Annotated in this window: 55 protein-coding genes and 4 pseudogenes; 19 read left to right on the forward strand and 40 right to left on the reverse strand. The window is 50.9% G+C overall.

Annotation, left to right across the window (positions count from 1 at the left end; translation table 11 throughout):
* Window positions 1–37: 37 nt before the first annotated feature.
* The 7 genes and pseudogenes from tnpC to trbB all read right to left on the reverse strand — a co-directional run.
* Entirely contained in the window at window positions 38–1,576 is a 1,539-nt protein-coding gene (gene tnpC / locus OGV85_RS06375; RefSeq protein WP_003843773.1) for an IS66 family transposase, read from the reverse strand.
* Window positions 1,577–1,625: 49 nt separating this feature from the next.
* Entirely contained in the window at window positions 1,626–1,973 is a 348-nt protein-coding gene (gene tnpB, locus OGV85_RS06380; protein ID WP_003843771.1) for an IS66 family insertion sequence element accessory protein TnpB, read from the reverse strand.
* Window positions 1,970–2,350 (reverse strand): IS66-like element accessory protein TnpA, encoded by a 381-nt coding sequence (gene tnpA / locus OGV85_RS06385; RefSeq protein WP_032939119.1) that lies wholly within the window; start codon window positions 2,348–2,350, stop codon window positions 1,970–1,972. The genes tnpB and tnpA overlap by 4 nt, the downstream gene beginning before the upstream one ends.
* Window positions 2,351–2,443: 93 nt before the next feature.
* A pseudogene (gene traG / locus OGV85_RS06390) lies at window positions 2,444–4,648 on the reverse strand (conjugal transfer mating-pair stabilization protein TraG); the annotation flags it as partial.
* Entirely contained in the window at window positions 4,648–6,012 is a 1,365-nt protein-coding gene (gene traH, locus OGV85_RS06395) for a conjugal transfer pilus assembly protein TraH (protein WP_057064242.1), read from the reverse strand. The gene traH and the pseudogene traG, both read right to left, overlap by 1 nt.
* On the reverse strand, window positions 6,005–6,274 hold the full coding sequence (locus OGV85_RS06400; RefSeq protein WP_057064241.1) for a hypothetical protein: 270 nt from the start codon (window positions 6,272–6,274) through the stop codon (window positions 6,005–6,007). Before OGV85_RS06400 ends, traH begins: the two co-directional genes overlap by 8 nt.
* Before the next feature lie 17 nt (window positions 6,275–6,291).
* Window positions 6,292–6,741, reverse strand: a pseudogene (gene trbB / locus OGV85_RS06405) (F-type conjugal transfer protein TrbB); the annotation flags it as partial.
* A gap of 91 nt (window positions 6,742–6,832) precedes the next feature.
* Between trbB and OGV85_RS06410 the strand changes: the two are divergent.
* The 3 genes from OGV85_RS06410 to OGV85_RS06420 all read left to right on the forward strand — a co-directional run bounded on the left by OGV85_RS06410 (window position 6,833) and on the right by OGV85_RS06420 (window position 10,511).
* Complete coding sequence (locus OGV85_RS06410) at window positions 6,833–8,173, forward strand: ISNCY family transposase (RefSeq protein ID WP_058671058.1); 1,341 nt, start codon at window positions 6,833–6,835, stop codon at window positions 8,171–8,173.
* 642 nt (window positions 8,174–8,815) lie between these two features.
* On the forward strand, window positions 8,816–9,388 hold the full coding sequence (locus OGV85_RS06415) for a cytochrome b/b6 domain-containing protein (protein WP_001515348.1): 573 nt from the start codon (window positions 8,816–8,818) through the stop codon (window positions 9,386–9,388).
* Window positions 9,389–9,587: 199 nt separating this feature from the next.
* A complete protein-coding gene (locus OGV85_RS06420; RefSeq protein ID WP_000167917.1) occupies window positions 9,588–10,511 on the forward strand; it encodes a cation diffusion facilitator family transporter in 924 nt (307 codons plus the stop codon).
* A gap of 121 nt (window positions 10,512–10,632) precedes the next feature.
* Here the strand turns inward: OGV85_RS06420 and OGV85_RS06425 are convergent.
* Window positions 10,633–10,749 (reverse strand): annotated as a pseudogene (locus OGV85_RS06425) (hypothetical protein); the annotation flags it as partial.
* A 24-nt stretch (window positions 10,750–10,773) separates the two neighbouring features.
* Between OGV85_RS06425 and relB the strand changes: the two are divergent.
* Together relB and relE are read left to right on the forward strand one after the other, a co-directional pair.
* Window positions 10,774–11,013 (forward strand): type II toxin-antitoxin system antitoxin RelB, encoded by a 240-nt coding sequence (gene relB / locus OGV85_RS06430; protein WP_000534858.1) that lies wholly within the window; start codon window positions 10,774–10,776, stop codon window positions 11,011–11,013.
* The gene (gene relE / locus OGV85_RS06435) at window positions 11,013–11,300 is read left to right on the forward strand and encodes a type II toxin-antitoxin system mRNA interferase RelE (RefSeq protein ID WP_000323025.1); all 288 of its coding nucleotides are present in this window, start codon (window positions 11,013–11,015) and stop codon (window positions 11,298–11,300) included. The genes relB and relE overlap by 1 nt, the downstream gene beginning before the upstream one ends.
* Here the strand turns inward: relE and OGV85_RS06440 are convergent.
* The 7 genes from OGV85_RS06440 to OGV85_RS06470 form a co-directional block, all read right to left on the reverse strand.
* Window positions 11,284–11,418, reverse strand: coding sequence for a DUF5431 family protein (locus OGV85_RS06440; RefSeq protein WP_100245768.1), 135 nt, complete (start codon window positions 11,416–11,418; stop codon window positions 11,284–11,286). The two genes, relE and OGV85_RS06440, sit on opposite strands and share 17 nt — an antisense overlap.
* 158 nt (window positions 11,419–11,576) lie before the next feature.
* Window positions 11,577–11,903, reverse strand: a complete 327-nt coding sequence (locus OGV85_RS06445; RefSeq protein ID WP_057102321.1) for a hypothetical protein — start codon at window positions 11,901–11,903, stop codon at window positions 11,577–11,579.
* A gap of 2 nt (window positions 11,904–11,905) precedes the next feature.
* Window positions 11,906–12,628 carry a plasmid SOS inhibition protein A gene (locus OGV85_RS06450; protein WP_057064208.1) on the reverse strand — a complete coding sequence of 241 codons (723 nt, stop codon included), beginning with the start codon at window positions 12,626–12,628 and terminating at the stop codon, window positions 11,906–11,908.
* Window positions 12,625–13,059, reverse strand: a complete 435-nt coding sequence (gene psiB, locus OGV85_RS06455; RefSeq protein ID WP_057064207.1) for a conjugation system SOS inhibitor PsiB — start codon at window positions 13,057–13,059, stop codon at window positions 12,625–12,627. The genes OGV85_RS06450 and psiB overlap by 4 nt, the downstream gene beginning before the upstream one ends.
* 35 nt (window positions 13,060–13,094) lie before the next feature.
* A complete protein-coding gene (locus tag OGV85_RS06460) occupies window positions 13,095–15,113 on the reverse strand; it encodes a ParB/RepB/Spo0J family partition protein (protein WP_057064206.1) in 2,019 nt (672 codons plus the stop codon).
* Window positions 15,114–15,181: 68 nt separating this feature from the next.
* The gene (locus tag OGV85_RS06465; protein ID WP_057064205.1) at window positions 15,182–15,547 is read right to left on the reverse strand and encodes a hypothetical protein; all 366 of its coding nucleotides are present in this window, start codon (window positions 15,545–15,547) and stop codon (window positions 15,182–15,184) included.
* Between the two features lie 44 nt (window positions 15,548–15,591).
* Window positions 15,592–15,867, reverse strand: coding sequence for a hypothetical protein (locus tag OGV85_RS06470; protein WP_057064204.1), 276 nt, complete (start codon window positions 15,865–15,867; stop codon window positions 15,592–15,594).
* A 383-nt stretch (window positions 15,868–16,250) separates the two neighbouring features.
* On the opposite strand from OGV85_RS06470, the gene OGV85_RS06475 reads away from it, so the two are divergent.
* The gene (locus OGV85_RS06475; protein ID WP_256445344.1) at window positions 16,251–16,382 is read left to right on the forward strand and encodes a hypothetical protein; all 132 of its coding nucleotides are present in this window, start codon (window positions 16,251–16,253) and stop codon (window positions 16,380–16,382) included.
* Between the two features lie 235 nt (window positions 16,383–16,617).
* Here OGV85_RS06475 and OGV85_RS06480 read toward each other — a convergent pair whose 3' ends face one another.
* The 17 genes and pseudogenes from OGV85_RS06480 to OGV85_RS06565 form a co-directional block, all read right to left on the reverse strand.
* Window positions 16,618–17,181 carry a class I SAM-dependent methyltransferase gene (locus tag OGV85_RS06480; protein ID WP_057064202.1) on the reverse strand — a complete coding sequence of 188 codons (564 nt, stop codon included), beginning with the start codon at window positions 17,179–17,181 and terminating at the stop codon, window positions 16,618–16,620.
* Window positions 17,182–17,227: 46 nt separating this feature from the next.
* Window positions 17,228–18,610 carry a DUF3560 domain-containing protein gene (locus OGV85_RS06485; protein WP_057064201.1) on the reverse strand — a complete coding sequence of 461 codons (1,383 nt, stop codon included), beginning with the start codon at window positions 18,608–18,610 and terminating at the stop codon, window positions 17,228–17,230.
* A gap of 56 nt (window positions 18,611–18,666) precedes the next feature.
* On the reverse strand, window positions 18,667–18,894 hold the full coding sequence (locus OGV85_RS06490; RefSeq protein ID WP_057064200.1) for a CCDC81 family HU domain 1-containing protein: 228 nt from the start codon (window positions 18,892–18,894) through the stop codon (window positions 18,667–18,669).
* Window positions 18,895–18,987: 93 nt separating this feature from the next.
* Window positions 18,988–19,215, reverse strand: coding sequence for a hypothetical protein (locus tag OGV85_RS06495; protein WP_057064199.1), 228 nt, complete (start codon window positions 19,213–19,215; stop codon window positions 18,988–18,990).
* A gap of 669 nt (window positions 19,216–19,884) precedes the next feature.
* Window positions 19,885–20,239 (reverse strand): annotated as a pseudogene (locus OGV85_RS06505) (DNA polymerase III subunit theta).
* A 171-nt stretch (window positions 20,240–20,410) separates the two neighbouring features.
* A complete protein-coding gene (locus OGV85_RS06510) occupies window positions 20,411–20,602 on the reverse strand; it encodes a hypothetical protein (RefSeq protein ID WP_057064198.1) in 192 nt (63 codons plus the stop codon).
* A gap of 13 nt (window positions 20,603–20,615) precedes the next feature.
* The gene (locus tag OGV85_RS06515; RefSeq protein ID WP_057064197.1) at window positions 20,616–21,026 is read right to left on the reverse strand and encodes a hypothetical protein; all 411 of its coding nucleotides are present in this window, start codon (window positions 21,024–21,026) and stop codon (window positions 20,616–20,618) included.
* A 48-nt stretch (window positions 21,027–21,074) separates the two neighbouring features.
* Window positions 21,075–21,503, reverse strand: a complete 429-nt coding sequence (locus OGV85_RS06520) for an antirestriction protein (RefSeq protein ID WP_286553306.1) — start codon at window positions 21,501–21,503, stop codon at window positions 21,075–21,077.
* Window positions 21,504–21,901: 398 nt separating this feature from the next.
* Window positions 21,902–22,681, reverse strand: a complete 780-nt coding sequence (locus OGV85_RS06525) for a YubG family protein (protein WP_057064195.1) — start codon at window positions 22,679–22,681, stop codon at window positions 21,902–21,904.
* Window positions 22,682–22,733: 52 nt separating this feature from the next.
* Complete coding sequence (locus tag OGV85_RS06530; protein ID WP_057064194.1) at window positions 22,734–23,153, reverse strand: DUF1380 family protein; 420 nt, start codon at window positions 23,151–23,153, stop codon at window positions 22,734–22,736.
* 44 nt (window positions 23,154–23,197) lie between these two features.
* The gene (locus OGV85_RS06535) at window positions 23,198–23,419 is read right to left on the reverse strand and encodes a YubE family protein (RefSeq protein WP_057064193.1); all 222 of its coding nucleotides are present in this window, start codon (window positions 23,417–23,419) and stop codon (window positions 23,198–23,200) included.
* Window positions 23,419–24,099 (reverse strand): DNA methylase, encoded by a 681-nt coding sequence (locus tag OGV85_RS06540; protein ID WP_057064192.1) that lies wholly within the window; start codon window positions 24,097–24,099, stop codon window positions 23,419–23,421. The genes OGV85_RS06535 and OGV85_RS06540 overlap by 1 nt, the downstream gene beginning before the upstream one ends.
* 376 nt (window positions 24,100–24,475) lie before the next feature.
* Entirely contained in the window at window positions 24,476–24,823 is a 348-nt protein-coding gene (locus OGV85_RS06545) for a hypothetical protein (RefSeq protein WP_057064191.1), read from the reverse strand.
* A 32-nt stretch (window positions 24,824–24,855) separates the two neighbouring features.
* A complete protein-coding gene (locus OGV85_RS06550; RefSeq protein ID WP_057064190.1) occupies window positions 24,856–25,791 on the reverse strand; it encodes a DUF1281 domain-containing protein in 936 nt (311 codons plus the stop codon).
* A gap of 469 nt (window positions 25,792–26,260) precedes the next feature.
* Window positions 26,261–26,590, reverse strand: coding sequence for a hypothetical protein (locus tag OGV85_RS06555; protein WP_057064189.1), 330 nt, complete (start codon window positions 26,588–26,590; stop codon window positions 26,261–26,263).
* 1 nt (window position 26,591) lies between these two features.
* Complete coding sequence (locus OGV85_RS06560; RefSeq protein ID WP_057064188.1) at window positions 26,592–26,966, reverse strand: plasmid partitioning/stability family protein; 375 nt, start codon at window positions 26,964–26,966, stop codon at window positions 26,592–26,594.
* 5 nt (window positions 26,967–26,971) lie between these two features.
* Window positions 26,972–27,925 carry a plasmid segregation protein ParM gene (locus OGV85_RS06565; protein WP_057064187.1) on the reverse strand — a complete coding sequence of 318 codons (954 nt, stop codon included), beginning with the start codon at window positions 27,923–27,925 and terminating at the stop codon, window positions 26,972–26,974.
* A 291-nt stretch (window positions 27,926–28,216) separates the two neighbouring features.
* Here OGV85_RS06565 and umuD point away from each other — a divergent pair, with 291 nt between their 5' ends.
* The 3 genes from umuD (at window position 28,217) to repE (ending at window position 31,111) form a co-directional block, all read left to right on the forward strand.
* Window positions 28,217–28,639, forward strand: coding sequence for a translesion error-prone DNA polymerase V autoproteolytic subunit (umuD, locus tag OGV85_RS06570; protein WP_057064186.1), 423 nt, complete (start codon window positions 28,217–28,219; stop codon window positions 28,637–28,639).
* Complete coding sequence (locus OGV85_RS06575) at window positions 28,639–29,913, forward strand: Y-family DNA polymerase (protein WP_057064185.1); 1,275 nt, start codon at window positions 28,639–28,641, stop codon at window positions 29,911–29,913. Before umuD ends, OGV85_RS06575 begins: the two co-directional genes overlap by 1 nt.
* A gap of 445 nt (window positions 29,914–30,358) precedes the next feature.
* Entirely contained in the window at window positions 30,359–31,111 is a 753-nt protein-coding gene (gene repE, locus OGV85_RS06580; protein WP_057064184.1) for a replication initiation protein RepE, read from the forward strand.
* Window positions 31,112–31,632: 521 nt separating this feature from the next.
* Here repE and OGV85_RS06585 read toward each other — a convergent pair.
* Both OGV85_RS06585 and OGV85_RS06590 read right to left on the reverse strand, forming a co-directional pair.
* Window positions 31,633–31,860 (reverse strand): hypothetical protein, encoded by a 228-nt coding sequence (locus tag OGV85_RS06585; RefSeq protein ID WP_008322833.1) that lies wholly within the window; start codon window positions 31,858–31,860, stop codon window positions 31,633–31,635.
* 41 nt (window positions 31,861–31,901) lie between these two features.
* Window positions 31,902–32,528, reverse strand: coding sequence for a ParA family protein (locus OGV85_RS06590; RefSeq protein ID WP_008322831.1), 627 nt, complete (start codon window positions 32,526–32,528; stop codon window positions 31,902–31,904).
* Window positions 32,529–32,747: 219 nt separating this feature from the next.
* Here OGV85_RS06590 and OGV85_RS06595 point away from each other — a divergent pair, with 219 nt between their 5' ends.
* Window positions 32,748–34,034, forward strand: coding sequence for a DUF1173 family protein (locus OGV85_RS06595; protein WP_057064183.1), 1,287 nt, complete (start codon window positions 32,748–32,750; stop codon window positions 34,032–34,034).
* A 474-nt stretch (window positions 34,035–34,508) separates the two neighbouring features.
* Here OGV85_RS06595 and OGV85_RS06600 read toward each other — a convergent pair whose 3' ends face one another.
* The 3 genes from OGV85_RS06600 to OGV85_RS06610 are packed head-to-tail and all read right to left on the reverse strand — an operon-like array spanning window position 34,509 to window position 36,176.
* Window positions 34,509–35,291 carry a site-specific integrase gene (locus tag OGV85_RS06600; protein ID WP_057064182.1) on the reverse strand — a complete coding sequence of 261 codons (783 nt, stop codon included), beginning with the start codon at window positions 35,289–35,291 and terminating at the stop codon, window positions 34,509–34,511.
* Window positions 35,288–35,710 (reverse strand): hypothetical protein, encoded by a 423-nt coding sequence (locus OGV85_RS06605; protein ID WP_057064181.1) that lies wholly within the window; start codon window positions 35,708–35,710, stop codon window positions 35,288–35,290. The genes OGV85_RS06600 and OGV85_RS06605 overlap by 4 nt, the downstream gene beginning before the upstream one ends.
* Window positions 35,711–35,756: 46 nt before the next feature.
* Complete coding sequence (locus OGV85_RS06610; RefSeq protein WP_057064180.1) at window positions 35,757–36,176, reverse strand: hypothetical protein; 420 nt, start codon at window positions 36,174–36,176, stop codon at window positions 35,757–35,759.
* Window positions 36,177–37,281: 1,105 nt separating this feature from the next.
* Between OGV85_RS06610 and OGV85_RS06615 the strand changes: the two genes are divergently transcribed.
* From OGV85_RS06615 to istB, 4 genes are all read left to right on the forward strand, one after another.
* Window positions 37,282–37,545, forward strand: coding sequence for a hypothetical protein (locus OGV85_RS06615; protein ID WP_057064853.1), 264 nt, complete (start codon window positions 37,282–37,284; stop codon window positions 37,543–37,545).
* Entirely contained in the window at window positions 37,542–38,504 is a 963-nt protein-coding gene (locus OGV85_RS06620) for a hypothetical protein (RefSeq protein WP_057064852.1), read from the forward strand. The genes OGV85_RS06615 and OGV85_RS06620 overlap by 4 nt, the downstream gene beginning before the upstream one ends.
* A gap of 370 nt (window positions 38,505–38,874) precedes the next feature.
* Complete coding sequence (gene istA, locus OGV85_RS06625) at window positions 38,875–40,047, forward strand: IS21 family transposase (protein ID WP_057064851.1); 1,173 nt, start codon at window positions 38,875–38,877, stop codon at window positions 40,045–40,047.
* A complete protein-coding gene (istB, locus tag OGV85_RS06630) occupies window positions 40,047–40,844 on the forward strand; it encodes an IS21-like element helper ATPase IstB (RefSeq protein ID WP_001750026.1) in 798 nt (265 codons plus the stop codon). The genes istA and istB overlap by 1 nt, the downstream gene beginning before the upstream one ends.
* Before the next feature lie 122 nt (window positions 40,845–40,966).
* Here the strand turns inward: istB and OGV85_RS06635 are convergent, their stop codons facing one another.
* Both OGV85_RS06635 and OGV85_RS06640 read right to left on the reverse strand, forming a co-directional pair.
* Complete coding sequence (locus OGV85_RS06635) at window positions 40,967–42,004, reverse strand: hypothetical protein (RefSeq protein ID WP_057064850.1); 1,038 nt, start codon at window positions 42,002–42,004, stop codon at window positions 40,967–40,969.
* 712 nt (window positions 42,005–42,716) lie between these two features.
* A complete protein-coding gene (locus OGV85_RS06640; RefSeq protein WP_057102349.1) occupies window positions 42,717–44,153 on the reverse strand; it encodes a glutathione synthase in 1,437 nt (478 codons plus the stop codon).
* A gap of 106 nt (window positions 44,154–44,259) precedes the next feature.
* On the opposite strand from OGV85_RS06640, the gene OGV85_RS06645 reads away from it, so the two are divergent.
* The 4 genes from OGV85_RS06645 to OGV85_RS06660 all read left to right on the forward strand — a co-directional run bounded on the left by OGV85_RS06645 (window position 44,260) and on the right by OGV85_RS06660 (window position 45,471).
* Window positions 44,260–44,631, forward strand: a complete 372-nt coding sequence (locus tag OGV85_RS06645) for an ArsR/SmtB family transcription factor (protein ID WP_057103093.1) — start codon at window positions 44,260–44,262, stop codon at window positions 44,629–44,631.
* Window positions 44,632–44,635: 4 nt separating this feature from the next.
* The gene (locus OGV85_RS24530; protein ID WP_286553321.1) at window positions 44,636–44,749 is read left to right on the forward strand and encodes an arsenate reductase/protein-tyrosine-phosphatase family protein; all 114 of its coding nucleotides are present in this window, start codon (window positions 44,636–44,638) and stop codon (window positions 44,747–44,749) included.
* Window position 44,750: 1 nt separating this feature from the next.
* The gene (locus tag OGV85_RS06655; RefSeq protein WP_061548513.1) at window positions 44,751–45,137 is read left to right on the forward strand and encodes an arsenate reductase/protein-tyrosine-phosphatase family protein; all 387 of its coding nucleotides are present in this window, start codon (window positions 44,751–44,753) and stop codon (window positions 45,135–45,137) included.
* A gap of 109 nt (window positions 45,138–45,246) precedes the next feature.
* Window positions 45,247–45,471 carry a protein-tyrosine phosphatase family protein gene (locus OGV85_RS06660; protein ID WP_057102348.1) on the forward strand — a complete coding sequence of 75 codons (225 nt, stop codon included), beginning with the start codon at window positions 45,247–45,249 and terminating at the stop codon, window positions 45,469–45,471.
* Between the two features lie 231 nt (window positions 45,472–45,702).
* On the opposite strand, the gene OGV85_RS06665 is transcribed toward OGV85_RS06660, so the two are convergent.
* Window positions 45,703–45,876, reverse strand: a complete 174-nt coding sequence (locus OGV85_RS06665; protein WP_156485358.1) for a hypothetical protein — start codon at window positions 45,874–45,876, stop codon at window positions 45,703–45,705.
* A gap of 643 nt (window positions 45,877–46,519) precedes the next feature.
* Here OGV85_RS06665 and OGV85_RS06670 point away from each other — a divergent pair.
* A protein-coding gene (locus OGV85_RS06670) for an IS3-like element ISSen4 family transposase (RefSeq protein WP_286553126.1) occupies window positions 46,520–47,556 on the forward strand; the annotation gives its coding sequence in 2 pieces (ribosomal slippage) (window positions 46,520–46,778 and window positions 46,778–47,556; 1,038 coding nt annotated over the 2 pieces). This gene is flagged as partial in the annotation.

The following is a 47,556-nucleotide window of genomic DNA, read 5'->3' on the forward strand; positions in this document are numbered from 1 at the left end:
GTAAGCGTACAGCGAGAACCGTATTGACGGGAACGGGTTATTCAGTTGGCAGGGTTATTCGCCAGGGTAACAGTTCGCTGACCTGATTGACCGGCCAGTCAGCTATGACGTTGAGCACATGACAGAGATACCTCTCTGGCTCCACGCCGTTCAGTTTGCACGTCCCGATCAGGCTGTACAGCAGTGCTCCGCGCTCACCACCGTGGTCAGAGCCGAAGAACAAGAAGTTTTTGCGGCCCAGGCTGACCGTCCGCAGCGCATTTTCAGCGATATTGTTATCGGCTTCAGCCCAGCCATCGTCTGCATAGTACGTCAGTGCTGGCCACTGGTTCAGTGCGTACGCGAACGCCTTCGCCAGCTCTGAGTGTCGCGACAGCGTTTTCATCTTTTCACGCAGCCAGCTTTCCAGGGATTTCAGTCGCGGTTTAGCTTTCTGCTGACGCTCACCAAGACGCTGCTCTGCCGGCATTCCCCGTATTTCAGCCTCGATAGCATACAGTTCGCCTATCCGTTTCAGGGCTTCCTCCGTCAGCACTGATGGAGTACGAACGTGCACATCATGGATCTTGCGGCGGGCGTGAGCCCAGCAGGCTGCTTCAGTTATCTGTCCATTGCGGTACAGCTCGTTGAACCCGGCGTACGCATCCGCCTGCAGAACACCGCTGAAGCCCGCAAGATGGCTCTGCGGATGGATGCCTTTTCTGTCCGGGCTGTAAGCGAACCACACGGCCGGCGCCAGCGCTGACCCGGCGTTGCGGTCGTCGCGAACGTACGTCCACAACCGCCCGGTCTTCGTCTTTTTATTACCTGGTAACAGTACCGGGACGGGCGTGTCATCGGCGTGGAGTTTGCCACCCATCAGGACATAGTCCTGAAGCGCCTCTTCCAGCGGCGACAGTAGCCGGCAGCATGCATCCACCCAGCCCGACAGCAGTGAGCGACTCAGTTCCACGCCCTGGCGGCCGTATATTTCAGACTGGCGGTACAGTGGTGTGTGCTCTGCATACTTTGAGGTCAGCACGCGGGCCAGCAACCCCGGGCCGGCGATACCCCGCTCAATGGGCCGTGAAGGCGCCGCTGCCTGCACGATCGCATCGCACTGAGTACAGGCATGTTTTTCACGTACTGTCCGGATAACCCGGAAGGCGCTGCGCATCAGCTCCAGCTGTTCGGCGGCATCTTCACCCAGGTAACTCAGCGAACCACCGCACTCCGGGCAACAGGATTCTGCCGGAAGCATACGCTTTTCATCACGCGGGAGTGATTCGGGGAACGGTCTGCGGGTGCGGGTCTGACGCAGCGAGCGCTGCACTTCCGGGTCATCCACACGACCGGTCAGCGTATCGCTTTCTTTCTGAAGCACCTTCAGGTCAGCTTCCATCTGTGCGATACGACGGGATACTTTTTCGGAACGGCTGCCGAAGTTCATCCGGCGGAGTTTATCCAGCTGCGCCTGCAGGTGGTCTATTTCGCGCTCACGGTCGGCCAGCTTTTCCAGCAGGGCGCGGTTCAGCGCTTCCTGTTCGGCAAGCCGCTGTTTCAGCAGAAGGATTTCGTCAGAAGAGGTGTCGTTCATAAGCCCGTATTTTACCAGGCTTATTCAGCAACAACCAGGATAAAGAGGCCTACAACATGGTCAGAGATGTCAGCAACCGTTTAGGTTGTCGCCAGTCGATGCCTTCCATCAGCATCGCCAGCTGGGCCGGGGTCAGGAACACTTTGCCATCACGGGCAGAGGGCCAGGCGAAGCGACCACGCTCCAGCCGTTTGGTCAGCAGGCACAGCCCGTCGCCGGTGGACCACAGCAGTTTGACCTGGTTGCCGCTGCGACCCCGGAAGATGAAGACGTGGCCGGACATCGGATCGTCTTTCAGCGCCGTCTGTACTTTTGCGGCAAGACCGTTGAAGCCATTTCTCATATCAGTGGTACCGGCAACCAGCCAGATTTTGGTACCTGTTGGTAACGGGATCATCGCTTCAGCTCCTGTATCAGCAGAGCCAGGAACTTTTCGCTGACAGTGCCGTTGAGGCGGAGCGTCCCGTGCCGGAACGTTATCTCACAGCTGATACTGAGGGCTTCCGGGCTCTCAGTGGGCGGCTCTGGCTGTACGTCAGCGGCATCGAGAGTCACAGGAAGTAGCTGCGGGTTCTCTGAAGAAGGTAATAGCAGCTTTCCCTCGCGCCATTGTTGGCGCCATTTGAACAGCAGATTGGCGTTAATGCCATTTTCAAGCGCCAGTTTTGAGATGGATGTTCCTGGTTCGCAGGAGGCAGCAACGAGTTGTTGCTTAAACTCAGGAGAATAATTAGGGCAGCCTTTTCGCCTGCCGGGAGTCACATTTTTCTGCATATCTGACACTTTGGTTCCCACTACTTATTTGGTGGACACCACTTTGTCGGATGCTTCGGATTATGACCAGACGGTTCACGCTGTACGCTTACCATTAAGCGTGGCTGCAAATTGTTGAACATTGCTGGTTGCCGCATTCTCCGTATGATTTGAGCCATCACTCACTCGGCTACTGGTAACCATATCCATACCCTGACGGAAGTCATTAACTGCCTGGCTGTTCTTGTCATGTCGCAGATCTTGCGTACTGGAGTTAGTATTTTGTGTTCCGTGTGAACTCCCATCAGTCCCTTTGTACTCAACCCCCGTCTGCCCCTCCACACCTCCGCTGGCACCCAAAGTCCATTTGCCAATTTTGCCTATAGCTGAATCCCCAATATCTGCTTTACCATAAATTTTACCACCCGCATTAAAGCTGCCTTCCTGTGATTTAGACATCAACTGGTTGTATGCTTCCTGCGTGGAGATATTGTTTGCTTTGGCGTAGCTCTCCGCAGCGGACATCATCATACTTGCGCCACGTGTGGCATTTGTTGCCTGGCTGTTTTCACTGCCTGAACTCAGGCTGTCACTGGTACCACTCTGGCGAGATAACTGCGACAGTTGAGACCAGCCACTAGTCACGCTATGGTTATAGCCATCCAGTGCTGTTTGTGCCTGAACCTGCGACTGACGCGCTGATTCCTGAAATCCACTGCTGGCCAGCTGGCTGAGTTTCATATTCACCGGGAGATTAGACATAGCACCAGAGCCATCAATAACAGTATGGCCACCGGCAGTCATTGTCTGTGTAGAACCATTATCAGCCTGCCATGTCTGTTGGCCCTGACGTTGTACCAGGTTTGTATCCATTTTGTTCTGGTTTACGTTGTCCATCGACATATTGTTAAACGACCAGTTTCCATCTGCAGTCGTGGAAGATACACCTGCAGCCGTGAAGGCCGCCGAACTAAGCATACCTCCTGCAACCTGTGATCCGATTGCCGCCGCGCCCCGGGTAAGGTAGAACGAGAGAACAGGAATCGAGAGTGAAAGATATCCGGCCAGGTTTGCCACATCCGAATGCTGTAACGCCACAATATCTTTGTTAGAGAGGACGAGTGCCGTCCCTCCAGTTTTCGACTGCAACCAGTAATTTGAGGCGTAGTTAAGGATGGCGAACATGATTGGCCATAGCTGGAAATAGATAAAACCACTCACGTATATTTTCAGTGTATTCAGGCCGAATACACCGTGGTTAGTGGCCGCTAAAGCAATCATTAACGGGAAAAGACACACCAGGATCAACATCAGCAGTGATTGAGCAAATGGCAGTGTGCGTGTTGCCAGTTCGTTCCCTGATGCCCAACTGAGCCGTTGCTTAGTGGCCGCATTCTCTGTCGCCAGATTCAGCAAGTTTGCGGTATCTGACGAACGGGCTGCGAACCCTTTAATTCCCTGTCGTATCGCACTGTTGGTGATATTGTTCTTCATAATCTGCGAGGCAGTCATTCCTCCGGCATAAAAGAAGCCGTAGCTGTCCCCCATCGCACTGGAAAGCAGTGTTGCTCCATTGATTTTATTGCCGAATATCTTCTGCGTCAGCCAGGTAAACGTGGCGCTGCCAGGATTAGCTTCAACGTTGGCCAGCGTTTTAATTTCCGCAGCTGCCTGTTGGCAGGTTATAAACTGCCTCGTTGTGGAGGATGTTTTAAATATTCCACGCAACGGGCTTGGGTTACTGGTGATTAGCGCCAGCGGATCGGACGAGTTAAGCAGCTGATTCACGGTGTATTTCCCGTTCAGCAAAATGTCACCAATTACGCAGTTTTCCACATAATCCGGCAGCATCTGTGCCAGTTCCGGGTTCTGTGTCGTGAAGTCACTTGTTTCGGCCACTATCTGTGAACCAAAAAGCATCCCCGTTTTGCTGTAGGTTACTGAGTCCGGGCGAGCCATCAGAGAATCGTATAACGAAGTCATCTTATAGCCGACACTTGTCGTCAGAGAGGCAATACCAGCCAGTCCAACCGGAACATTATCGGTTTTCCAGACAGCTGCAGGATCAGATATATCGATCACCTGAACGGAACGCTTCGGAACTAACAAAATCGTGGTAATAATCATGAAAACAGCCAGCCACTGCACAAACAACATCGGGTTACGTTGTTTGATAAACATGATCAACGCAGCCAGTACCCCGAAGGTTCCCGCCATACGCATCAGCGTACTGAATGTACTGGATCCGATGAGGGTAACAACGGCGTCCAGCGCCGTTTTCCACATCCCCCCACCGTAAATGGTGTAAATCTCAAGCATCAGCGATCACCCCAATGGTAGTTGCTCTGGTATGAGCCGGAAACGATGGTGGATACCTGCTGTTGCAGGTACTGCATATTGCGGTCGATACCATCCAGCGCATTCTGATCTGCAGCTGACTGCAGTTTCATGTCAGCCAGAAGCCCCTGCGCGTGAATAACGTTGTCACGCAGCTTCGCGGCGGCTTCTTCCGGGAAATTTTTACCCGCCAGGGACATACTGGCCTGTTTAACAAGCTCCTGGAGATACTGAATCATCAGATCCTGCGCGATAAAATCCGACACCTGCAGCAGATAGGTCGCGCTCATTCCCATGCTCTGAGCGTTGGTCAGATATTTCAGTACCGGGACCGACGTGGTGTTCACAAACCCTTTTTCCTGGTCGGTCAACGGCCTGTCATCTACAAGTTTGTTCTGCATGGAGATCATCAGGTTTTTAACCAGGGTAACAAGAGCGCTTGATTCAGAAATACTGAGGTTGGTGACGACCGGATTAAGACAGAGTGAGGCTTCATCACATCCGTATACTTTCGCTGTACCACCGCGCATCAGGACTTTTATCAGGTCACGGTTATCAACCAGCGGCGTAAGAATAGTGACATCACCATTCCTGTTAAAAATGATTGAGCCGACGGTACTCATCACCAGTTCTTTCAGGGCGCGGTCACCACTCAATAATCCATTTTTGCTGAGTGAATCCCAGATGAGATTCTTGTTTTTCAACACCTGGTCTTTCTGCTTATCTCCGGCCCGCGACGTCACACTGTCGCTCTGCCCGCCGACCGTACACCCCTGACGCGATGCAGCCCAGTCCGCAAACATATTGGTTTCACCGGCAATGTCCTGACAGATCTTTTGTTGTGACACCTGTGTTACCGGCCATAACCCTCCTATGATGCCCTGTGCTGCCTGACACGAACTCATATTCATTGAGTTTACATCGCTGGCCAGTTTTTGCAGGAAGTCCTTAGCCTGTTTCAGTTCCGGGACCATCGTCTGCAAAGCAAGGTCAAAGGCATATCCCAGCGCGTTGCTCATGATCTGTTTAACAAAGCGCTGAATTTCTTCACCGCTAATCATGCTGAATGCACCAAGATAGGCATCAATGCCACCGCAGCCGGCATTGAGGGAGGGTAACTGCATCGAAATCAGTTGTACGTTTTTAACCGGATTTCGCAGATACACCGAACCACCTGAAAAGTAACCCGCAGCCTGTCCCTGCCATGCCTGCGCCTGCGAGACGTTTCCGCTGTACCCCAGACTGCCAAAAAATCCGTTCAGATCACCATTTACATCGGCCCGGACAGGGGATACTGACAGGCCCATAAAAAAAATACCTGTGGCTACTGCCAGCGACTTAATCATGCCCATGCCTCCTGAAAGCTGGTTTCTGAAGCGAAATCCGCAACGCATAATGTCCGGCAGTACAAGCCATAAAACCTGTGCTCAGTGAGAGCAAGAGCAGTACCGGTATGTCCTGCAGAAAGGTACTCAGCTCAGATTTTGAAAGCCCCCCTGCAAGTCGGGCAACCAGGAAGCCATAAATTGTCGCGGATACCAGCAGCGTCACGCTGAAAAGAAGCCAGACGCGCTCGGTACGCGAGAACGCATACGAATGTGTAGTCATTTTGTAGTCCGGTTTTATTACTGAGGAGTGACCTGCGCACTTGCCGGCATGGGGGGCAGCGTTTTCGGATCAACATTGTCGAGGTCAGCTTGTATGAGGCTGGCCATCCGACTTTCAAGAACAGGAATATCCATCACACCCTGCGTTAGTGGATAAGCCCTGAGCGTGTTGACGTTCACCATGAAGGCCGTCGGTGTGGCAATCGGCAGACCGTTACCAAAGAAGGTGACAATCTCATCTGCTATAGGGGAAGCAGGGTCTGTCTTGCGTGGTATCATTGGCGAGGGGTATGACGGATCACCGCCTCCATCGAGCGTATAAGGATAAACTTTGATATCGTGCTGATCGGCCCATTCTTTGATTTGAGGGTCGAATTTTGCGCTGTACTGACAATGTGCTTGCATAAACAATACAACCGCATAGTCCTTCATATTAACCTGACGACCGTCAGGTAATGTCATCAGACTGAGTGTCGTCCCGGGAGTGTTAACACCAAGCTGTAATGTCCCCTTTGAACCATTCTAAAATGTCCCCAGACAATTCTCTGGGGGATTTTTCATGATCAAAGAGACTGTTACGATGAGTCATAAGGAACTCGACCGACTTCACATTATTCAGGAGTCACTTAATCGCCATATTACTCAGGAACAAGCTGCGGCACGCATTGGCATTTCTATTCGGCAGGTTAAACGTCTGGTGCAACGGTATAGAAATGAAGGGCCTTCTGGTCTAGTTTCCCGCCGACGTGGAAAGCGTCCCAATAATTCCTTTTCTACCGAATTCAGAGCAACAGTAATTTCACTCCTCAAAGGCCGCTACGCTGATTTTGGACCTACGCTTGCGTGCGAAAAATTGCGCGAGATACACGGCTTGTGTTTATCCATTGAAACTCTCAGGAAGTGGATGGTAGAGGAGGGCATATGGCGCGAACGTCGTCGTAAGTTTGCCCGAATTTATCAGCGCCGGATGCGGCGCCCATCCTACGGTGAACTCATCCAGATTGATGGCTCGCCTCATGACTGGTTTGAAGGTCGGGGCCCCAAATGCACACTGATAGTCTTTATCGATGATGCTACCAGCGCTCTGATGGCGCTACGATTCGCTCCTGCAGAAACAACCCGGGCTTACATGGAAACCCTCCGGGGTTACCTTAATGATCATGGCGTACCACTGGCTCTCTATTCTGACAGACACAGTATATTCAGAGTAAATAACCCGGAGCGGGAAGGAGAGTTGACTCAGTTCACACGTGCGATAAAGACACTGGGCATCGAGCCAATCCATGCCAACAGCCCGCAGGCAAAAGGGCGGGTAGAGCGTGCCAATCAGACACTGCAGGACAGGCTGGTCAAAGAAATGCGGCTTCAGGGTATCAGTGATATTGAAACAGCAAACGCATGGTTGCCGACCTTTATTGAAGCCTATAACAACCGGTTTGCTACGCCGCCTCGTATTGCTGATAACGCCCATCTTGATGTACACCATTCTGAAGAGGAACTGGGTTATATCTTCAGCCTCCAGGCGAAGCGCGTTCTCTCCAAAAATCTCACTTTCCAGTACAAAAGCAGTGCGTTTCAGATTCGCAGTGAAGGCCGGGGATATCGACTTCGGCATTCGGTTGTCACGGTATGCGAAAGCTTTAACGGTGAAATTAAGGTTCTGTATAATGGGAAAGCGTTGGGATGGGAAAAATATGTTGATGGCCCGGAGCCTATACCACTGGATGATGAAAAAAGTGTCCATGAACGTGTGGATAATGCCCGTTTTGATTTACGCTCAAAATTCTACGTAAAACCTAAAGCTGACCATCCTTGGCTCACGCGCCGCACGCAAAGTAATCAGCAAGTGAAGCCCCCTAAATTACCCAGAAAGAAGGCTGATCCCGATAAAATGGACTGAAACCAGGCGTTATTCAGTTGAGTGCATATCCAGTCATAGGATAGATTCTTACGTAGCGTTTCTGGCGTGCATTTTCGGGTGGTTTGTTACTGTTTTTAACGGGGACACGTCAGAAACGCGCTCAGGCCGTCTGAGCGGTACGCGTAATGCGGCGTTATGGTAAATAGCCTATGCTAATGTCCGCTAAGAGCGAGAAGCGGACATTGCAGACTGCCCAGTAGAAAAAGTGCTATCAGAATTATCTAAAGGAAGATCGTATTTACCATGTCTCATTCTAACTGTTTAATAAATTACAAAAATTAAAATTTCCATTTAATATCATCGCGTTAAGCAAGAGAATTAAACCTCTCATTTAATTTATGATTCTTATTTAATTCATGAGTTGGTGTAAAAATAGGTTGCCGCACTATAGAAAGACACATATTTAAACCCAGCAGGAAATCATATTTGAAAGTAATGTGTTTAAGGGGCTGCGTAACAAGAACAGCAAGTAAACACATAGTAATAACAGTTACCATTCCCATTTCGCAAGTGGCCATATCAGAGGTGAACTAATGCCTGCTGCAATTTTAAGAATTAAGGTTATCCTAATAATTCTTTTGTATGATTAAGATCATCGATAAATTTACTAAGGACTCATTAATGAAATTGCGACTCTGGAATCTATTACCCCATGATTACGCTCCTTTTTTTCGTATTCTTCACATCATTGTGGCATTTCTAATATTATCACAAATTATTAACTCTAATCTGACAGAGACCGAAGCAATTGGTGAACATAGTCTTGAAGGAGTTATAACTTGGATGCACATTATTTCAGGGTTAGGACTGATTATTTGTGGTTTTATTATGTTAAGTTGGATGCTTACTCAAAGAGGTTTTACTTATTATTTTTCATGGGTAGGGCTTGACTTTAGTGGTATTAAGCAAGATATAAAAACGTTGACTAGTTTCCGACTGCCCGATGCACATTCGGGAGGTATTGCCAGTACAATCCAAGGATTTGGAGTTCTAGCATTGCTAATTGTAGCACTTTCAGGTGGCCTATGGTTCTTGTTGAATACCATGCAGTCAAATCTGGCTGAAACAGTAATCCACTGGCATAAGTTCTTTACTACTTTCATTGAGGTCTATTTTTATGCACATGGTGCAATGGGAGTTTTGCATATTTTAATTGAAAAATATAAAAGCCGCTCAGTTAACCTAAGTGACTAATCTGTTGTGAGATAATATTACTTCAAGTTGAAGAAAACCCTAAAAATAAAATTTAGTTTACTAGAAGATGAAACAGCACTTGCAGAGACTTTTTAATTAAATTTAATAAAAACGAAAAAATATTCATGGCGAAATGATTGTTTAATTATCTATCATGGATAGAAATGTGAGTTAGTCGTCCTATTTTAGGAAGTTAATAATGACTAAAACAAAAGGGTTACCTCGTCCGCTGACGCACTACGCTTGGCTTTCCATTGCCACGGCTATTGCCACTATCGGACTCAAAGGTGTGGCGTGGAAAATGACCGGTTCGGTCGGTCTGCTATCTGATGCCATCGAATCCGTAGTTAACCTCGCAGGAGCCCTAATGGCGCTCTGGATGCTGACCTTGGCTGCGCTTCCGGCCGATGAGAACCATGCATATGGGCACGGCAAAGCCGAATATTTCTCGAGTGCTTTCGAAGGATTTCTGATCCTATTGGCGGCAGCCAGTATCGCCTATACCGCAGTTGAGCGGATGTTAACTCCACAGCCGCTTGAGGAGATTGGTCTCGGATTACTGGTTTCAACAGTCGCATCAATCCTTAATTTTGTGACGGCTCGCATTTTGTTAAGGGCTGGCAGGCAGCACAACTCTATCACTCTTGAGGCAGATGCTCATCACCTGCTGACCGATGTCTGGACGTCGGTCGGTGTCATTTTTGGTGTCGGACTGGTTTATCTGACCGGCTGGTTTTGGGTCGATCCGATCGTTGCATTGCTGGTCGCAGCCAACATCGTTTGGACTGGTTATCAGCTTATGAGTCGTTCAGCTGCAGGTCTGATGGACGTATCGCTACCCACGGAAGAACTCAAAAAAATCGAGTCACTGCTGGCAGGATATCGTGAACAGGGGCTTGATTTCCATGCACTACGTACACGCCAGGCTGGCGGGCGGGCGTTTATGACAATGCACATCCTAGTTCCTGGGCGATGGACTGTTCAATATGGGCACGACTGGGCCGAGCGTATAGAGAATGATATCCGCACCGCACTGCCTTTTATCCATATCACCACTCATGTGGAACCGTTGGAAGATCCCGCGTCAATGAACGACCAAACGCTCGACATTTCTGATCACTAAACTAACCACATGTCGCTGGTCGGGCAGGGTAACAAACCTCGCTCTACAAAAATTTCAGGTATTCTCTATAATTCTGAGGGTACTTGATGTGACCTGCGCCCAATTGTTGGGCACGCAATATTTTTAAAAAGTCCGCTTCTGGCACAAAGCGGACAGTGATCACCGTTCTTACGACTACTTTCTGACTTACTTCGTGACTTGCCCTAAGCATGTTGTAGTGCGATACTTGTAATGACATTTGTAATTACAAGGGGTGTAAGACATGGGTAGCATTAACCTACGTATTGACGATGAACTTAAAGCGCGTTCTTACGCCGCGCTTGAAAAAATGGGCGTAACTCCTTCTGAAGCGCTTCGTCTCATGCTCGAGTATATCGCTGACAATGAACGCTTGCCGTTCAAACAGACACTCCTGAGTGATGAAGATGCTGAACTTGTGGAGATAGTGAAAGAACGACTTCGTAATCCTAAGCCAGTACGTGTGACGCTGGATGAACTCTGATGGCGTATTTTCTGGATTTTGACGAGCGGGCACTAAAGGAATGGCGAAAGCTGGGCTCGACGGTACGTGAACAGTTGAAAAAGAAGCTGGTTGAAGTACTTGAGTCACCCCGGATTGAAGCAAACAAGCTCCGTGGTATGCCTGATTGTTACAAGATTAAGCTCCGGTCTTCAGGCTATCGCCTTGTATACCAGGTTATAGACGAGAAAGTTGTCGTTTTCGTGATTTCTGTTGGGAAAAGAGAACGCTCGGAAGTATATAGCGAGGCGGTCAAACGCATTCTCTGAACCAAAGCATGACATCTCTGTTTCGCACCGATGGTGACACTTCTGCTTTGCGTTGACAATGGCCTTCTTCTCCTTGCCTTGCGGCATCTAAGAGGCTATCCTGATGTTGTCTAGGCATACAGGTGGCCTCGTGGGTTAATGAAAATTAACTACGGGGCTTTCTGCTTTTTGCCACACAACCCGGCAACAAACCACCTTCACGTCATGAGGCAAAAAGCCTCAAGCGCCACCGCCATTATACCGCACACCGTCACTGTCTGACCAGGTTTCCTGCTCTTATCGTGCTGATTTTCCGCGAAAATACTCCGGTCGGGTTTCCAGCTCCCGCTCGATAAGTTCATCAGCAAACAATGGCGCAATCCGGTTTACACGCCGCTCCAGATTTCGTCTGCGGGTGGCAGCTTTTCGTTCATCGCTCCAGCGTCTGATCTGTCTGTCATCCAGAAAATCGACGCATACGGCATACCCGGCCCCCGCCACCCACAAAGACATGACTGATTCAGGAGCCTGCTGTCCGGCATCCACTACTTCGGACACCAGTTCATGCGGCCCCGGACACGGCCTGTGTGGCAACTTCCACCGCAATGAATAGCGCCATTTCATAATCAGCTCCGGTCTGTCAGTTTGTTGGGAACCAGCCAGTTTTCTGCCTGACGCAGGGCATCCGGAGTTTCCTTCACAATACAGGTAATTTCATACATAACTTCGTACAGCGGTGCATTGCTGTAACGCGACCAGTCAAGTTCTTTCAGCGAAGTGAACCGCGTCTGCCAGCGCCAGAATGCAGATTCAAGCTCACGCGCGTCAAACTCGTCTGCCCAACGCCGGTACCAGATATTGACAGTTTCAGGTGACTGAAAATTCAGTTCAGTCACCGCCTGTCCGAGAAGGTTCTGACGCAATCGCCATGCATGGTCAACCTGGCGGGCTACCCTCCGCATTTTTCGTGTGAAGCTGATTTTCTCTCTGTGTAATCGTCTGTCTGTACGCGTGTGTATGACTTCAGGAAACAACTCGGCCTGTACATCGAGGTTCAGCGGCAGCGGGCAAGCTTCACCGCCTGTGGCGATCATCCTGTCCAGCGCCTCTTCAACCTGTTTCAGGGATACCAGCCGGTTCCGCGGCTCCCAGTTCAGTCCGGGGATCTGGCGTGCAACCGTAGCATTCAGTCGGCCGCATCCGGTCAGCAACCGGAGAAAAGCCCGGACATGTGGTAAGGCAGGTAACCGCGCACCACGTTCACGGGAAGTTTCCACGTTAATAATGGCCTGAAGTGCCGCCTGACGGGCAGGCTTCAGCGTAACAAGAGAGTGTGCTGACGGGATCATGCCACCACCTCCTTATTCAACAGGCTAACAACAGTTCGGGCTGAACAGCCAAACCGGCGCATACCAGCCACCTGGCTGACCAGCGCATTGATGCTTACGGGGTCGAGTTTCTCTCCCTGCCAGAGCGTGCGAACAACCAGACCTCCAGCTGACAGTAAAACAACAAGCCAGTACGGGGAAATGTCGCCGGGGCTACATACGCACAGATGATAATCATCACAACCATCAGCACTAAGACGGCACTGAACAGGGAAAAAACCACCAAACTCCATGCGGTACTCGGCGCAGATACACCAGTTCTGAGGTACAGCCAGCATACGGGTTACGGCATCACTGAGTTCATTGCGAGCATCCTCACCCTTCTGGCGGATATACTCCATATCGTAAGCGGTCAGGCTGTTAATTTTGTTCAGATCATAAATCATGGTCATGTCGTTCCCGCCGCCCGAAGGCGGCGGCCTCCGTCTTAAGCTGCGTGGTCTGTATGGTCAGTTTCTGTTAACTCAGTTTCATCCTGTTCAACAGGTTGAGTACGAACCATCCAGTCTGGTAACCAGCCTTTTACACTCAGTTCATCTGCGGCAGCGGCAGCAGCATCACGGCGTTTGAGCTTCACAACTTCCCGCGCTCTTTCCGCCATCCCTGCTTCTTCATAAGCCTTGCCGATCTGAGAAATTTTTAGTTTTCCGAAGTAGCTGGTCGCATCCGGCTGCCACCATTTGCGCAGGTCAAAGTCCAGAGCAGCTTCCAGCCCATCCAGTTCACTCCGCTCGGTACGGTTATACAGGCGTTCCTGAATACCGTTGATCCCATGTGCTGCGCAGAATCCCAGCAGGGCGCACACCTGTTCCGCAGACCATGACAGCAACCAGGTGAAATCCAGATGCCAGTTTTCCGGCAACGTCGCCTGAAATGCTTCACGCTGAACCTTAAGTGACAATAAAGCTTTGCCCTCATCACCGGACGGAGCCAGAGAGGCGAGCAGATACTGATTACTGGTGACTGAGGCTTTGAGGGGTTCACTACGCTGACCATAACTGCGTTCAAACAGACCGAGACACAGTGTCCATGTCAGCAGCGCCACAGACACGTCAGGACGTCCCGCCAGTTCAGCCTGTACCGCGAGAGTACGTTCAGCGGACATAGCTTTAACCAGCGTTGCCGGATATGCATCGGCAGGTGTTTCCGGCGTGGTGTAGGTGATTACATTGTTATCCTGCGTCTGTCGCGCCTCTCGTTCCTGTTCTTCCTGTGCGCGATCTTCGTCAGTCAGTTTGCGGATACCTGGCTGAACCTGAAAATTGCCGTTATCCCATGACACCCATACACCATGCTTCGCCCGAAATTCCGGCGTGGCCTCGCGGTATTTGGCCTCGATGCGGATATCATCAATCTGTTGCTGAAATTCGTACTGATCATCATAGGACGAGCAATCCTCGATGGCATTTTCAAGTTCATCGATACGGCGTTGTTCATCATCAGTCAGCACAGCCGCTGGCATGGCAAAGCGATACAGCTCTTTATCTTCGCCATGACCGCTGAGTTCCGTCATACGAAACTCAGCCCAACCCCAGCCCTGTTCCTGCCGGATACGCGCAGCCGTCACCGTCAGTTTTCCGGTGAGCAAAGATTTCACCAGCGCGGCATCAGCAAAAGTACTGTCTTTATCGCTAAACAGATCTGCGGTCAGATGACCTCCTGCTGCGAGGTAGGCTTCTTCACCGACAAAGACAAACATCGGATGGCTTATGGCCATTTTGTCATCTGTGGCCATTTTACGGAGAGTATGTACACTCGGAGTGCGATGTTGTTCGACAGCTTCTTTCCAGACCTGCTCCTGACGCTCGTGAGAATCAGCCAGGGTCAGAGCTTCACAATGCTCAAGGGTAATCTCATCCCGCGCCAGTGCATCCAGCAGGGATGGCGCAAGGTTCGCCAGTTTCAGACAGCGCTGAACATGGCGAGGTGCATATCCCAGCAGAGCGCCAATTTGTGAGGGGGTTCGCCCTTCTCGCTCAAGATTACGGAAGCCGACAATCTGCTCGGCAGGGTGCATAATTTTGTGTTTGCCATTCTCCGTCATGGAGGCAGCCACCGCGAGGTCCAGCGGAACGACTTTTACCGGAACAAACGGAAATTCAGCATCCACACTTCCCCGCACAACAAGAACACCCAATGCTCTGCGGCGACCTTCACCTGCCACAATCCCGATCGTTCCATCCGGCTGTTCGACGCCGACCAGATTCTGTAGGATCCCCACGGCAGCAATACTGTCAGCCAGTTCTTCCACTTCCTTGTCAGTATGCTTAATCAGACGCACATTCAGATCTGATGCAGACAAACGCGTATAAGCGATTTGCTGTACGGGGAGCACAGCTAAAAGCTGGCTCAGAGTCTGATCTGTAGCAGGAGCGGTTGTGGGTTCAGATTTCTTATTACGTCTGGATTTATTCGTTTTGCTTGCCGTAGTATTAGTGGCGACCATAATTTTTACCTCTCTAGTTTAAGTGATGGTCAGTCGTGACCGGATTGCCCTCCGGTCACGACATTCTTTCAGTTGGTTAGACGTTTCGGATGTTCAGCCAGCGCGGCAAAAGACGGATAAACGTCGAGCATTTTCATCATTGCCTGTGCGCTATCCAGCATTGCACTGTCTGATGGTGTTGCGCGGTTTCCGCAGACTGCGACCGTTGCCAGAACAGCCGCTTTCATGTCAGAAAAACGCTCATGCATACGGGTACTGAACAGGATGCGTTCCCCGTCAACCATGATTTGCCAGTTAGAACAATCATTGAAACGCGTGTCCACGTTATCGAACTCAACCACATGACTCTCTGTGGCCTGAATACGCAGCAACTTCACAATGTCAGGGCTTTTGCCCACATGGTTGGTGGTCAGAGCATTTTTCATTTTCAGCATGATGTTCCCCTTTTGTTTGTTAAAAATGGCCAGTCAGCCATCATTCACTTCTGTTCGACGTAGCGCAGGTTTCGGTCCAGATCCGCAATAAAATCAGGCTCAAATGACCACGCCCGCCAGTTGAGTAAACCGTTTGTACGGATTTCCACCTGAACATCGCCATAGCGATCCACTTCAGCGATGGTGACCGTGACTCCCTTTTTGAGGTTTATTGAACCTGCCACGCGTTCACGAGCAACTGCTGCCAGATTTTGCCCTTCCCCCATCTTCCTGGAAGATTCTTGAGCGGCGGTTTTGACGTTGACGTTTCGTGTGTGCATCCTGGTTTTCTCCTGTGGTGATGGTTTTCCATCTCCCTGGTGAGTTCTCTCGCGGCAAAGGGCAAAGGAGCAACGGCTGACGAATGAACGCAGGGGCGTCACCGCAGGCCGCAGCGCAAGCGAGCCGACAGGCGAAGTGCGAACGGGCGAGGAACGGCGAAGCGTACCCTTGCGGGCAGGCGGATGACGGTGCTACAAGCAGCCCTCCGCGTGAGGACACACAGGGCGATGGCCTCACCGGATGAACAGGATGCACACACCCGACACGTCGGAACGGCGTGGCGGCATCAGAGCGACGGCATCGCCGGCGCGGTGGAGGCGGCGCGGCCGGCACGGGCGCAGCAAGCCGCAGGGTTTGACCTTCGCCATCAGACCCTAGCCGCATGGCCCGAAACCCGCAGGGGTTCGGCGGAGACTGGCAGGTGCGCAGCAGCTGCCCTGGCGGAGTGGGACTCGACGACTGGACAGCGCCAGCTGGTCAGGAGCCGAAGGGGGCCAGCGCCCTGGGTATTTAGTTTTTGAAAAAATAGGCTCAGTTGCTGATTCCCATCGGGAGAGGTAATAGCTACAGGAGCAAGGGGCAGAAGAAGACAGAAATACAGCCCGTTGCAAAGCCATTCATCAGAACGGCTATGACGCGAAATGAAGGGCGTTGCGCGTCAGCGCAATGCCTTTCAGCGCCGCAGGCGCGCGGCCTTTTCCGGCGCGGCCAGACGGGGGCATCCTCCCCCGCCCGGCTCACTGTGCCCGTCAGGTCTGAATTCTGAGCAGGACGGTTGAAACACCGGTATACGTGAATGTGCCACGCGGCAGCGGCTCCCAGACATCAGACAGGGGTTTCAGGATCTTCTGCTGGCGTGGCCCGTTCAGACAAACCGCCGTCAGTATTCCGCCGGATTCGAGCAGCGTTAAGGCGTACTGTATGTGACGGATATCCTGGGCATGCTGAAACGGCGGATTCATCAGGATTTTGCTGTAGGTGCTTCCCGGCTGGTAATCCAGAAAATCCCCGCACCGGACGTTAACGCCCGGAAACACTGCCCGCAGATGCGCGGCTAACGCGGCGTTAAGCTCCACGGCGTCACACCGTGCCAGCGGGGCCACCTCCCGGATGGCCCGTAAAATGGCCCCCGTTCCGGCCTCCGGCTCCAGTATCCGGTCAGAATCGTTAAGCTCTGCCAGGTCAGCCATCTGACGACAGACCGGATCGGGAGTGACGAAAAGCTGCGAGCTGGCCCGGATTTCGGCCACGGGTGTGCGCCCGTCAAGTCTGGCCTGCATCGCCTGAATGCGATCCCTGAGTTCACTATGCATATAAATGGCCCTTACCTCCCCGGCGTAATGCCGGGGAGTCTGTCGGTTATTTTTGCGGGATTGCCACGGTTTTCATGTCGGTGATGTACACGTTATCGAGCGTGTAACCGCTGGTCATGATGCGGCGGAAGCGGTACGCGCCATGCTCATCATTTTCAGCGACACCCCGGACCGATTTATAATCAGCCGGGGTTTTCGACCATTCGGCTTTGGTTATTTCGCGGAAACCCTCCCCCGGATAGTTGACGATCGGCGGGCGTTTCGCGGCCTGTTTTGCGGCGCGGGCTTCTTCCGCAGACGGGGCTTTGTAGTCCGTGATGCGGTCGGGGGTCAGTGTCATGGTCCCGTTGCAGCGCATAAAGCTGTAATACGGGGTGACAACCGAACTGACCGCGCCGTTACTTTTATTGATGCGGATGATGGTCAGCCATTCGCCCCGACTCTGGACCTGCCCGCCCGGCTCAAAATCCTGGGTACGGGTGACCACGCCGCCGCTTTCGTCCAGCATGGCGCGTTCATAGGCCAGGCGGTTCTGGTAGTGATTCAGCCAGCGCTGCTGATGGCGGATCGTGCGCTCATGATAAGGGGCGGCAATATCGCGGGCCTGTTCAAAAGTAATAATCTCATTCTCAAGCGCCGAATGCAGGGACATCCGGCCTTCGTACTGGCTTTTCTCCGGCGGGCGCGGGTATTTCTCCAGCGTGAAACAGGTGTACATATGATCGTAATTGCTGACAAGCCGCGCCATTTTCAGATCAAGCGTCTGCGCCCGCCACATCGTCAGATATTTCTGCGCCTGTGCAATGTTCCGCTCCGCCTTGCGCTTGTCCGCCTCAATCTTTCTGATACGGCGGTAACGCACATCCGGGCGTTCTTTGTATTTCGCCAGACGCAGGGATGCATGTGCCCGATCCTCCCAGTATTCCGCACGTTCAAAGAGCATCACGGCGCGTTTCATGCCGTTTTCAATACGCTGCGCATCCCGTCGCGCACGGCGTTCGCTGTGATGGCCAACCAGGATCGGCTGTCCGAACGGGATAACCGACGCCAGCGCGTCCACCTGCGCGAGCGTCTGCTCTGACTCCCCGGCGCGTTTTTCGCTGTAGCCGCTGAAACGGTCAGCGCGTTGTTCCTGACGGTCAAACAGGGTGTTGTCATCGTCTTCAATATCTCCGGCAAGAGACAGAAGCACGTCCTCACGGGCTGGCGTCCAGGCTGGCGCGACAAACAGCGCCTGTTTCGGTGCCCAGCGAAAACCCACGGCATGGATTTTCTGATAGGTTTCATCATCAAGGCGCTCTGCGGCATACAGGCGCAGCTTGTTGTCATCCGGGGAGTATGTCGCCCGGTACGACTGCGCGGGGGTGTCTTCAGACGCGGGCGGCGGGGTGATGCTGGCAGTCAGTGCCAGGGCGGTGGTCTGTGTCATGTGGGTTTCTCCTTCCTGTGGTTGCCGCCCCTCGCGGGGGCGGCTCACCTGATTAGTTACAGTCCGCGTTTCAGTTTCAGGGTGCGAAGCACCTGGCCGAACGCATCATTAGTCATCGCGGGAATATGCACCCCGCGCCTCTTGCAGATACGCCTGGCAATATGTCGCCCGAACGCTTTTAATTCGGGTTTAATCTCTGATGCGGATAGCTCGGCGCGCCTGATGCGCTTATGTTTGTGGGGCTTTACAGCTCCGGCGGAAGGTGAAACAATAGAAACGGTCATATAAAGTTAACTCCTTATGGTAGTTAATGAAGCCGTAAAAGCCGTTAGCGCGACTTTTACGACGTGGATAAAGCAGGGTTTACCCTGCTTTTTTCATGTCTGCGGGTTGCTGCCCGTCCCTTCTGCCTCCTTCTGTACTTTGTCCGTAATATCTTCGGGGTCGCCTAAAAACCAGCCGCAGACGGGTTGATAACGTTCGATAAATGCCCTGACAGCCCGCTTTCCGGTCACGGCGCGGATACGGGTAAACATCGGTATAACGCCCTGTGCATCGCGTCCACTGAACGCAATCTGATAAACACGCATCGCCTGAGCCTGCATTTTTCTTCCTCCTGGTTTTTAAAGAACATCACCCGTTGAGTTTCGGGAGCCGCGGTGTTGACGTTTGCGGGAACCTGCTGCGCTGTTCCCCTGGTATTTAACTTCACCCGTTTGAGAACCTTCGCCGCAGGGGCGTAAACGAGCACGGGCGATGGCAGCTGTCCTGGGCGCGGTTTACCGCGTGCCATTTACCCTGGACGGCTGACAGCGTTTGTGCTTGTCTCAGCCCGGGCGAGAGGGGCTTAAACGGTGAAAAGGCACCAGAAGTGGATGAGAGCAGGGGCCCGCCGCAACGTCGGGGCGCGGCACGCGAAACGGCGTTGCGCCTTACAGCCCGGCAGCCTTACCGCCGGGGTGCGAAAAGCGCAGGAAACGGCGCGCCAGGGGCGGCGTGACCGGAACGGTCGCAGCAAGCCTGCCTTTGACTTTCGCCATCAGACCCTAGCCGTATGGCCCGAAACCCGCAGGGGTTCGGCGGAGACTGGCAGGTGCGCAGCAGCTGCCCTGGCGGAGTGGGGCTCGACGACTGGACAGCGCCAGCTGGTCAGGAGCCGAAGGGGGCCAGCACCCTGACATTTTAGATTTCAAAAACACAGGGAAGCAGCAGAAGGAACAGGAACAGGAACAGGAACAGGAACAGGAACAGGAACAGGAACAGGCAGTGTATTATCACCGGCAGGAAAAAAACCTCACACACTGGCCAGAAAAAACTATCACCCGGCATGAGAAAAATCCGGCCAGCGACAGGCAGAATGCTTCAGGACTGACGCTACTTTTTAACCTCATCCTCTTTTCTGGCATATTCCGGGGCATTTTTGTCAGGCAGCTGCTCACTGAACTGACGGTAATAGTGCAACCGCCCCCAAAAATACGCTCTGAGATGTTCAGGCAGATCTCTGACCACCAGTTCAGCGACCACCGGCATAGCCAGCCTTTCTTTATACGCCACGCCTGAAGCGACCAGGTCAATGGCCACCTTATCCTGCTCTTCTTTCGATGTTGCGGCGAGATTAAATCCGGACATCATATACTCCGACAGAAAGGGAAACCGGCGGTAAGTGTACGCCATCTGAGTCAGGGGGGGAAAAGGACGGGGAGCGGCGCGAAGCGCGGCGCGAATCCATCCTCCCGCAGGCGCCAGCCTGCAGGGTTTTTCGCGCGGGCTGACAGGCGGCATAACCGCCTGCCATCATGCTTACCTGCCCTTTCCTCCCTGTAAGATAAAGTGACCGCCGATGTACACGGCACACTGACAGGTCATGTACTCGCAGATTTCATCCACGACCTGCGCGGTTGTCAGTTCGCGCTGGTCGGCATCACGGCGGCGGGCATTAATCAGTGCTTTGTACTGGCGAAGAATTTCGCGGGTTTCCGGTTTAATATTCACGGCTCACTCCTTCTTATGCGTCGATCGCGGTCTGTAACTGGCGCATGGCGTCCAGTTCTTCAGCCACAAATGCATCTGCATTACCACCCCCTTCTTCTGCCACGGCGTACAACCGATTTAGTTCACTGCCTGCCAGTAACATTATTTTTTGCAATGCTCTGGCCGGAACGCTGACATCACGTATTGCGCGGCGCTCGTCCATCAGTTCTTCAGTGATGCCACGGACCATGCTCACATCGGCCCCCTGATCATACGTCGCATCCAGTCGCTGCATGACGCACGTAATATCGTCCTCGGACAAAGGCCATTCACTGGTCAACATGCGGATGTCCTCACGGGTAATACAGAGAACCAGCAATGCTTCATCGGATGACAGGTTATATTTCAGGAGATCGGTCATGATTTCTTTCACGGGTGCGTACATAGTTTTATCCTTTTAAAAAAGGGGCGGCATCGCCGCCCCGTCGGTTAATCAGTCAAGCGCGGCGTAAATGGCGTTGCATTCAGGGTGAAAAGCGATGTGATTCCAGAGCTGGGTATCACGCAGCATATACAGGTGAGTGAGTGCGGCGTTGCCGCAGTCGTGATGCGTCCAGCAACGGCGGTTAATGGCAAGCGAGGTCAGAATAATTCCGGCGTCGTCGGCGCTGACGGTACGATCAAACCAGTTTTCACCGTTGATCATGTGAATCCGACCGCAGTCGGGCATCATGTACCCGCCGCCGTCCTGCAGACGGATGAAATGCCAGAAACCCCCGTTGTATTCGGGCATCCACTGTTTTGCCAGGGCATACACCTGTAATTCAGCCAGCATAAAATCGGTGCCGAACATGTACGGCAGGAAAGAAAGGCGGTCGGATTCTTCGACGTTAAGGGTGTGCTGACGTGTAGCTAACTGCATGGTAAACCTCCGTAATCACATATTCCGCAACACCGGGCGGTGCCGTGCATCCAGACCAGTCGGGCGATCGGTCGGGGATACAAGGGCGCAAGGGAAGCCGCAGCCTGACGCGCACGGCAGACGGGAGCTGAAGGGTGAGACCGTGAAACCTGAGCGGTCGAACGACCGGAAGATAACGGCTGACGTGAAGGAAGGACCGGGTGACCGCCGCGTGCACTTTACCCTTGTATCCCCGACAGCCCGACTACGATGGATGCACGGCACAGCCCGCACACGACACCGGACTGACAGAGTGGAAAACCACCAGGCCACGTCACGCAGGGACGGGGCCGCCATAAAAGCGGAGCCGGCGACATCCTTCAGGGTTGATTCAGGGGGCCTCCGCCCCCTGCTGTTCGCTACACTGGCCGGATTGCTGACAGGGCATTGCAGACAAGACTGATTTCTGCGCGCGCTTCTGCCATGACCTCATGTAACAGGGTTAAATCCATCCACCGGCGCGGAGGCTCCCCGGGAATACGCAGCACATCACACATCTGGCCACATGCCAGGATTTGATCCACTTTGTCACTGATAACAAAGAACTCCACGGCACTGTAACGCGCCCCTTTGTTCAGGATAGCATCGAGCACCACCGGTAGCCTGTCGTCATCGTCGTCCAGCCAGCAGGGCAAATCGTTTTCCTTCACCACCAGACGGAAATTTCGGGTCTGCCGGTAAAACAGCGTTTCCCCGCGCGTGGTCAGCGCTGCCTGTATCCGGCGTGCATCTTCCCGAACCTGCCGGGAGATATCCCGCACAGCGCGGGACAGGCAGTCCGTTACCGCCTGAATCTCCGGCTCTGTCAGCCATTCCCCGGCCCAGGGAAAAGTTATCCGTGTCCCGTCCTCCGGAAGCTGCGGGTCGTCGGCATAACGGCTGCCGGACAAAATAATCTGTGCCTGTGTTCCGGTTATTTTTGTCATGGCACGTTGCAACGCGGCGGGTACGTCACCGACACAGAGCAAAGGCAGCAGGTGAACGATATCAACTGCATCCAGACGGACATAAATGCTTATCCATCCCGGTTTGTGCGGAGCACACTGTTCAACATCGGTATGGTCGGGCCATCCATAATCAGCAATCAAATCGCGCGCACGGCGCATCACAAGGGCGTTTAAGGTGGTGGTTTCCTGCATAATGGGTTCCTCTGAACGGGATCAGTCCACGCCGCCGGGGCGGCGTGGGGATTCAGTTTTTCAGTAAGGCGCGCACTTTCGCCGTATCAGCCAGGCGGCGGGCAACGCTGTCCGGCACCGGATGGTTGTCATCCCGGGCGGTCCATTCCCTGTGCCATAACGCCTGTTCGGCGGTCATCAGCAGGGTTTCAAGCAGGTCAGCCGGCACCATCACCGCCGGAACGGCTTCTTTCACCTGATCAATCAGGTCCATCACCGCACAAGAAGGCACTCCAGAATCAAGGCGCTGGTCTTCCGGTATGGCATCTATACGCGCCAGCACCGCCTTTATGTCCTGTTCAGAAACGGCACATTCAATGCCGTCAGCCAGCCCTTCGATATCCGCTGGCGACCAGATAATCAGGGTCAGCGGGGTTTCTGCGGGATACTGCTCACTCAGCAACCGGCAGAGGGTTTCACAGGTTCCGTACATGTTTTTTCTCCGTTAATTCTGTGGGGCGGCAACGCCGCCCGTCGTCAGTCCTGAAAACTCTCGTCCAGCATGAGGATCTGATTGAATGCCTTATCCAGCAGTTCACTGGCACGGCGTAAACTTACCCCGGCGAGCCGCTCCGGTAGCCCGTCATGCCGGTAGTGATACTTTTCTTCCAGCACTTTCATGGTGGTTTTCAGGTCACATAAATTGTTTGCCAGCCCGGCAATATCGTGGCGCAGGGCCTCATGTCCGTCGTAGTTCATCACGCGGCCTCCGGATAAAAGACGTCGTTGGCGGCCGGGCGCTGCATGGCGCGCTGCACGGCTGACAGGCGGGTAATCCCGGCTTTGTGGTACTGCTCCATCAGCTCAATGCCGATATAACGGCGCCCAGCCTGGACGGCGGCCACACAGGTGGAGCCGGAACCGGCAAACGGATCGAGAACAATGGCGTTCGGGTGTGTGAAGCTCTCGATCAACGGTTGCAGGCTGGTAACAGGTTTTTCGGTCGGGTGGTGGCGGTTGCCGCTGTATTTCCAGCCCAGCACATCCGGTAACGGGTCCTGCGGCAGCGCCGGACGGCCTTTCGCCAGGATATAGGCGCATTCATGGCGATAGCCGACATAGGCCGATTTCGACGAGTAGGTTTTGGTGAAAACCAGATGCCCGACGACACTGAATCTGGCACTTTTCCACGCGGCCATGAAACGATCGACGCGGTTCCAGCCGTAGAAACTGACCGTCAGTGCGTCTTTTTTCAGGACGCGGTACATCTCATTGCAGGCGGGTTGCAGCCATTCATCAGTTTTGTCACCGGCAATACTGCGCCCGGAACGGTCACGGAACCCGACCAGATACGGGGGATCGGTGAGGATGAAATCAACGGCTCGATCCGGAAAGCCGGACATAATATCGACGCAGTTACCCAGGATAAAACGGGACATAGGGACACCTCGTGGTTACAGGGGGCATCCAGGAGGACGTCGGTACGACGTCCGTTCCCTGCTGCCCGGAGCCTGTACGCCGCGACCGGTAACGGGTCAAGCTGACCGTGGAATACCGCAGCCGTCAGTTTTTTCGACGGCAAGGATATGCCGCGAAAGCGGCTTGAAGGGCGCTCCTTAAAGTGCGAGTGGATGGCGTAAAATTACAGCGACGCCGGACAGGAGCGGAAAAACCGCCCGTCCCGTGTCGGCCCGGGCGCGGCACACTGGCTCCGGGCAGTGGATATCCCCGCGCCAGGCGCGGCATGGATGAGGAGCAGCGCGACATCATTATTCCTCCCTGAAGTACCGGGCAGTCACCCTGCCCGGTATTCCGTCAGCGGGTGATATCCCGCCAGTCATTCCCCCACTCGTCGCGCAGTACCGGCGCATCCGGCGCGCCGGTCACTGTCCACGCATCGAGGAACTTCAGGCCACGCAGGATGCTGTTCTCCACGTCATCGAGCAGAACGATGCTGTTAAACCAGACCACGCCTGCGGCATATTCCCACCGATGCCGGTCATCCTCGCGTTGCAGCGATGGCCACCAGGTGCGTCCCATTTCCAGAACGCCCGCTTCGGCCTGCGCCAGGTCACTCGCGGAAACCAGGTAATACACCATCATTTCAGTGCCACCGACGTCGACACTCAGGCCAGCAAGCCAGGTATTCAGATTTAATTCCATGTTATTCCGGGCGGTTTCCCGCCCGCCTCCGGTCAGCCGCCAAAGTGCGCCACGTTGTTGATAATCCACTCCGGGCCGGTTACGTCCGGGAAACTGTCCTCATCGTCCGGGTCAGCTTCGCCCCACTCCAGCTCGTCAGTGATGTACAAGTCCGTTTCGCCACTGACGTACCGGGCATAACCGCAGTAATTGCAGCCCTGCTCTGCAAACCAGTGCTCCACCTCCCCGCCATACCGCTGACTGAGTTCAGCCACAACGTCCTCGCCAACCGGACTCCAGGGGGTGTCAAAATCCACCGTCAGCGTGTTCTCTCCGGCGAAACAGATATTTGCCTCATAGCCAACTGGCCACTTGCAACCGTACCGGGTCAGATAGTGGTCATATGACGACGGGACACCCGTCAGCAAACCACCGTTAAAGCCGTTCACCTCGATATTCAGACGCGTCGGCAGGACATCACGCAAATCCACTGGCTCTGCGGCAAACAAATCATCACCAGCATCGCACAGGCTGTTCCACCATTCCTCCACCGGCGCAGGCCGGAAACTGTTTCCCCAGTCAAAAGATTTTTGCTTGTACAGCTGCAGGATGACTACCTGTTCCGGTTCACTGAGGGTAGCCCAGCGGGCATGCCCGATATGGCTGTCCAGCCAGCACTGATGCAGCTTCTGGCAGGTTTCCACATCCAGCACAGCTCCGGCCATAAACATCGCCAGCCAGTCGCTGTATGCCTGGACTGAAGGCCGGTTGTCTGCAGCCGCACCGTAAGAAACCAGTTGCGGATATGGCGCGTAATGTTGCTCTGTCAGGGGGCGCAGTATCCCCGCGCAGCCTGCAAGGAAAAGCTGAATACCTTCTTTTCTGGCGCGGCGATGCAGAGACAACTCACCTCCGGCAATCCACGTTTTGAGGGCATCACTGTTTTGAATACCACTGAACATCAGTCGGTTGGCACACCAGTTCGGCATGGGAAGCTCCTTACACAGTCAGGGTGGGCAGGAGGCATCACCGCGATACCGTTCCCTGCCGCACGCTGCCTGTTCGTCGCGTCCGGTAACGGGTCAACGCCGACCGTGGAATACCGCAGCCGTCAGTTGTTTCGACGGCCAGGATATGCCGCGAAAGCGGCTTGAAGGGCGCGCCTTAAACTGGCGAGGGCATGGCGTACAATCACAACGACGCCGGGCCTGAGCGATAAAGAAGCCCGTCCCGTGTCCGTCCGGGCGCGGCACACTGGCAGCGGGTGGCAGGCTGATTCCGGCAAGAAGAACATCAGTGAGGGAGCGAAAGAGAGTTGTTATGACACGAGCCCTGTCCACAGTTAAGGGAGGAAAAGTCTGTGGATAAGCTGGACACAGCACGCTGTATTACAGGTGCAATGCCCACATGAGGGAGTTGTATTTTTTTTGCGCAAAAACAGAGGGTGGGAAATACTGACTATTTTGTCAGTCCCAGCTTTTTCATGTATTTAATGACGGATTCAGGTCGCCGCTGGTATTCACTGGCGAAACTCCCGACATCGAAACTTGATGAACCAGCCTGTTCAATAAGGTGCTGAATTTCAGCCTCTTCCCAGGGGCTACCATGTCGTGGACAGGTGTGCTTATAGCCAGCTCCGGGCGAAGACATCTTTATTAGACTGGATTGAATTTCAGACAGCGTCTGATGTTCAATATCCTCAATAAGCCCGAGCTCCTGTATCTCCCGGACGTTCTTCAGGAACTGGCGGATAAGCTTTCCATGTTCTCTGGCATCAACCACCGGCATTTTAGAATAACCCTTTTGCATTGCTGCGGGTTTCATCTTCAGCATTGGGGGTTTGAGAGGATAAATTAGTCTCAGTCCGTTCAGCTGGTACATTTTCCTTTATCCTGCCCTGTAAAAGCGCTTCGACTTCACGAGGGTAAACCGCTTTAAGCAGCTGCATCAGATCGTCAAACGATGTATTCCTGTTCAGTAACTCGCTGAACAGGAACGGAAGACGCTCATCCTGCTTTCCAAAAGCAAACCCTGTAAGCAGCGCGGCGCGCCATAAACGTCCCCTTTCCCCCTGGGGTGTTTCATCTGTTTTCTGGCAGACAAAACGGTCCGCTTCGTTGGTTTCAGGATTCAGGTAAAACGTGATTTTGCGTCGCGTATCCATTGTTTTTATCCAATAAGGTACATGCCGTTAACGAGATCAAATTGGGATGAACGAGTTTTATAAAAGCGTTCTTCCCTGACCCCACAGTGTTTCTTCACATGATCGGCGATCAATTCAGCACCTCCGCCGATAACCATTACATGGGAGTATCCCTCAAAGCGGTTGATGGCTTCAATAACCCTGTTAACAAGTCGGTGGTGAGCGTTCTCAATCGCTTCACGAACCAGTTCAATTCGTGACGTGTCATTGATACGTGATGAGAGATAAGAAGCATCGTTACGATGAATGATAATATCGTCAGCCAGATAGCTACTCCCTTTGGTTCTTGCCACGGACAGCGCCTCTTTTACCGCACCGGTGATCAAGGATACACCGAGGGTTGAATCACCATAAATACGCGAAATCCCTCGCATTTTCCCCATAACCTGAGAAATATCAAGCGTGGTTCCCCCCAGATCAACAATCAGGAGTGAATCCAGTTCGTTAAGATTTTTTACCACCTCAAAACCTGCTGGGATGGACTCGGGCATAACCTCGACATGCTTAATGGTGAAAGTCTTGCCACCATTAAGTTCGACCGGTCGCAGCAGATTCGCTTTTTTACGTTCAATGTTTGCCTTATTAGGCTGGTTATTTTTATCGTAATACTCAGATAAAGGCAGGCTCACTACCACATCGACTTCACAAGGTTCGATCCCGCTGTTAAGCAACGCATGGTGAACGGCAACAACATTCACATCGCTGTATTGCCAGGCGACGTTCGTGGTAACCACAGCATCAGGGCTGATAGGATCAAAAGAGTATTGCTCACCATTCAACATATAGTTGAACGCTTGTTGTCCACCAAATGCAACAGCCCATTCACGCTTAAAGCTGTTAGGGCTGATTGACTGCCTGACCTCATCATCCTTCCACTGAAGTTTGATATTAGTTGATCCGTCATCGATATAAATTTTCATTGAATGTCACCTGGGTAGTTGAAAACGCCTTAGAGAACAAAAAGAGATGTATTAGAGAACTATTGGTGAATTATACATAAACAACAGCCCCTATCAATAAGAAAAGAACACTGGTTGAGATAAATTAGAGAACAATTTATGCAAGTAAAGAGATGTCGGATCTGACGCTGAGCAAAGAAATATTCATCGCGAATACAACATGATGAAGCCGTCGGCATACAGAACACTTGCGAAAAAGAAAAAAGAAGAAATTATACTGTATATAAAAACAGGTATTTTAAGAGGTATGCCGTGTTACTTTTTCTTGCTCCCGAACAGGAGCCGGTGCAGTCCACTGCTCCGCTGTTCACCGAACGTTGCCCGGCGGGTTTTCCGTCGCCAGCCGCCGATTACACGGAGGAGGAACTTGACCTGAATGCCTATTGTATCCGGCGTCCGGCTGCAACTTTCTTCGTCAGGGCTATCGGGGATTCGATGCGGGATATGGGTCTGCATTCCGGCGATTTAATGGTTGTCGACAAAGCTGAGAAACCCATGCAGGGGGATATTGTCATCGCGGAAACAGATGGCGAGTTCACCGTTAAGCGCCTGCAGCTGAAGCCCCGTATCGCCCTGCTGCCGATGAATCCAGCCTACCCCACGCTTTATCCGGAAGAACTGCAGATTTTCGGGGTGGTGACGGCTTTTATACACAAAACCCGGAGCACAGACTGATGTTTGCTTTGGCTGACGTTAACAGTTTTTACGCGAGCTGCGAGAAAGTATTTCGTCCCGATTTGCGTGACAGGCCTGTGGTGGTTCTGAGTAACAACGATGGTTGTGTAATCGCGCGCAGCGCTGAAGCGAAACGGCTGGGCATAAAAATGGGAGTGCCGTGGTTTCAGCTGAAGTCGGTAAAATTTCCGGAGCCGGTCATCGCGTTCTCCAGTAATTACGCCCTCTACGCCTCCATGTCGAACAGGGTCATGGTTCATCTGGAAGCGCTGGCGCCACGCGTTGAGCAGTACTCCATTGACGAGATGTTCTTGGATATTCGCGGTATTGACAGCTGCATCGATTTCGAGGATTTCGGCCGGCAGCTGCGTGAGCACGTTCGTTCCGGCACGGGGCTGACCATCGGCGTCGGAATGGGACCTACGAAAACCCTGGCGAAGTCAGCACAATGGGCTTCCAAAGAGTGGCCACAATTTGGCGGCGTACTGGCGTTAACGCCGGGTAATCCCCGCCGTACAGAAAAACTGCTGTCACTGCAGCCGGTGGAGGAAATCTGGGGGGTGGGTCGCAGGATCTCAAAGAAGCTGAACACAATGGGGATCACCACAGCACTGCAGCTGGCCCGCGCGAATCCAACGTTCATCAGGAAAAATTTTAATGTGGTTCTGGAGAGAACGGTCCGGGAACTCAATGGAGAAAGCTGTATTTCACTGGAGGAAGCACCGCCCCCCAAACAGCAGATAGTCTGCAGCCGGAGTTTTGGTGAACGTGTCACGACTTATGAGGCGATGCGGCAGGCTGTCTGTCAGCACGCTGAACGTGCCGCCGAAAAGCTGCGCGGCGCGCGTCAATTCTGCAGGCATATTGCCGTGTTCTTGAAAACATCGCCGTTTGCCGTAAATGAGCCCTACTACGGTAATCTGGCCAGTGAAAAATTGCTCATCCCCACGCAGGATACACGGGACATCATAGCCGCAGCAGTGAAAGCACTGGACAGGATCTGGGTGGATGGTCACCGCTATGCAAAGGCGGGCTGTATGCTCAACGATTTCACTCCAACCGGGGTTTCTCAGCTCAATTTATTTGATGAAGTGCAGCCGCGGGAACAGAGCAAGAAACTGATGAAAACCCTGGATGGTATTAACCATTCAGGACTCGGAAAAATATGGTTTGCTGGGCGTGGGATTGCACCTGAGTGGCAAATGAAGCGTGACATGCTTTCCCCCGCGTACACTACTCGTTGGAAAGAAATACCCGTTGCGAGGATTGGATAAAGCCGTTTTTAGAAAGGAGACAGTGCTCGCCGCAGCCGAGCGACCGGGCATCGCCCGCGAGTGAGCGAGGAAGCACCAGGGAAAGGTACCTGCATGTTCAGCTTACGCCCAAAATCAAATGTTAGCCCTCTTCTTTGAGCTCTTATCCACTTATCCACCGTCATATTTTTATAAGATCTTTTTAAAATAGTTTTTAGGTTTACCTTTTTAGACCTCCTTTGAGCCCTTATGTACTGCGGGTTCCAGAGGATCCTTTGTGACAATTTGCCCTTTCATTGTGACAAATCACCCTCATTTACCCTATTGAACTGTGACTATCTGCCCTGAACCCTGTGACAAATTGCCCTCTGCGATCCATTTGAATCACAAACTTATCCCTGACTGTTGACTCTTTTTGATGAAATGTGACAATCTTAAAATCTGTCACATTTTAAATGGAACGGTCATGACGGAAGTTGCGGTAATAAACCATAAAAAGCGCAAAAATAGCCCTCGTATAGTTCAGTCTAATGAGCTTACCGAAGCAGCTTATAGTCTCTCTCGTGATCAGAAGCGTATGCTGTATTTGTTCGTCGATCAGATCCGTAAATCAGATGGCTCGCTTCAGGAGCATGATGGTATCTGTGAAATACAGGTAGCTCATTATGCAGCAACATTTGGATTAACCTCTGCCGAAGCCAGTAAGGATATACGTCAGGCGCTCAAAGGCTTTGCTGGTAAAGAGGTCGTATTTTACCGACCTGAAGAGGATGCTAACGGTGAAAAAGGGTTAGAGTCTTTCCCCTGGTTCATTAAACGTGCACACAGCCCTTCCCGAGGACTGTACAGTGTTCATATAAACCCCTATCTGATTCCATTTTTTATTGGTTTGCAGAACAGATTTACCCAATTCAGGCTTAGCGAAACAAAGGAGATAACTAATCCCTATGCTATGCGGCTGTATGAATCTCTCTGCCAGTACAGAAAACCCGATGGTTCAGGCTGTGTGTCGCTCAAAGTAGACTGGATAATGGAACGTTACCAGCTGCCGCAAAGTTATCAACGAATGCCTGATTTTCGACGCCGTTTCCTTCAGGCAAGTGTTGATGAAATCAATAGCAGAACGCCGATGCGGCTGAGTTATATAGAGAAAAAGAAAGGACGACAGACAACTCATATTGTCTTTTCTTTCAGTGATATAGTAGCAAACTCTCTCTAAATCATGAGGGCAGATAGTCACACTTTCGAGGGTTGAATGTCACACTTTCTCAGGGCAAATTGTCACAGATAATGGTGGACTCAGGGCTATTTGTCACACTTGGGATGGTTTTCAGCTCTCTGATACCCACGAAATCAAGCCTGAACCCCTATATTTTTTTGAAGGCAGATTGTCACTCTTAGCTAAGAGCAATTTGTCACACTTCTTTCAGGGCATTTTGTCACAGAAGAAATGTTAAACACTAACAGAGTAATTCTCCTGGTTGCCCTAAAGTTGAGTGCAATTTGTCACACTTTACATCCCGTGAAACCTTAAAGTGCATCATTGGGAAAAAATTAGTGGTATCTCTTTTCCGCCGAGGAAAGGGGGTGGCGTTATAAAGTTGCCTGCATTTTGCTTGTAGAGCTAGTTATCGTTCCTGTCGTTCCCCTTCTGCCAGGGATATCTATAACAGTGGAAACCTGGCATTAAGAGTTAGTCTGTGAAGTTGATTATCATTTTTTCATGAAATCATGCTTTCATTATTTCATTTTATTGCGATACATTTCATACCCAGCCATTATCATTTCAGTCATAGATATCCCCTGCTCCGCAGCATAAGCTTTCATTTCTTTGTGCTTAGAGACAGGTACTTTTATCTGGATAGGCTTCACAGAAGATTCAGGAGCTGCGCTTCGTCCTGTAACATCCAGAGTTGGTTCATCATCTTTTGGTGGATCAATTTTGATAGTACTTTTCGGGCCTTTCATAGAGAACCTCACACATAAAATGAATTAATGAAATCATGCTATCATGAATTAATTATATCATGAACCTCTTCAATCATTTGTTTTGCGAGTTCGTTTAAAGATTTAAATGATGTTTCATGTAGTGCGCGCCCGGCATCAAGGGCTTCGCCATAGCTTGTCTTAAAAGGTATAACCGTTTTCAGTACTTTGTAACCCCATGCTTTAATCGTTTCCTGAGCTTTTTCCCCCTGAGAAGGAGACGGAGATTTAGCTACAGCGAATACGATTTTGCTCTTATCAATCCCTTTTTTTATCAATTCGCGGGCTAGCTCGAGTGAAGGCTCAAGATCATCGATTGTCGTTCCTGTCGAGATAATTACCAGGTCTGATTCATCTGCTACGTCGAGCGATGTTGTCTCTGCAGCTGGACGGCCATCAATAATTAATAAATGGCAGCTGTCCTTCATTTTGACTGCTGTATCAACCCGACGGTAAAGAGCACAGTCAATTTGACTTAGTCCACTTTTTTCCCTTCGCTCAGTCCATTTGAATGATGTCTGTTGCTTTACATCCATATCAGCCAGATGAGTCTTCCATCCAGCCTCCGTAAATCCTACAGCCAGTGTTCTGGATTCGGTGCTTTTGGAACCACCACCCTTCTGACCAATTACTGATATAACCTTACCCATGATATCATCCTTTCATTAAATCATGATTTCATTATAAATGAGTTTGTGCAAATCAAACTATGACACAGAGTACTATGCAATAACAATATGAAATCATGATTTAATGATATAAGGAAAACATGAACATCATAACTATGTGAAATTGTTCACGATAACCAGTCATTAAATAATGATTTAATGATTTAATGATTTAATGACTAAAGGGAAAGGTGGGCAGGTATGAATAATTTCACGGTCAAACTGTATTTTGATAGCAAGTCATCACCCCGATTATTTGGCGCAGATGAACAAGATTCGTCTTCGATACAGACTGAATTTCAACAAGCATTGAAGAAATCACGCGACTGTAACTCGTATGCTGTCTGTTTATGTACAGGCAGAGAACTACCGCTGGCTGTGAAGTTAAAAAATGAGAAGCATCATCTGGCACGCTTCCCTCTCACTGGCAATAAACATAAGGATGAGTGTCGTTTCTATAGCCGCCTCTCACCTGAAGGTGCGCAAGGCACTTACAACAATGATGCGATCACTGAAAAGCCAGACGGCATTATCAACGTAAAGCTGGATTATGCTTTGCAGACAAAATCAGTATCTGATGATATTCCTGCAACCCCTCTGACTGGTGATGCTTCCCGTAAACGTAAAAGAGGCACAGTGTCTCTGTGCGGCCTAATGCACTTGCTCTGGGAAAATTCAGGATATAACCGATGGTTTCCAAAGATGGATGGAGTGAGGTCATCAACATTACTTGGCTTCCATCTTTGGACTCAAGCATGTGAAATTGAAATTGGCAAAACACGATTGTCAAAGGTATTGCTTACGCCTGCAGTGACCGGTTCAAGAGATAGTGCTCGGAACAGTGGGGCTGTAGAATTCGCCAGGCAGAATAAATGCAGGATGGTAGTCGTGGCCGAACTGGCAAAATACTCTGATAAATACATCTCAGGGGTAAACCGTCTGCCTGTGAAGGATTTTGCAGGTATGCCTTTTCTTGGTCTTGATACCTCCAGATGGAATTCTGCCATTGAGAGATTTCCACATGAATTCAGTGGCTGGAAAAATGGATATAAAATTTTCATCATTGCTCTGACAGATGTGCCCAGCGCTAAGTCAGCTCAGGTTCGCCAGCTTGCCATGATGATGACGAGTGAGCGCTTTATACCGCTTGATTCGCAATATGAAGGCACGATGGAACAAAAATTATACGAGTTACAGCGGTCCTTTTTTAAACCACTAAGATATGACTCTTCCGAGATGGAGTTTCATCCCGACTTTTGTCTGCTCGATGTGCAGTCTCAAAATCATATGCCTTTCCCGATTGAGGTGTGGGGGATGAAAGCCGATGCTTACATTGCTCATCGGCGCGAGAAAGAAAGATGGTACAACCGTGAATTTGGTGAGAAAGGATGGTGGTCCTGGGACGCAACCATAAGCGATAAGTTGGCTATTGATTCATCCTTCCCATCAAAGAAAATATCTGGCTACACTAACTTAATGAAAGAATGAAAGAATGAAAGAATGAAAGAATGAAAGAATGAAAGAATGAAAGAATGAAAGAATGAAAGAATGAAAGAATGAAAGAATGAAAGAATGAAAGAATGAAAGAATGAAATCATGATTTTGTATTGTTTTTTAATGACCTTCTCTTTATAAGAAGGCCTGATACTTCCAATGCAACAAAGCTTTCAAATTGTTGTACGCATGATGAAATACTTTCCCGGGCCGGTCTTAATGATGTTGATCATCGAGCCATCCTTGTTTACACCAACACACTGAAAACTATGTCTCTCGTAGCCATTGTCGTAGATGGTTTTTCCTTGCTCTAGCTTCACAATCCCGTTATCGATACAGGAAACGACCTCATTTTTTAACGAAATATCGTCGTTTTCATTTTCATTTAAGCACTCGCTGTAATATGAATGAATTTCTTCCGGATAGGTATTGTCGTCGTGAAAAGACAGAGCTATTGTTCGTTTTGGGTCAGATATTTTTTTTCAACATGGCCACCGCATCAGCTTCCGGCATCTGGAACTGAACCCTGTGGCGTGCAGCCACATCGAGTGCAAACACCTTCGTGTACACTTCCGTCGAGCTTATCGACTTATGTCCCATCAGGCTCTGCAGCACCTTCAGCGGAATACCATTGTACAGCATATGCATGGCATAGGAATGCCGGAAAGTATGTGGCGTCACCGGGACGGAGAACGTCACGCCATCGGCTGCCGCGGCATCTACCGCTTCATTCAGCCAGGTACGCACTGTGCGGTCGGTAATTTCCCAGATACGTGCCTTCTCCATTCTGCCGGTACGTTTATTGCGACGCTCGAGCGGGATTTTCAGCGTGGCCACCATCATCTCCAGCTGGCTGACGTACTGTTTATCTGAAAGCGGCACCAGACGATGCGCCTGATTGCCGGCAGGCATTCTTCCGGCTGTTCTGGCCGCCTTTTCCGCTCTCTGTTTCAGGGTTGCCAGCTGCACAAACGAATAGGGCGGAGCCAGCGAAAAATCAGCCCGCGTCAAGGCCAGCGCTTCATTGATCCGTGCGCCGGTATTCCACAGAGTGGCCAGCAGCATTTTGCGGTGCAGATCCGGCACGTAATGGAGCAGGGCGCTCACTTCCGGCGCCAGCAGATACTTCGGCAGTTCGTCCTGGACGATCGCCATCTGACGCAGGGCCAGAGCGGCCGGATAATCGATGGCCACGGGTAGCAGGATTTTTTCCTGGGCGTAAACCTGTCCGGGAATAGAAGGGTAATTCATGATACCTCGGGTGTTTCATCACTTTCTGGTGAAAACGTCTGGCACTCCACGGAGCCATGAAAAGAGTGGAACTCATCCAGCGTAACCAGCACGCGACGACCACTCTTCCGGGGAAACATTCTCCGCATCTCAGGGGTAAGCTGGTTACGTTCCCATCCGTAAGGAAAGATAATGCTGTAGTCACTTCTCTCAGGGAAAATATCAGGGCCTGCGACGATACGAGCTACTTCCTGATTCAGACGCTCTCCACGCCAGCCATAAGCTGCCAGCCGTTTGCGGATACGACCGATCGGAAAACGTTTATCAGAGTGACGGGGAAAGGTCATTTTCCCGTCCTCACCTCGTATGAGGCCAAACATATCCAGCGACTGCCGGCAGAATATTTTTCGACCGAGAAAATACCCACTCATTTTTTCCATTACAGACTCCCGGAGTAATCATTTTATCAAAGTAAGTTACGCAGACTCACAATCGAATTTTTCCAGATGCAGGAACAAGCTCATCCAGAGTGCTGGCACAAACTTCCGTCAAAATGACTTCCTCATGCTTAGCAATGATTTCGCTGACAGGAACCGAGCCTTCGAGCGTCCGGGTGTTCCTTGGGGGAGTTACAAAAATCCAGTCACCTGACATCTGAGCTCCAGCAACATTATCCTCATCGTCGCATTCTGATGGTTGCCATTCCCCGACTTCCTGTCCTTTATCATTGAGTAATACCGTGATGGTATCTCCACAACCTGAGGGCGAGTGCCGCATAGAAATATCGCCATACTCAGTCTCTAACTGGTGTGCAATCCCCCTGAGCTGGTCGAGCATTCCCATATCCACATTTAACAGGTTATTGTTGTCATCTTCTGCTTCGTTATCTCGCTGCAAATCATCCATTAATATCCCCCCGCTTATCCGGATATCAGAATCAAAATTTTTCCATTCCCGGTGTTTATTTATTGTTGAGAAATCCCGTCCTGCCCGACCTTCAGGGTGGACATGTTGTTTGTACTGGCGTGAAAGAAAGCGTTCTCATGTCAAACGGCTTCTTGCCTGCAGGCCTCAGCGTTTTTGCTGCAGTCATGTCAAAAAAGCGAGAGCCAGAACAAACAGCAGCGTCAGTATCTTGTCCTGCGTGGACAGTCCCAAAAACATCTGGATGATTCTCAGTAATAACTCACACATATCAACAAGCCCCTCATGATTCAGAATCTTTGAGGTCCGATAGTAAGGAGTTTGTACTTTGCGTATTTTGTAAAGTCCGGTAATGCCTCTGTCGAAGACTGAGCGCGCTTCCCCTGACACCGAATGAAACCATCACTCAGAGTAATCACACTCCCCGGCATAATATTTTGCCACGACCATCCTTTTCGCACGGTGCTGACTCTGTCCGGACATTTCTGTGTTAATTGATGCCGGCATTATCACCCTGAGTGACAGTACCGGGCGCATTCAGAATTTTCCCGACGCTCTTAGGAATTTTCTCACACCTGTAACACGGGTGATGATAACCATTGATGTAGTCCCTTACGAATATCATAACTCAGGTGATAATAAGTAGACGTATAACTACTGAGTTAAATTACCGGATGGCTGTTTTCGGGTGATCCGATTTTTTGCCTATTCACGACTTTCCGGAAGTGTACCACGGTCAGGGAATAAGCGAAGCGGTCTTTTCCGCCCCTGAGAACCTGGTCAGATAAAGAGGAATTAACACAACATATAGAAGATAATTCCGCTGATAGAGTGGCATATGTTGTGTTTCCTGGCCGCAGTGCGCCGGCGTGTGGAGGAAAGATCCGAGACAGCCAATTTTCGGATCTGCGCAGCGGAAAACACGCAAAGGATATGATAATCAAACCCATCGCATAAAATCATACTGAGTGTGATATTTATCATTAATCAGACAATCATACCTGATATGATGTTTACACATTGAGTACTAAATCATACTGAGTATGATTTTACACTTAAGCGGACATTATCAGACGGAGCGTGCAGGATGGATGAGAAAGAAGTGAATTTTTCACTCAGCTATGAGCAGCTGACCCGGATAGCGGAAGAACGTATCCGGGAATGCGAGCTGGACAGCCAGGGCGTTAGATATATCAGCGAATCGAGTAAGGCCAGCACCCTGCTGGGATTCTGGTATGAACTGGCGCTTACTGGTGCGCCACTGAAAAAATACGAACAAACCAAAGCGCTCATAGACGTCGATCATCAGCGTCTCAGAAAACTCATCTGGCCGGAGACGGATAAGCAATGACTCAGGCGCGCCGACCGTCACCGCTGCAGCGTCGGGTGCTGATTGTGCTGGCCGCCCTCGAGGCGAAACGTCCGGGGCCGGTGGCGACGCGGGATATTGAGCGGATGCTGGAGCAGGGCGGAGATGCCCCGGTGTATGGCCCCAACCTGCGTGCCTCCTGCCGCCGCATGGAAGCCTCGGGCTTGCTGCGCACGCTACGAGCGCCGAACCTGCAGCTGGCCGTCGAGCTGACGGACGCCGGCCGTGCGCTGGCCGCTCCGCTTCTGGCTGACGAACAGGCGCGTGTCCTGGCTGAGCAGCGCATGACGGAGGTCCGGGTTCTGCCCCTGGTCCGGATAAAGCCGGTATACGAGTCTGACAGGTTCGGTGACGACCGGCCGGTGGAGCTGGACGGTCGCTGGCACCTGGCGTGCCGGGGCGACTACGTTATCCGTCTCGACGGCACCACCTGCCTGCAGCTGTGGAACACGGCCGGGCAGGTGACGCGCCTCGAAGGCGACCCCCTGCAGGTGGCGGAGTGGTTGCAGGCCTGTCACGATGCCGGCATTGATATCCGCCTGCAGATCAACGAAAGCACCGCGCCGGAACAGGGTACACCTTCACTGAAAGGGGCTGAGTTTCCCGGCGGACAGGCTGCAGACACGACGGAAACCTGGTACCGGCACCTGCTGAGGGCACTGCGACAATACGATGTGCAGGGGCTGTCCGCCACAAACCCGGAGCACCTTAACGCAGTGAAGCCCGGCAGGCGTAATAAGGAACAACCGCTACAGGAACGTTTTCTGGCACTGGCGAAAACGGTGGAAGGGACCCCTGGTGTCCTTCGATCGGATCGGTATGAAGAGGATGCCGGCCCGCTGCTGACAGAGTTGCTGGACGGATTCGGGTTCACGCCGGACCAGGCTTCCCGGCTCATTCGCCTAATCCGCTGGCAGAACGTTTGCCGGTCCGTCAGATAAGGCCACTCACATCATGGTACAGATTAATGGGCAGCCCATGACGCACGTCGGGATCATAACAGAATGCTACCGGCCCCGAGAGGTCAGACTCCGGGAAACCAGAACCCAGTGGGTCACTGAATGTGGTCTGCGGTTCAGAAAATCCACCGGTGCAGCCGTCGGAAGCGGCGTCTGGAGTTCAAAGCGTCTTGATTTGGGCAGTATCCGGAAAATTGAACCCGGTGAATAATCACCTTGTTAACCGATGTCAGGAAGTACGTGATGCCTTATGTTAGCGCCAGTGATATAAGACGGTAAATCACCATTAGCATTGTCCGCTCCACCCAACATGTTGTTTCCTTAAGGTTCTCACACCAGAAAGGACATCAACATGCAGAGCAGAGAGGACTTTTACATGATAAAGCAAATGCGCCAGCAGGGTGCGTACATTGTCGATATTGCGACTCAGGTGGGTTGCTCTGAACGGACTGTCAGACGCTATCTCAAATATCCTGAACCGCCAGCCAGAAAGACCCGCCACAAAATGGTTAAGCTGAAACCATTTATGGATTACATCGACATGCGCCTGGCAGAGAATGTCTGGAATAGCGAGGTTATCCTCGCAGAGATAAAGGCAATGGGCTATACGGGCGGACGTTCCATGCTGCGTTACTACATCCAGCCCAAACGTAAAATGCGGCCATCAAAAAGAACGGTCCGCTTTGAAACCCAGCCAGGATATCAGCTCCAGCACGACTGGGGCGAAGTCGAGGTGGAGGTTGCCGGGCAGCGGTGCAAAGTTAACTTCGCGGTTAATACGCTGGGGTTCTCCCGCCGCTTCCATGTCTTCGCCGCGCCAAAGCAGGATGCTGAGCACACCTACGAGTCACTGGTTCGCGCCTTCCGCTACTTCGGTGGTAGTGTGAAAACGGTGCTGGTTGATAACCAGAAAGCCGCAGTACTGAAGAATAACAACGGGAAAGTGGTGTTCAACTCCGGGTTCCTGTTGCTGGCCGACCACTATGACTTCCTGCCCCGGGCCTGCCGTCCGCGCAGGGCCAGAACCAAAGGCAAAGTGGAACGGATGGTGAAATATCTTAAGGAGAACTTCTTCGTCCGGTACCGCAGGTTCGACAGCGTCACCCATGTAAACCAGCAACTGGAGCAGTGGATGGCTGAAGTTGCTGATAAACGGGAGCTTCGCCAGTTCAGACAAACACCAGAGCGGCGCTTCGCACTGGAACAGGAGCATCTGCAGCCGTTGCCGGATACGGACTTCGATACCAGCTACTTCGACATCCGCCATGTGTCCTGGGACAGCTATATCGAAGTTGGCGGCAATCGTTACAGCGTTCCCGAAACGCTGTGTGGCCAGCCGGTCTCGATACGAATATCGCTGGATGATGAACTGCGGATCTACAGTAATGAGCAACTGGTGGCATCACATCGTCTCTGCTCAGCATCGTCCGGCTGGCAGACAGTGCCGGAACATCATGCCCCGCTCTGGAAGCAGGTCAGCATGGTAGAACATCGACCACTGAGTGCTTATGAGGAGTTGCTGTGATGCATGAACTTGAAGCGCTGCTGAGTCGCCTGAAAATGGAGCATCTGAGCTATCACGTAGAAAACCTGCTGGAGCAGGCGGCTAAAAAAGAGCTGAACTACCGGGAGTTCCTGTGCATGGCGCTGCAGCAGGAATGGAACGGCAGACATCAGCGCGGCATGGAGTCACGACTGAAGCAGGCGCGTCTGCCATGGGTCAAAACGCTGGAGCAGTTCGACTTCACCTTCCAGCCGGGCATCGATCGTAAGGTTGTCCGGGAGCTGGCCGGTCTGGCGTTCGTGGAACGCTGCGAGAATGTGATCCTGCTGGGTCCTCCAGGTGTCGGGAAAACCCATCTGGCCGTTGCTCTCGGCGTGAAAGCGGCGGATGCAGGGCATCGGGTACTGTTCATGCCACTGGACAGACTGATCGCAACGCTGATGAAAGCGAAACAGGAAAACCGACTGGAGCGTCAGCTACAGCAACTGAGTTATGCCCGGGTGCTGATCCTGGATGAAATAGGCTATCTGCCAATGACCAGAGAGGAAGCCAGCCTGTTCTTCCGGCTACTGAACCGTCGATATGAAAAAGCGAGCATCATCCTGACGTCAAATAAAGGCTTCGCAGACTGGGGAGAGATGTTCGGAGATAACGTACTGGCAACGGCGATCCTGGATCGGCTGCTGCATCACTCAACCACACTGAATATCAAAGGAGAAAGTTACCGGTTAAAGGAGAAACGCAAAGCTGGAGTGCTGGCCAAAAACGCAACGCCAATCAGTGACGATGAAATGGCGGAAAGCGGACAGCATCATTAAAGAAAGCATCTAGCGGGCATGAAAATGGCAAATAACGGTCACAGATCGTGGCGTTGACAGCGTATAGCCATTAAATTTTTTCTGCTCAATCAGCTCGGTGATCTGTCGGGCTATTTCTGCTTTCATTGAGATGCGTGCTGGGACATGGAGGGAATCAGGAGCGACCGGACATCCACGGTGGCATCTTCCGTTTCGTTGTTCTCACTACCTTGCGTCAGCTCATTAAGATACGCGCGAATTTGCGCCGTCTGCTTCAGGTAATAGCACAGATTTAAGGCGATTCGTACTCTGTCGTCGGATAGCCCACGCCCTGAGAAGGCTGAACTCCGAAGATCTCCAGGCGTTTGAGATGTGTTTCTCTTATGGTAGATGCTCATCACTTCAGCATGCAGCGCGGAAAAACTGTTGGGTTCTCTCAGGCGCTGATCATTTCTGTAAATGACCCGGGCAGTATCCAGATCATTTTGCTGGAGCAATATCCAGCCATAAAGGGTCTCGCTTGAATGTAAATTGTCCGGTGCTATCCATCCACGCTTATCTGCATAGATGTACTCATGAAGTAACGATCTGAGTCGTTCCTCCAGGAAACTAAGTTTAGTGCGTAGTTGTTTCTGGACATTGTCAATCTTGTTATGAATCGCCAGATTCAGCGTGAGCATATAGAAAAACAGATTGATATGGGCCTCGGTGACGGCATTAAAGCGGCGTTCGGACTCCTTATCATGTCTATCCCCAACACTCATTTCAGCCGTTAAACGGGTTCCCTGATGTTCCAGCACCGCATAAAGATCGATACCACGTCGTTTCACCTCACCAAGTACAGCCACGGAAGGCATTTCGAAGCACGCATCATACTGGTCGATAAACTGCTGATAGGCTATGCCGGCATTTTCAAATCGCTCATCCCTGATGACGTCCAGTATCCGTGTAACCTGCTTGCGGACTTCCTGCTGAAAGGCTTCCACATCAACATCGTTATAGATAAGCGTGTTTGACTGCATCGCTATCAGGTAGGCGGGGAGCATTTCAGGCACACGCTCATTAGAAATGATTCGCCCGGTGACTGTGTCCCTGATTGCCTGCCGTGGCTGTTCCTTAACAGCCTCTCCGGCCGCGACCTTTTTCTCAACATCAGACCGCTTGTGCAGTTGCTGGATCATTTCTCTTTCCCTTTGTATGGGCTGGCAATATCACGCCATTAGAACTCAAAAGCATGTCGACCGCAAAAGATCCACCTAAGCATTTTTTCAGATCAACGCGGAATGTTCTGCTCACTACAGATTATATAAACCGTGATGAGTGACATTGTCACGTAATAGGGGCCGATGTATCTGCGCGGCATTATACCTGTCACTGGGAACAGCACGGCCGCCATATCCAGCGCAAACGCCTGTGTATAAACTACCATTTTATGTCTGGCCTGGGTCTGAATGACGTTCATGGGCTAACGATGATGTAGCTGTGGCGGAAGGTATGAGGTGCCATCGGAATTGAAAAGATGCAATAAAGGAGATATTTTGTTTGAAATGATATAGTTACATTGAGTTAAATAAAAACCACAAGTAAATGTAGGTTTTTAGTTTTGTATAGAAAAAGAATAATAGTTAATATAATCCTTTTATTCTAAAGAGGTTTCTGCGGGGGACATTCTCGCAACGGAATTTTAAAATTTCCTGACCAGCAAATATCTGAACTTAACTTTGACTGATTGTGTAATCGCTTAATGTTAATTCAGATGGGATTTCAAAAAGAGCTCCTTCTGAATTAAACGGAGCTCTAAGATAACAATCCAAGAATCAGACTCACAGACAACAGTGGCTTTACGCTTATAACGTTACCTTATAGCACTCTGAAGTGAAGTGGCTTACTGAATTAATCACTGAATACCAGCGAGTCTAAAACACCTTGTCCACTATGAACTCCTCCCTCAGTTGACTCTGCTGATTTGCTACGGATCAAATACCCAGCAAAACAGGGCTCAGCGCTAGCTGCATAGTTATCTATCTGAACGGAGAAAATTCCTAATTCGCTGACCAGATCAGTAATCTGATATAACTCCCCTTTACGGACAACCAGAGAGGGTACCGATCGCGGGGCAGGATGTAATCGACGCATGAACGACCACGATTGATATTGCAGCGGGTCAAGCTTTGCCAGTTTTAACTGGATATCAGCACCAAACAGACAATGCCCACCCCCTTCACCCTGATTTTTGAGAACCCATGAATCAGAAGGAGACTCTTTTACGATGTTGATAGTATGAGGGTTAACAGGAAGCATTTCGCCCAACACCATTTTTATGGTGTTAACCTCTTCCGGTTTCAATCCGAAAGCAACCAGCTCATCGAGCCCCAAGTGAGAGAGCAACATTTGAACCCGCTTACTTGTCGCAAGCTGCTGAGCGACTGTTGCATTAACCGCAACTCGGTGCTGCTCGATCAGTACTCGTGTAGCCATTAACGCCTGACAACACTCCTTCTCATTGAGGCTGGCGGCTTCATAATCTGAGTATTGATATCCGGCACGTAAGTAGACAGTATCAAGTGGTCCTACACCGTTGAGAATTAGCCTGTTTTTGTCACCGGTTCTCAATTGATTATGAAGTTCCTGAAAAGTTTTGCGATGCGTTTCGATCCCTTTTTGCTGAAGGGCTAGCTCAAGCAAGTGCTGATCAAACACGTTGTTTTCATGTTCTTGCACTATCATCAAGAATCTGGCCGGGCCTGGATCTTCGAACTCTTGTTTAATTCTGAATGTAGCCCGGGCAAGAGCTGCTGATATCCCTTCGATGGCATGGTTTTCGACAAGTATTCCCTTTGCCTGGTGGGACCATTCAGAATAAGTAGTTGACCATTGCCTTTGTATATATTGATGTAGCTCGTGTGTCCGCTGACCAAATGGCCCCATACCGGCGGCTATGCCATTGAACTCTATTAGCTTAAAGCCATCGTGAACATCATCCATAAAGTCGCTACGCATAATGAGCAATGGTAGCCGGGGAGCTGTGCTTGAGGATGAATGGATTTGTTGATGCATGTTCAGTAAAGCTGAAAAGAAGGGATTCCCAGCTTTGATGGGATAAATGGCATCGTATAAAAAATCATGATTCTCAGAAACTGAATAGATTAATTTGCTGAGTATTTTTGCTAAGTTTTGTAAAAGCTTATAGGTTTCCCGCCTGATAGGCGTTGGCGTCAAGGTAAACGGGGTATGCACTGCAGAATACGACGATTCCTTAAAGGCGACACCATGTGTTAAGGCCCATTCGACCGCATCATCCTTGATTTTCTGAAGGTCAAGAGTATTCATTTTACGTCCCCTGATTATTACCTGACGTATCATTAAACATTGTTACCAGGATTCCTAGACTATAAAATTTGGTTGATTACTTCAATAGTTCTTGTAGCATTGAATTATGAAAAAAGATACTGCAACTCAAGTTTTTGAATCCCTGGCTTCTGACATCCGACTGGATATCTATCGCTTGCTGGTGAAAGCCGGGCCACAGGGCATGGTCGCCGGGCAAATAGCGTCAAGCCTTGCCATTGCTCCAAATAATTTATCGTTTCATCTCAAAGCGATGACACGTGTCGGATTGCTTTCAGTTGAACAAGAAGGTCGTTTTCAGCGCTATAGGGCGAATATCACTTTGATGCTGGAACTGATTTCCTTCCTGACAGAAGAATGTTGCTCCGGTCATCCGGAAAAATGCATATCTCTGCACACGGAGCTCAATTGCACATCTTCAGATGTCCTTTGCTCTCACCCAGAAAAAAATAAGGGCTAATTTTATGAACGTATTATTTCTTTGTACCGGTAACTCTTGTCGCTCCATTCTGGCTGAAGCAACGTTCAACCATCTTGCACCGAACGTTCAACCATCTTGCACCGGAGGGCTGGCATAGCATGAGTGCAGGAAGTCATCCAACCGGGCATGTACATCCTCGCTCACTTGCTTTGCTGCAACATGAAGGCATCTCCACCATAGGTTGCTACAGTAAATCGTGGGAAAGTTTGCCACTGGTACCAGATATCGTAATCAGTGTCTGTGGCTATGCAGCAAATGAAACTTGTCCTACCTATTTGGGACTTGTACTACGAAGCCATTGGGGGGTTGATGACCCGGCTCGTGTTACAGGTACAGATGAGGAGATTAATGCGGCTTTTATAAAGGCATATACCATCCTTCGAGCACGCATCGAGGCGTTTTTTACTCTTCCGTTGGCTGAGTTGCAAAAAGATAAAACCATGTTTAAAGCTGAACTGGATCGTATCGGCAATTTGATAGGTTAAGAATTTTTCCGTTTTTATGGTCTTTTAGGTGTAGAAACAAATAAATGAGCAAGCTATAACACGTCCTAATGCCTGGGCATACTGTAGTGGTGTAAATGATATCCAGCAGATGGTAGATGAAGACGGGAGCAAAGTGGTGGTTGATTTACGTGCCGAATCGACGGGTTACACTGCGCATCAACCTGAGATGCAGCGGGTGAATATACCATTAAGTGATCATACTGAAGTGCCAGAGGAGCAACTGTTTCGTAAAGCGATTTTTGCTGTGGTGGATACCAATCAAAAAGGGAAAAAAGTTGTATTTCATAGTGCCGCAAGTAAGGGGAAAAAATAATGTTTTAATTATATTCAATGTGAGGGATCCATCCCCCATCCAGTCTAACCAGACACCGCCTGGAGCGTTTCTGCTGAAGCCTCTCTCTCACGCGACTTGGCAGCAGCTAGGAGACTGTAATTTAAATTGTGTATCTTCCTGTTACATTTAAATCATTCCCTTGATGTTTTAAACATAACAGGAATATTTACGTTCCACTGCCAATCAAACCAATTAGAGATTTACTTTCTGCTACTCATCTTTTTCGGCAGTACTGCGCATGGCATCTTGCATCCAAGATGCCTTCAACATGTTTGTTTGTACAATGCCATCAATTTCCGAGAATACAGGTTCAGATAATGACTTAAACAGGCACTCAGGCATACTTTCAAAAAGCCAGCCAACTATCTTGTTGATATGCATCATCGCCCCCTTAGTCGCTTATCAAAATTATAGTTGAATATATTCGATTTTACAGATATGTTGTTAACTATTTCTGGGCAGCGATTACTGTAATCAGATGTCCACATACGGAGTAAGAATGTGCAGTTCTCCACCTTTCCGCTTTCCAAAAAGCTGAGGGCAGAGGCATGAATACGATACAGTTGCTGACATCTTCGGAATGCTAAAGTGGCGAGTTACCTTACTATTAATAGATAAATTGGGATGCTGGCGTTTCACTGTTAGGTTATACAGTATTTACACTCATATGTCGGTCTGAGTGATATCTGGTGGCAGTATGGATTGTCTTTAACTCGTTAAAAAAGGCATGGTATACATATGATTATTCAGATTTGTTTGGTGATGAGAGGAACATCTTTTTCTTTGTACCGAGAATTCCTATCGTTCCATTCTAGTCTGGCTGAAGCGACATTTAACGCGCTATGACCAGCATAAGTGCAGGCCCCCAACTGAAAGGATAGGGGGGTCTTTGTCCTGCGACAGCAGAGCAATAACATTTAGCGATGTATTAGCAGCAAAATGACCACTGGTTCTTGTGACCTGCTCCCCGTTGATTAGTACACCCCGATGTTAGTAATGTCTTCATAAGCCACATGAGGACATCCCCATGAAGAAGCGTTTTTCCGACGAACAGATCATCAGTATTCTCCGCGAAGCCGAAGCTGGGGTACCCGCCCGTGAACTCTGCCGCAAGCATGCCATTTCCGATGCCACGTTTTACACCTGGCGTAAGAAGTATGGCGGTATGGAGGTGCCTGAAGTTAAGCGCCTGAAGTCGCTTGAGGAAGAGAACACCAGACTCAAGAAGCTGCTTGCCGAAGCCATGCTGGATAAAGAGGCGCTTCAGGTGGCTCTTGGGCGAAAGTACTGACGACAGACCAGAAGCGGGAAGCCGTGATGTTGATGTGTGATGCGACCGGTCTGTCGCAACGTCGTGCCTGCAGGCTTACAGGTTTATCCCTGTCGACCTGCCGCTATGAGGCTCACCGTCCGGCTGCTGATGCGCATTTATCAGGGCGCATCACTGAGCTGGCACTGGAGCGCAGGCGTTTTGGCTACCGTCGTATTTGGCAGTTGCTGCGCCGTGAAGGGCTTCATGTTAATCATAAGCGCGTGTACCGGCTTTATCACCTCAGTGGCCTGGGCGTAAAACGCAGAAGACGTCGTAAAGGGCTGGCAACAGAACGTCTGCCGCTGCTCCGTCCGGCGGCGCCCAATCTGACCTGGTCGATGGATTTCGTCATGGACGCACTTTCCACCGGTCGCAGGATCAAGTGTCTTACCTGCGTCGATGATTTCACAAAGGAATGCCTGACGGTCACTGTTGCCTTTGGGATTTCAGGCGTTCAGGTCACGCGTATTCTGGACAGCATTGCACTGTTTCGAGGCTATCCGGCGACGATAAGAACTGACCAGGGGCCGGAGTTCACTTGCCGTGCACTGGATCAATGGGCCTTTGAGCATGGTGTTGAGTTGCGCTTAATCCAGCCGGGCAAGCCAACGCAGAACGGATTTATTGAGAGCTTTAACGGACGATTTCGCGATGAATGTTTGAATGAGCACTGGTTCAGCGATATCGTTCATGCCAGGAAAATTATTAATGACTGGCGGCAGGATTATAACGAATGCCGCCCGCACTCCACG

It is taken from the genome of Citrobacter sp. Cf132, from assembly GCF_030333885.1.
GTDB classification, from domain to species: domain Bacteria; phylum Pseudomonadota; class Gammaproteobacteria; order Enterobacterales; family Enterobacteriaceae; genus Citrobacter; species Citrobacter freundii.

Excerpts from the sequence above, each read along its gene's own strand:
- OGV85_RS06400 (WP_057064241.1), bottom strand. The coding sequence starts at position 6,274 with ATGACTACACATTCGTATGCGTTCTCGCGTACCGAGCGCGTCTGGCTT.
- tnpB (WP_003843771.1), bottom strand. The coding sequence starts at position 1,973 with ATGATCCCGTTACCAACAGGTACCAAAATCTGGCTGGTTGCCGGTACC.
- OGV85_RS06520 (WP_286553306.1), bottom strand. The coding sequence starts at position 21,503 with ATGCAGTTAGCTACACGTCAGCACACCCTTAACGTCGAAGAATCCGAC.
- OGV85_RS06470 (WP_057064204.1), bottom strand. The coding sequence starts at position 15,867 with ATGCACACACGAAACGTCAACGTCAAAACCGCCGCTCAAGAATCTTCC.
- OGV85_RS06550 (WP_057064190.1), bottom strand. The coding sequence starts at position 25,791 with ATGCCGAACTGGTGTGCCAACCGACTGATGTTCAGTGGTATTCAAAAC.
- OGV85_RS06530 (WP_057064194.1), bottom strand. The coding sequence starts at position 23,153 with ATGTACGGAACCTGTGAAACCCTCTGCCGGTTGCTGAGTGAGCAGTAT.
- istB (WP_001750026.1), top strand. The coding sequence starts at position 40,047 with ATGCATGAACTTGAAGCGCTGCTGAGTCGCCTGAAAATGGAGCATCTG.
- OGV85_RS06635 (WP_057064850.1), bottom strand. The coding sequence starts at position 42,004 with ATGATCCAGCAACTGCACAAGCGGTCTGATGTTGAGAAAAAGGTCGCG.
- OGV85_RS06615 (WP_057064853.1), top strand. The coding sequence starts at position 37,282 with ATGGATGAGAAAGAAGTGAATTTTTCACTCAGCTATGAGCAGCTGACC.
- OGV85_RS24530 (WP_286553321.1), top strand. The coding sequence starts at position 44,636 with ATGAACGTATTATTTCTTTGTACCGGTAACTCTTGTCGCTCCATTCTG.
- tnpA (WP_032939119.1), bottom strand. The coding sequence starts at position 2,350 with ATGCAGAAAAATGTGACTCCCGGCAGGCGAAAAGGCTGCCCTAATTAT.
- OGV85_RS06440 (WP_100245768.1), bottom strand. The coding sequence starts at position 11,418 with ATGCCTAGACAACATCAGGATAGCCTCTTAGATGCCGCAAGGCAAGGA.
- OGV85_RS06605 (WP_057064181.1), bottom strand. The coding sequence starts at position 35,710 with ATGGAAAAAATGAGTGGGTATTTTCTCGGTCGAAAAATATTCTGCCGG.
- OGV85_RS06600 (WP_057064182.1), bottom strand. The coding sequence starts at position 35,291 with ATGAATTACCCTTCTATTCCCGGACAGGTTTACGCCCAGGAAAAAATC.
- OGV85_RS06490 (WP_057064200.1), bottom strand. The coding sequence starts at position 18,894 with ATGACCGTTTCTATTGTTTCACCTTCCGCCGGAGCTGTAAAGCCCCAC.
- OGV85_RS06420 (WP_000167917.1), top strand. The coding sequence starts at position 9,588 with ATGACTAAAACAAAAGGGTTACCTCGTCCGCTGACGCACTACGCTTGG.
- OGV85_RS06560 (WP_057064188.1), bottom strand. The coding sequence starts at position 26,966 with ATGGATACGCGACGCAAAATCACGTTTTACCTGAATCCTGAAACCAAC.
- istA (WP_057064851.1), top strand. The coding sequence starts at position 38,875 with ATGCAGAGCAGAGAGGACTTTTACATGATAAAGCAAATGCGCCAGCAG.
- OGV85_RS06535 (WP_057064193.1), bottom strand. The coding sequence starts at position 23,419 with ATGAACTACGACGGACATGAGGCCCTGCGCCACGATATTGCCGGGCTG.
- relB (WP_000534858.1), top strand. The coding sequence starts at position 10,774 with ATGGGTAGCATTAACCTACGTATTGACGATGAACTTAAAGCGCGTTCT.
- OGV85_RS06485 (WP_057064201.1), bottom strand. The coding sequence starts at position 18,610 with ATGACACAGACCACCGCCCTGGCACTGACTGCCAGCATCACCCCGCCG.
- OGV85_RS06480 (WP_057064202.1), bottom strand. The coding sequence starts at position 17,181 with ATGCATAGTGAACTCAGGGATCGCATTCAGGCGATGCAGGCCAGACTT.
- OGV85_RS06610 (WP_057064180.1), bottom strand. The coding sequence starts at position 36,176 with ATGGATGATTTGCAGCGAGATAACGAAGCAGAAGATGACAACAATAAC.
- OGV85_RS06450 (WP_057064208.1), bottom strand. The coding sequence starts at position 12,628 with ATGATCCCGTCAGCACACTCTCTTGTTACGCTGAAGCCTGCCCGTCAG.
- OGV85_RS06555 (WP_057064189.1), bottom strand. The coding sequence starts at position 26,590 with ATGCCGGTGGTTGATGCCAGAGAACATGGAAAGCTTATCCGCCAGTTC.
- traH (WP_057064242.1), bottom strand. The coding sequence starts at position 6,012 with ATGATTAAGTCGCTGGCAGTAGCCACAGGTATTTTTTTTATGGGCCTG.
- OGV85_RS06410 (WP_058671058.1), top strand. The coding sequence starts at position 6,833 with ATGATCAAAGAGACTGTTACGATGAGTCATAAGGAACTCGACCGACTT.
- OGV85_RS06465 (WP_057064205.1), bottom strand. The coding sequence starts at position 15,547 with ATGCTGAAAATGAAAAATGCTCTGACCACCAACCATGTGGGCAAAAGC.
- OGV85_RS06460 (WP_057064206.1), bottom strand. The coding sequence starts at position 15,113 with ATGGTCGCCACTAATACTACGGCAAGCAAAACGAATAAATCCAGACGT.
- tnpC (WP_003843773.1), bottom strand. The coding sequence starts at position 1,576 with ATGAACGACACCTCTTCTGACGAAATCCTTCTGCTGAAACAGCGGCTT.
- OGV85_RS06585 (WP_008322833.1), bottom strand. The coding sequence starts at position 31,860 with ATGAAAGGCCCGAAAAGTACTATCAAAATTGATCCACCAAAAGATGAT.
- OGV85_RS06565 (WP_057064187.1), bottom strand. The coding sequence starts at position 27,925 with ATGAAAATTTATATCGATGACGGATCAACTAATATCAAACTTCAGTGG.
- repE (WP_057064184.1), top strand. The coding sequence starts at position 30,359 with ATGACGGAAGTTGCGGTAATAAACCATAAAAAGCGCAAAAATAGCCCT.
- OGV85_RS06620 (WP_057064852.1), top strand. The coding sequence starts at position 37,542 with ATGACTCAGGCGCGCCGACCGTCACCGCTGCAGCGTCGGGTGCTGATT.
- OGV85_RS06645 (WP_057103093.1), top strand. The coding sequence starts at position 44,260 with ATGAAAAAAGATACTGCAACTCAAGTTTTTGAATCCCTGGCTTCTGAC.
- OGV85_RS06495 (WP_057064199.1), bottom strand. The coding sequence starts at position 19,215 with ATGCAGGCTCAGGCGATGCGTGTTTATCAGATTGCGTTCAGTGGACGC.
- relE (WP_000323025.1), top strand. The coding sequence starts at position 11,013 with ATGGCGTATTTTCTGGATTTTGACGAGCGGGCACTAAAGGAATGGCGA.
- OGV85_RS06545 (WP_057064191.1), bottom strand. The coding sequence starts at position 24,823 with ATGGAATTAAATCTGAATACCTGGCTTGCTGGCCTGAGTGTCGACGTC.
- OGV85_RS06590 (WP_008322831.1), bottom strand. The coding sequence starts at position 32,528 with ATGGGTAAGGTTATATCAGTAATTGGTCAGAAGGGTGGTGGTTCCAAA.
- OGV85_RS06525 (WP_057064195.1), bottom strand. The coding sequence starts at position 22,681 with ATGCAGGAAACCACCACCTTAAACGCCCTTGTGATGCGCCGTGCGCGC.
- OGV85_RS06595 (WP_057064183.1), top strand. The coding sequence starts at position 32,748 with ATGAATAATTTCACGGTCAAACTGTATTTTGATAGCAAGTCATCACCC.
- OGV85_RS06660 (WP_057102348.1), top strand. The coding sequence starts at position 45,247 with ATGGTAGATGAAGACGGGAGCAAAGTGGTGGTTGATTTACGTGCCGAA.
- OGV85_RS06415 (WP_001515348.1), top strand. The coding sequence starts at position 8,816 with ATGAAATTGCGACTCTGGAATCTATTACCCCATGATTACGCTCCTTTT.
- OGV85_RS06445 (WP_057102321.1), bottom strand. The coding sequence starts at position 11,903 with ATGAAATGGCGCTATTCATTGCGGTGGAAGTTGCCACACAGGCCGTGT.
- OGV85_RS06515 (WP_057064197.1), bottom strand. The coding sequence starts at position 21,026 with ATGTACGCACCCGTGAAAGAAATCATGACCGATCTCCTGAAATATAAC.
- psiB (WP_057064207.1), bottom strand. The coding sequence starts at position 13,059 with ATGACCATGATTTATGATCTGAACAAAATTAACAGCCTGACCGCTTAC.
- OGV85_RS06655 (WP_061548513.1), top strand. The coding sequence starts at position 44,751 with ATGAGTGCAGGAAGTCATCCAACCGGGCATGTACATCCTCGCTCACTT.
- OGV85_RS06640 (WP_057102349.1), bottom strand. The coding sequence starts at position 44,153 with ATGAATACTCTTGACCTTCAGAAAATCAAGGATGATGCGGTCGAATGG.
- OGV85_RS06665 (WP_156485358.1), bottom strand. The coding sequence starts at position 45,876 with ATGATGCATATCAACAAGATAGTTGGCTGGCTTTTTGAAAGTATGCCT.
- OGV85_RS06475 (WP_256445344.1), top strand. The coding sequence starts at position 16,251 with ATGGCCCGAAACCCGCAGGGGTTCGGCGGAGACTGGCAGGTGCGCAGC.
- OGV85_RS06575 (WP_057064185.1), top strand. The coding sequence starts at position 28,639 with ATGTTTGCTTTGGCTGACGTTAACAGTTTTTACGCGAGCTGCGAGAAA.
- OGV85_RS06540 (WP_057064192.1), bottom strand. The coding sequence starts at position 24,099 with ATGTCCCGTTTTATCCTGGGTAACTGCGTCGATATTATGTCCGGCTTT.